The following is a 57,671-nucleotide window of genomic DNA, read 5'->3' as shown; positions in this document are numbered from 1 at the left end:
GATCGGTACCACCCAACTCAACGTCCGCACGCAGCGCCACCGAGTCATACCCCTGGACCAGCGGATAGAGGAACTCGTGAATAGCGATTGGCTGGTTGGTGGAGTAACGCTTGTCGAAGTCATCACGCTCAAGCATGCGCGCCACAGTGTACTGAGAGGTCAGGCGAATGAAATCCGCCGGCCCCATCTGATCCATCCAAGTGGAGTTGAACGCCACTTCCGTCTTGGCCGGATCAAGGATCTTGAACACCTGAGTCTTATAGGTCTCGGCATTGTCGAGCACTTGTTCGCGCGTCAGCGGCGGGCGCGTTGCGCTCTTGCCACTGGGATCACCGATCATCCCGGTGAAGTCACCTATAAGGAAGATGACCTGATGCCCCAGCTCCTGGAACTGGCGCAGCTTATTAATAAGCACGGTATGACCCAGGTGCAGGTCCGGCGCAGTCGGATCAAAGCCGGCTTTAATACGCAGGGGCTGGCCACGCTTGAGCTTTTCGATCAGCTCCGCTTCGACCAACAGTTCTTCCGCACCACGTTTTATCAGCGCTAGCTGCTCTTCAACCGACTTCATAACAGACCCGCAAGGCTCAGATTCAAAAGGGAACCAACCATACAAGATCAGGGACTAATTACAAGTTTTGCCCTGCGCACGGACACCGTTCAGCAAGCCCAGCGTTCGCGAGCTTGCGCCACAGATGATTTGGTTATATTTTATACAGTTATTTCATCTTCATCATGTCATTCATCTTTTCCATTTCATCTTCAAAGTCAAAATTACTTATGACCACTGAACCGTCTAAAGCGCCGCCGCTTTACCCGAAGACCCACCTGCTCGCCGCAAGTGGTATCGCCGCTCTTCTCAGCCTGGCACTCCTGGTATTCCCTTCCAGTGACGTAGAAGCCAAACGAACATCCCTGAGCCTTGACCTGGAAAGTCCAGTTGAACAACTGACACAAGATCAAGACGCTTCCGACGCGCAACAAGCCACAAATGCACCCACCGAATCACCGTTCGCCCAGATAGACGGCAGCCCTGAAGAGACCCAGCAAGCAGCCCAGGAGCAACCTGCGCCTGCTGCCAAGAACCCTCAGCATCGCGAAGTAATAGTGGCCAAGGGCGATACTCTTTCGACCCTGTTCGAGAAGGTCGGCCTACCGTCCGCAACGGTGAGTGAAGTACTGGCCAGCGATAAACAAGCCAAGCAGTTCACCCAGCTCAAGCACGGCCAGAAGCTTGAGTTCGAGCTGACGCCTGACGGCCAGTTGCACAACCTGCACAGCAACGTCAGCGACCTGGAAAGCATCACCCTGACCAAGGGCGCCAAAGGTTTCGCCTTCAACCGCATCACCACCAAGCCCGTGATGCGTTCCGCCTATTCCCACGGCGTGATCAACAGCTCCCTGTCGCAATCGGCCGCCCGCGCCGGCCTGTCCCACAGCATGACCATGGACATGGCCAGTGTGTTTGGCTACGACATCGACTTCGCCCAGGACATCCGCCAAGGCGACGAATTCGACGTGATCTACGAACAGAAGGTCGCCAATGGCAAAGTGGTCGGCACCGGCAACATCCTCTCCGCGCGCTTCACCAACCGCGGCAAGACCTACACAGCTGTGCGCTACACCAACAAACAAGGCAACAGCAGCTACTACACGGCTGATGGCAACAGCATGCGCAAGGCTTTCATCCGCACGCCCGTGGACTTCGCTCGCATTAGCTCGCGTTTCTCCATGGGCCGCAAGCACCCAATTCTGAACAAAATCCGCGCCCACAAAGGCGTCGACTACGCCGCCCCGCGCGGTACGCCGATAAAGGCTGCGGGTGACGGCAAAGTCCTGCTGGCCGGCCGCCGCGGTGGTTACGGCAACACCGTCATCATCCAGCACGGCAATACCTACCGCACCCTGTATGGCCACATGCAAGGTTTCGCCAAAGGCGTGCAGACAGGCGGCACCGTGAAGCAAGGCCAGGTGATCGGTTATATCGGCACCACCGGCCTGTCCACCGGCCCGCACTTGCACTATGAGTTCCAGGTCAACGGCGTACACGTCGACCCACTGGGCCAGAAGCTGCCGATGGCCGACCCGATCGCCAAGGCCGAACGCGCGCGCTTCATGCAACAGAGCCAGCCACTGATGGCACGCATGGACCAGGAGCGCTCCACCCTGCTGGCCTCGGCGAAGCGTTAAGGTATGTCGCTCTATATAGGTGTGATGTCCGGGACCAGCCTCGACGGCCTGGATATCGCCCTGATCAAACAGGACGGGGCGATCGAGCTGATCGCCACTCACTACATTCCCATGCCCGCCGCCCTGCGCACCGAGTTGCTCGGCCTATGCGCCAGTGGCCCGGATGAGATCGCCCGTTCGGCCATTGCCCAGCAACATTGGGTGACGCTCGCCGCCCAAGGCATTCACGCCCTGCTCGACCAGCAAAACCTCAAACCCCAGGATATTCGCGCGATTGGCAGCCACGGCCAGACCATCCGCCATGAGCCCGCTCGCGGCTTTACCGTACAGATCGGCAACCCTGCCCTGCTCACCGAGCTGACAGGCATCACCGTGGTCAGCGATTTCCGCAGCCGCGATGTCGCCGCCGGTGGCCAAGGCGCCCCGTTGGTTCCGGCCTTTCACGAAGCACTGTTTGGTGAGCGCACCGGCAATCGCGCGGTTTTGAACGTAGGAGGCTTCAGCAACCTCAGCCTGATCGAGACTGGCAAACCAGTAGCCGGTTTCGACTGCGGCCCAGGCAATGTGCTGCTGGATGCCTGGATTCATGAACAACGCGGCGAACACTTCGACCGTGATGGCCAATGGGCAGCCAGCGGCACTATCGCGCCCCAGCTACTCAGCGCCCTGCTCAGCGACCCCTTCTTCCTGACCAAGGGCCCAAAAAGTACCGGCCGCGAAGTGTTCAACCTGGGATGGCTGCAACAACACCTTGGCCGATTGCCCGTATTCGCGCACCAGGACGTCCAGGCCACCCTGCTGGAGTTGACCGCCCTGACCATCGTCGAGTCCCTGCAAAACGCCCAACCTCAGACCGAAACCCTGCTGGTCTGTGGCGGTGGCGCGCACAACTCGACATTAATGAATCGTCTGGCGACGCTACTACCCTCAACCCAGGTCAGCAGCACCGCAACCCATGGCGTAGACCCTGACTGGGTCGAAGCCATGGCCTTCGCCTGGCTGGCCCACTGCTGCCTCGAAGGCATCGCCGCCAACCGCCCCAGCGTGACCGGCGCGCGCGGGCTTCGTGTATTGGGCGCGATCTACCCCGCCTGAGCCCCAGACAGCAAAACGCCGCTTGGCCTATGAAAGCCAAGCGGCGTTTTTGTATCCGCTGTCGATCAGATCGAGAACGAAGACCCGCAACCACAAGTGGTGGTGGCGTTAGGGTTCTTGATCACGAAACGCGAACCTTCCAGACCTTCCTGGTAATCCACCTCGGCACCCGCCAAGTACTGGAAGCTCATCGGGTCCACGACCAGGCTCACGCCCTCGCGCTCGACGATGGTGTCGTCATCGGCCACATCTTCATCGAAGGTAAAACCGTACTGAAACCCTGAACAACCGCCGCCCGTAACAAATACGCGAAGCTTCAAGCGATCATTACCCTCTTCATCGACCAGGCTCTTCACCTTGTGCGCAGCACCGTGGGTGAATTGCAAAGCCGTGGGGGTGAAGGATTCAACGCTCATGCTGATAATCTCCCGGCGTACCGCCGCCATATGCGTAATGGCGGGCATTATCCGCTTCTCCTAGAAAAGCGGTCAACTATTGTTACGGTATATCAATCTGCGTGGCGGCCATTAAAAACGCAAAAGGCCCGATCAACGGGCCTTTTGTGCAACTACCTGAACGCCTTAAGGCAACATGCCCGCGTGGGACAAGCCCAGCTTCTCATCCAGGCCGAACAGGATGTTCATGTTCTGCACCGCCTGGCCCGACGCGCCCTTGACCAGGTTATCGATCACCGACAACACCACCACCAGGTCGCCGTCCTGTGGACGGTGCACGGCAATACGGCACACGTTGGCACCACGCACGCTACGGGTTTCCGGGTGGCTGCCCGCCGGCATCACATCGACGAACGGTTCGTTGGCATAACGCTTTTCAAACAGCGCCTGCAGGTCCACCGAGCGATCGACCACGGTGGCGTACAGCGTGGAGTGAATGCCACGGATCATCGGCGTCAGGTGCGGCACAAACGTCAGTCCTACATCCTTGCCGGCCGCGCGACGCAGCCCTTGGCGGATTTCCGGCAAGTGACGATGCCCTTTTACCGCATAGGCCTTCATGCTTTCCGACGTCTCGGAGTACAGCGAGCCTACCGCAGCACCACGACCGGCGCCGCTGACACCCGACTTGCAGTCAGCGATCAAACGCGATGCATCCGCCAGCCCGGCCTCCAGCAACGGCAGGAAGCCCAACTGCGTAGCGGTCGGATAGCAACCCGGCACCGCAATCAGGCGCGCTTGCTTGATCTGCTCACGATTGACTTCCGGCAGGCCGTACACCGCTTCTTCAAGCAGCTCCGGCGCGCCGTGAGGCTGGCCGTACCACTTGGCCCACTCATCGGCGTCTTGCAGACGGAAGTCCGCCGACAGGTCGATGACCTTGGTACCCGCCGCCAGCAGCTCACCGGCCAGCGCATGGGCAACCCCGTGCGGCGTGGCGAAGAACACCACATCGCAGGCGCCCAGGGTCTTGATGTCCGGCACACTGAACGCCAGGCCGTCATAGTGGCCTCGCAGGTTCGGGTACATATCGGCCACAGCCAGCCCGGCCTCGGATCGGGAAGTGATGACCACCACCTCAGCTTGCGGATGCTGTGCCAACAGACGCAGCAATTCGACACCGGTGTAACCCGTGCCGCCGACGATACCGACCTTGACCATAAACCTGCCCTCAACGAACCCACTGGAAAGCCGACGATAATAGGGGCCGTATCGTCCTGCGACAACCGTCAACGTGACGTACGGGCGCATGAGCCACTACTATCGCCCCTACCGTGAACCTGGGAATAACTAAAAATGCTTTATCTATGGGTCAAAGCCTTCCACATCATCAGCATCGTCTGCTGGTTTGCCGGGCTGTTCTACCTGCCGCGCCTGTTCGTCTACCACGCGCAGAGCGAAGACACCGTCAGCAAGGAACGCTTCAGCCTGATGGAGCGCAAGCTGTATCGCGGCATCATGGGCCCGGCGAGCGTGGCCACGCTGCTGTTTGGCGGCTGGCTGATCTACCTGAACCCGAGCATCTTTCACTCGGGCGGCTGGATCCACGCCAAGCTCACCCTGGTTGTACTGCTGATCGGCTACCACCACATGTGCGGCGCGCAGGTAAAACGCTTTGCCCGTGGCGAAAACACCCGCAGCCATGTCTTTTATCGCTGGTTCAATGAAGTCCCGGTTCTGCTATTGCTGGCTATCGTAATTTTGGTCGTGGTCAAACCGTTCTAACTTCAATCACACGGGGTAACTCCAATGTCGCTGCCCGCTTTGCTTGAACAACGTCTGCGCCTGCCGGTGGTGGTCGCGCCGATGTTTCTGATTTCCAATCCGCAACTGGTGCTGGCCTGCTGCCGCAATGGCGTCGTCGGGAGTTTCCCGGCGCTCAACCAGCGCGAAAGCAGTGGTTTCAAGGCCTGGCTGGAGGAAATCGAAGCGGGCCTGGCGCAGCTGGACAACCCCGCGCCCTACGCCGTGAACCTGATCGTGCACCACAGCAACCCACGGCTGGAGGCCGACCTGGCGATCTGCGTCGAGCACAAGGTACCGATCGTCATCACCAGCCTCGGCGCGGTGAAGGAACTGGTCGATGCCGTGCACAGTTACGGCGGCCTGGTCTTCCACGACGTGACCACCCGGCGCCATGCCGAGAAAGCCGCTGAAGCCGGCGTGGATGGCCTGATCGCCGTGGCCGCCGGCGCCGGTGGCCATGCCGGCACCTGGAGCCCGTTCGCGCTGATCGCCGAGATCCGCCAGTTCTTCGACAAAACCCTGCTGCTGGCCGGTTGCCTCAACCATGGGCACGAAGTCCTCGCGGCCCAGCTGCTGGGAGCTGACCTGGCCTATTTCGGCACGCGCTTTATCGGCACCACCGAAAGCCACGCCCCGGATGCCTATAAGGAGATGCTGCTCACATCGCGCGCCGCCGACATCGTGCACACTCCCGCAGTGTCCGGCGTGCCCGCCAGCTTTATGCGCCAGAGCCTGGAAAACGCCGGTTTCGACCTCGCCGCGCTGCAAGGCAAAGGTGACGTCAACTTCGGTTCCAAGCTCAAGCCATTAAGCGACGAAGCCAAGGCTTGGAAGACCGTCTGGTCGGCCGGCCAAGGCGTTGGCGAGATCGACGACCTGCCAGGCGTCGATGAACTCGTTGCGCGCCTGGATGCCGAATACCGCAAGGCGCGCGAACAGGCGGTACAATTGCGCTGGCCACGCTGACCCCACCGCAAGGCCTGCCGCTTGAGCAGGCCTGCATTACCTCCCCGATTAAGTGACAAGGAAGCCCGCATGAGCGACAACCGTTTCAAGATTGTGTTTGATGGAGCCTTGCTCCCGGGGGTCGAAAGCACCACTGCCAAACTGAACCTGGCCGAGCTGTTCAAAAGTGACGTCGAGGCGATCGAGAAGCTCTTTACCGGCCGCACGGTCGCGCTGAAACGCGATCTGTCCCGCCCAGATGCCGAAACCTACCTCAATGCGCTGAAAAACGCCGGAGTCGATGCCCGCATCGAAGCCGAGCAGCCCGTCGCATTCAGCCTTGCCGAAACCCATGAGACCGATTCAACCGCGCCTGGCGCATCCCCCTACGCACCGCCCCGTGCTGCCGTAGGTGATGACTTGCCCGAGTACGCCACCCTCAACGTGTTCACCCTCAACGGCCGTATTGGTCGCCTGCGCTACCTGGCGTGGATGCTGGTGATGAGCGTTGCGATGCTCTTTGCGGCCGGCATTATCATCACCGTGGGTGCCGCCATATCGGTCGCCTCGCCGTTGGTCGCCATGATTGTCGGCCCACTGCTGTGGCTCGCGCTGATCGTCGCGATGTTCTGGATCAGCATACTCATCAGCGTGCAACGCCTGCACGACCTGGGCTGGTCTGGGTGGTTGTACGCGCTGAACCTGGTGCCGATCGTCAACACCGTCTTCGCCATTCTGCTGCTGGTGCTTCCAGGCAACGCCGGCGCCAACCAGTACGGCGCGCCGCCACCGCGCAACTCGACCGCGGTAAAAGTCCTGGCCACCCTGTGGCTGGCGTTTATTCCCGTGATGCTTGCCATCATGGTCACGTTGAGCATGTACGGCTACCTCGACCAACTCGGCGCCAACATCGACAGCAGCTACGAAAGCAGCTCCATCACCTCCGATGCTGACACCGACCAGAGCGTGATCGTTGAGGAAGACGACGCGCAAAGTGCTGACGAAGCAGCTGAACCTGTAGACTCTCCAGAACAGTAAGAAACGCCCGCCGCCTGTGATGCCTCTGTCACAGGCTCGGCGGCGTTGCGATGGAGAAAGGCATGACCCGTTACGCTCTGATCACCGGTGCCTCCAGCGGCATCGGCCTGGCTTTGGCCGAAGCCCTGGCCCGCCGCGGCCGCAGCTTGATTCTGGTGGCCCGCCAGCGTGATCAGTTGGAAAGCATTGCACTCGAATTGACTCAACGTTTCGGCGTCGAGGTGCTGTTTCGTGCCTGCGACCTGGGTGAGCCGCTGCGTTTGTCCGGGTTTCTGCTGGAGCTTGAAGAAGGCGAGCGGCAGATCGACCTGCTGGTCAACTGCGCCGGTATCGGCACCAGCGGGCCGTTCCTGGCCCAGGACTGGATGACCGAGCAAGACCTGATCGAAGTCAACATCCTCGCCCTGACCCGCATGTGCCACGCCTTGGGCAACTCCATGGCGCTGCACGGTGGCGGGCAGATCCTCAACGTCGCCTCGGTGGCCGCCTTCCAACCTGGCCCGTGGATGAGCAGTTACTACGCCAGCAAGGCCTACGTGCTGCACTTCTCCGAAGGTTTGCGCGAAGAATTGAAAACCTGCGGCATCAAGGTCTCCGTGCTCTGCCCCGGACCGACACGCACCGCGTTCTTCGGCACCGCGCAAATGGACACCGCCAAGCTCGACCGCAGTGAAAAACTGATGAGCCCGGAAGAAGTGGCCCTGTTCACCGTGCGCGCCCTGGAAAAAAACCAAGCCATCATCATTCCCGGCCGCCGCAACCGCTGGCTCGCCTTCAGCCCGCGTTTCAGCCCGCGCTGGCTGACCCGCAAGATTGCCGGCGCGATCAACAAGGCCTATTGCCCGCGTTGATCGCCTGAGTACACTCACCCTGCCTACTCAAAATGGAGAAACAGCTGTGGATACTCTGTTCACCAAGATCATCAACCGGGAAATACCGGCGGACATCATCTACGAAGATGATCAAATCCTGGCCTTCAAGGACATCTACCCGGCAGCGCCCGTGCATTTCCTGGTCATCCCGAAGAAACACATCGCCACCCTCAATGACCTGACCGAAGAAGACAAAGCCCTGGCCGGCCATATCTTGTTCACCGCCCAGCGCCTGGCACTGGAGCTGGGTTGCGAAGAAGGTTTCCGCGTGGTGATGAACTGCAACCCGAAAGGCGGGCAGACCGTTTATCACATTCATATGCATGTGCTGGGTCAGCGCCAGATGAACTGGCCGCCGGGTTGATTCTTGCGGGGGGCCTGCGACTGCAGCGCAGTCCAGCGGGAGCAAGCTCCCTCGCCACAAAGGCAAATTGACTCAGCGCAAACGCTTCACCTTCTCTTGCGGTAAACTGGCCGCCGAGATTCTTCCCGGAGGTCAGCATGACTACCCAACGTCACTACTCGCCGATTGACCGTCTGTTGCTGCAAGCCGACATGGCCATGCGCACGCTGCTGCCGTTCAGCGGCCAGCCGTATCGCCCCTCGCCCGCCATCGTGCAGCCCGACGCGCAGATGAGCGAGACCGACACCCGCCACGTCGCCGGCCTGATGCGCATCAACCATACCGGCGAAGTCTGTGCCCAGGCGCTGTACCAGGGCCAGGCGCTGACGGCCAAGCTGCCGCAAGTGCGCGCAGCCATGGAACACGCCGCCGAGGAAGAAATCGACCACCTGGCCTGGTGCGAGCAACGCATTCGCCAACTCGGCAGCCATCCCAGCGTGCTCAACCCGCTGTTCTACGGTTTGTCGTTTGGTATCGGCGCCGCTGCCGGCCTGATCAGCGACAAGGTCAGCCTGGGGTTTGTCGCCGCGACTGAACATCAAGTGTGCAAACACCTGGACGAACACCTTGAGCAATTGCCAGCAGAGGACGAAAAGTCCCGCGCCATCCTTGAGCAAATGCGCATCGATGAAGAACACCACGCAGAAAGCGCGTTGGATGCAGGCGGTTTCCGCTTCCCGGCGCCGGTGCGGTTCGGCATGAGCCTGTTGGCCAAGGTCATGACCAAAAGTACGTACCGAATCTGACCCACAAAAAAAGGGCGCTTTCTAAAAGCGCCCTTTTTTTTGGCCAACGGCCTACCCATCAACCCAGTTCGATGATCTCGTAATCATGGGTGATGGCCACACCGGCCGCGCCGAGCATGATCGACGCCGAACAGTACTTCTCGGCCGACAGCTCGATGGCACGCTTGACCTGAGCTTCCTTCAGCGCCCGACCCTTCACCACGAAATGCATGTGGATCTTGGTAAACACCTTGGGATCTTCAGTGGCGCGCTCGGCTTCCAGGAAGGCTTCGCAGCTTTCCACGGCCTGGCGGGATTTCTTCAGGATGCTGACCACGTCGAAATTGCTGCAACCGCCTACACCAAGCAGGAGCATTTCCATCGGGCGTACGCCCAGGTTACGGCCACCGGCTTCCGGCGGGCCATCCATGACCACTACATGGCCACTGCCCGACTCACCGAGGAACATGGCTTCGCCCGCCCATTGGATGCGTGCCTTCATCGCCCAGACTCCACTGCTAAAAAAGGGTCGCCAGCTTAGCACAGGGCCTGATCACGACAGCGTTTCCCATCAAAGCGATCAATAGCAGGGTTTGCCGAGCAAATTGGCTAATCGAGTCAGAATGTGTCTGTTAAGCTGGCGCCAAATCGATGGCGTATTGCTAGCATTTATACAACCTGTATCAATGCCGATACCTACGAATACAACAACTTCGCGCTGTCTTCCGGGATACAACCATGGTTGCTCTTACGCCCATACCCAAGATCAAGAATCTCGACAAGCTGTTGATGCACTGCCAGCGCCGACGCCACCCGGCCAAGCACAACATCATCTGCGCCGGTGAACGCTCGGAAACGCTGTTCTTTATCATCAAGGGCTCGGTCACCATCCTGATCGAGGACGAAGACGGCCGCGAAATGATCATCGCCTACCTCAACACCGGCGATTTCTTTGGCGAGCTGGGATTGTTTGAACAAGCCGGCAAAGAGCAAGAGCGCAGCGCCTGGGTGCGGGCCAAGGTCGAGTGCGAAGTGGCCGAGATCAGCTACACCAAATTCCGCGAACTGGCCCAGCAAGACCCGGACATTCTCTACGCCCTCAGCGGCCAGATTGCCCAGCGCCTGCGGGACACCACGCGCAAGGTCGGTGACCTGGCGTTCTTTGACGTCACCGGACGCGTGGCCCGCTGCCTGCTGGACCTGTGCAAGCAACCCGACGCCATGACCCACCCCGATGGCATGCAGATCAAAGTCACGCGCCAGGAAATCGGACGTATTGTCGGTTGTTCGCGGGAGATGGTCGGCCGTGTGCTCAAGGATCTGGAAGAGCGCAACCTGGTCAACGTCAAAGGCAAGACGATGGTGGTGTTCGGTACCCGCTAAATCGCCAGGAAGCCGGCCAGCATCTGACGGTACAAGGTGTCCAGCCGGCTGATCGCATCCGGCGCGGGAAAGACTTCGTGCAAGGCGATATGGCTGTCGGCACGCACCCGCTGGTCGAGGCCGCATGCTTCGTTGAAGCGATTGACCGCCGCGATCAGTTCTTCACGGTCGCCGTCCAGCAGCAGTGCACCGTGCACCAACCCCACAGGGCGACCACCACTTTGGCGCCAGCGCTGGGCAGTACCGACCATTTTTCGGCCGTTGAGATTGACGTTATAGCGACCGTCGCAGAACGCGCCGTCGATTTCACCGACAGACGCATCGCCCCCCAGCTCGATCAGCAGATCGCAGATGGGCTGGCAGAGCCGCAAGTAACCGGTTTCGATACGATTCTGGTCGCCTTCACTGCGCGGGGGTGCGTAGACCAGGGCGATGTTCACCGTGGCCGACGATTGTGGCACAGGCTCGCCGCCGGTTTCCCGTAGCAACACCGGCCAACCGGCCTCTGCCGACACCTGGCTGGCGGCGTCGAATGCCGGCAGGCGGCTCAACCGGCGTGGCATCACCAAGGCTTGATCGTTGGGTTGCCAGAACAGCAGGCCATAGTCCTGATCGCCGGCGCAGACGGCGGCCAACAGGTCTTGCTCGGCGGCAAGCCCAGCTTCAACCGTCATCCTTACTGGCTTAACCATCAAACACCTACCTTTCTGAACAAACACAAATCCAAATGTGGGAGCTGGCTTGCCTGCGATAGCGGTGTATCAGCCAACGAATCCATCGACTGATACACCCTCATCGCAGGCAAGCCAGCTCCCACACTTAAACCACATTCCAAATTTTGGCCGCGGTTCAATCAGTCCAGGGTCGAACCACTGACCGCCACACCCCGCTCCGGGAAGAACAGGCGCTGCAACTCCGCGCCCGGGTTCTCGGCACGCATGAACGTCTCGCCGACTAGGAACGAGTAAACCCCACTGATTTCCATCAGTTCCACATCGGCACGGTTGACGATGCCACTCTCGGTAATCACCAAGCGATCGCGCGGAATTCGCGGCAGCAGGTCGAGGGTGTTTTCCAGGCTGACTTCAAAGGTGTGCAGGTTACGGTTGTTGACCCCCACCAGCGGTGTGTCGAGGGTTTTCAGTGCACGCTCCAGCTCATCGCCGTCGTGCACTTCCACCAGCACATCCAAACCGACGCTTTTCGCCACGGCCGCCAGTTCGGCCATCTTCACGTCATCCAGCGCGGAGACGATCAGCAGCACACAGTCGGCGCCCAAGGCGCGGGCTTCGACGATCTGGTACGGATCAACCATGAAGTCCTTGCGGATCACCGGCAACTTGCACGCCGCGCGGGCCTGTTGCAGGAACAGGTCGGAACCCTGGAAGTAGTCGATATCGGTCAAGACGGACAGGCACGTCGCGCCGCCCTTCTCATAGCTGACGGCGATTTCCGATGGGACGAAGTTTTCGCGGATCACGCCTTTGCTCGGCGAAGCCTTCTTGATCTCGGCGATCACGGCTGGCTGCTTGAGCTTGGCCTGGGCGATCAAGGCATTGGCGAAACCACGCGGTGCATCGGCAAGCTTCGCCTGGGCTTCCAGCTCGGCGAGGCTGACGCGGGCGCGGCGCTCGGCCACCTCTTCGGCTTTGCGGGCCAGGATCTTTTCCAGAACGGTTGGCACACTCATCCCTCATTCTCCATCTTGAATACTGCGGTGAATGCTCCCAGCTCTTCGAGCTTCTCGCGAGCCAGACCGGTGTGCAGCGCATCGTGGGCCAAGGCCACACCTTCCTTAAGACTATAGGCGTGGTCGGCCGCGTAAAGTGCCGCGCCAGCATTCAGAACAATCATCTCTGCCGCTTTTTGACCGTTCTCGGTCTTGCGACGCCCCAGGGCATCGCGAATCAATTCAAGCGAAGCCGCCGGGCTTTCCACCGCCAGGCCGTGCAAGCTCTGGCTCTTCATGCCCAAGTCTTCAGGCTCGACCCAGTATTCGGTGACCTGATCATTCTTCAGCTCCGCCACAAAGGTCGGCGCCGCCAGGCTGAACTCGTCCAGGCCATCCTTGGAATGCACCACCAGCACATGCTTGCTGCCCAGACGCTGCAACACTTCGGCCAATGGCCGGCACAGCGCCTGGCTGAACACACCCACTACCTGGTGCTTCACACCGGCCGGATTCGTAAGCGGGCCGAGCATGTTGAACAGGGTGCGCAGGCCGAGGTCTTTACGCGGGCCAGCGGCGTACTTCATCGCACTGTGGTGAGTCTGGGCAAACATGAAGCCGATGCCGACGTTGTCGATGCAACGCGCCACTTGTACTGGCGTGAGGTTCAGGTAGATGCCGGCCGCTTCCAGCAGATCGGCACTGCCGCTCTTGCCGGACACCGCACGGTTACCGTGCTTGGCCACGGTGCAACCCGCCGCCGCTACTACAAAAGAAGAAGCCGTCGATACGTTGAAGATGTTCGCACCGTCACCGCCGGTGCCCACCACATCAACCACGCCGTCGAGGGTCTTGAGCTCAACCTTGTCCGCCAGCTCGCGCATCACCGACACGGCGCCGACGATCTCGTCGATGCTCTCGCTCTTCATGCGCATCGCCATCATGAACGCGCCGATCTGCGCGTCGGTGCATTGACCGGTCATGATCTCGCGCATCACATCGCTCATTTCAGCGGTGCTCAGGTCCAGATGGCCGACGATACGGCTCAGGGCAGTCTTGATATCCATGGAAAGTCCTTAGCGCGTGCCGCCGCTCTGCTTGAGAAAGTTGGCGAACAGCTCGTAGCCCTGCTCGGTCAGGATCGATTCAGGGTGGAATTGCACCCCTTCGACATTCAGTGTCTTGTGGCGCAGGCCCATAATTTCATCGACCGAGCCGTCTTCCAGTTGAGTCCAGGCCGTCAGCTCCAGGCAGTCCGGCAGGGTTTCGCGTTTAACCACCAACGAGTGATAGCGCGTCACCGTCACCGGATTGTTCAACGCCTGGAACACGCCGAGGTCTTTATGGAACACCGGGCTGGTCTTGCCGTGCATCACCTGGCGCGCACGCACCACGTCACCGCCAAAGGCCTGGCCGATGGACTGGTGGCCCAGGCACACGCCGAGGATCGGCAGCTTGCCAGCAAAATACTTGATCGCTTCCAGGGAAATACCCGCCTCGGTCGGCGTGCACGGCCCCGGCGAAACCACGATGCGCTCCGGGTTCAGGGCAGCGATTTCGGCCACGGTCATTTCATCGTTGCGCACCACCTTGACCTCGGCACCGAGCTCGCCCAGGTACTGCACAACGTTGTAGGTAAAGGAGTCGTAGTTATCAATCATCAGCAACATGGGGCAAGCCTCAGGAATTCGGGGTCTGTTCAGCCAGCGCAACGGCGCGGAACATCGCGCGGCGCTTGTTCAGGGTTTCTTCCCATTCGAGGGCCGGCACCGAGTCGGCGACAATCCCGCCACCGGCCTGCACGTGCAGCTCCCCGTCCTTGATCACGGCGGTGCGAATCGCAATCGCCGTGTCCATGTTGCCGTTCCAGGCGAAATAGCCCACGGCGCCGCCGTAGACACCGCGCTTGACCGGCTCCAGCTCGTCGATGATCTCCATCGCGCGGATCTTCGGCGCACCCGACAAGGTGCCGGCCGGCAGAATCGCGCGCAGTGCGTCCATCGCCGTCAGGCCAGCCTTCAGCTCGCCGGTGACGTTGGACACGATATGCATCACGTTGGAATACCGCTCGATGACCATCTTCTCGGTGAGCTTCACCGAACCGATTTCCGAGACCCGCCCGGTATCGTTGCGGCCCAGGTCGATCAGCATCAGGTGCTCGGCGATTTCCTTGTCGTCGCTGAGCAGGTCTTTTTCCAGCGCCACATCCTCTTCTTCGGTCGCGCCACGTGGGCGCGTGCCGGCAATCGGGCGCACGGTGATCAGGTTGTCTTCGACACGCACCAGCACTTCCGGCGAGCTGCCCACCACGTGGAAGTCGCCAAAGTTGAAGAAGTACATGTACGGCGTCGGGTTGAAGCAACGCAGCGCGCGGTACAGATCAATCGGCGCGGCCTTGAAGTCAATGGACATACGCTGCGACGGAACGACCTGCATGCAGTCACCGGCAAGGATGTATTCCTTGATGGTATCGACGGCGCGCTCGTAGTCATCCTGGGTAAAGCTTGAGCGAAAAATCGGGTCAGCCGCCGGTGGACGGCTGAGGTCCAGGCCGCGACGCGGGGTGATCGGCTGGCGCAGTTTTTCCAGTAGGGCTTCGAGGCTGGCCTGGCCTTGCTCGAACGCGTCCGCCTGGGACGGGTCAGCCAGCACAATCGCGTGCATCTTGCCGGCGAGGTTGTCGAACACGACGACCGCGTCGGAAACCATCAGCAGAATGTCCGGCACGCCCAACGGGTCCGGGTTCGGGCATTTGCCCAAGCGCTTTTCCACGTAGCGCACACAGTCGTAACCGAAATAACCCACCAGGCCACCGTTAAAACGCGGCAGGCCAGGAATGGTCGGCACGTTGTAGCGCGCCTTGAAGGTTTCGACAAAGGCCAGCGGGTCTTCTACGTCGTGGCTTTCGATCTCGACGCCATCATGGGTGATGCTCACATGGTGGTCGTGAACCCGCATGACGGTGCGGCACGGCAGGCCGATGATCGAGTAACGGCCCCACTTCTCGCCGCCCTGTACCGATTCCAGCAAGTAGGAATTGGGCTCGTCGGCCAGTTTCAGGTAGATCGACAGCGGCGTGTCGAAGTCGGCCAGGGTTTCGCAGGCCAGGGGGATACGGTTATAGCCGGCAGCGGCCAAACGCAGGAATTCTTCGCGGATCATGTGTGCCTCGTGGCGTGAGGGTCTAACGGTCAGGTATGCAAACGTGCCGCATGGCGCGGCCAGGATCAGTCAGGCGCGCCAACGCCAGCGGGCCAGGGCCTTGATGACTTTCATCCAGAGTTTGCGAGTGACCACCACGATGGGATTTCCAGAAGGGGACGGATCGGTGTCGGGCAACGTTATCTCAGCGCCCGCTCCCAAGCAACCGGGGATTAGCAGTCGCAGGTCATCAATTACCAGCGACGGCGACTCTTCGGCAATCGGTCGGCCGTGGTTATAGCCGTAGCTCAAGGCCACGCACTGCACGCCAGCCGCCTTTGCCGCCAGTACATCGCTGCGCGAATCGCCGACAAACAACGACTGCGACGCCGGAATATTCGCCATTTTCATCACGAAAAACAGCGCCGCCGGGTCGGGTTTCTTCTGCGGCAAGGTATCGCCGCCGATGATCCAGCGGAAATACCGGCCGATCTTCATCTGGTCCAACAGCGGCGCGACGAAACGCTCCGGTTTGTTGGTGATCAGGGCCATTTCCACGCCCTGCTTGCTCAGCCATTTGAGGGTGTCACGCACGCCGGGGTAAACCACGGTCAGTTCGTGGCCGTCTTCATAGGCGGCGTTGAACAGTTCCAGGGCGTGCTCGGCCTCGACCTCATCGACACCTTCGTCATCGATATCATTGGCCAAGGCCCGGCGCACCAGCATCTGCACGCCGTTGCCAACCCACGTGCGCACGTCCTCAATGGCCACCGGTTTGCGCCCCAGCTTGAGCAGCATCTCGTTCACCGCCGCTGCAAGGTCTGGCACCGAGTCGATCAGGGTTCCGTCCAGATCGAACATCACCAGCCGTGGCAGCTTGCCGGGAAACAGCTGCTCGAAGCCGCTCATGGACGTGCCAGCGCTAGCTCGGCGCGCATCTTGTCGATGACGTCCTGGTAGTTCGGTGCGTTGAAGATCGCCGAGCCGGCGACAAAGGTGTCGGCGCCAGCGGCGGCGATTTCGCGGATGTTGTTGACGTTGACCCCACCGTCGATTTCCAGACGGATATCACGGCCGGACGCATCGATCAGCGCACGGGCTTCGCGCAGCTTGTCGAGGGTGCCGGGGATGAACTTCTGCCCGCCGAAACCTGGGTTGACGCTCATCAGCAAGACCATATCGACCTTGTCCATCACGTACTTGAGCACGTCCAGCGGCGTCGCCGGGTTGAACACCAGGCCCGCCTTGCAGCCGCCTTCGCGGATCAGTTGCAAAGTGCGGTCCACGTGTAGCGTGGCTTCCGGGTGGAAGGTGATGTAGGTCGCGCCGGCTTCGATGAAGTCACCGATGATGCGATCCACCGGGCTGACCATCAGGTGCGCGTCAATCGGCGCGGTAACGCCGTACTTGCGCAGCGCCGCGCAGACCATCGGGCCGATGGTCAGGTTGGGCACGTAGTGGTTGTCCATGACATCGAAGTGCACGAAGTCGGCGCCAGCGGCCAACACGTTGTCCACTTCCTCACCCAGGCGGGCGAAGTCGGCGGAGAGAATCGATGGAGCAATTACGAAGGGCTGCATGACGCACCTTTTCTGAGCTAAATCACGATGGCGCGCATTGTATACCGCATGCTTTGCCGCGCGCACCGTGACCTGGCTCAATGGCTAGTAGGCAGCCCGGTAGATTTTCTCGATATCGGCTGCGCTGAGCTTGCGCGGGTTATTGCGCATCAGCCGCTCAATGCCCGCTGCTTCGGTGGCCATGGCGGGGATCGCCTCCTCGGGCACGCCGAAGCTGCGCAGCCCCGCCGGGATCTCCACTGCGGCACACAGTCGCGTCATCGCCTCGACAGCCTGGTCGGCTGCATCGTTGACGCTCAGACCCGTGATATTCACGCCCATGGCCTGGGCAATCTCCTGCATGCGCTCGACACACGCCAGCTTGTTCCAGTGCATCACGTAGGGCAGCAGCAAGGCATTGCTCACGCCATGGGCAATGTTGAAACGCCCACCCAGCGGATACGCCAGCGCATGCACCGCGCCCACCCCGGCATTACCAAAAGCCATACCGGCCATCAGGCTGGCGGTGGCCATGTCGTCGCGGGCCTGCAGGTTGGATGGGTTGGCGTAGGCCTTGGGCAGCGCCTTGGCGATCAGCTTGATTGCGCCAATCGCCAGCGCGTCGGTGATCGGCGAAGCATTCAGCGACAGGTACGACTCGATGGCATGCACCAGCGCATCCACGCCACTGGCGGCAGTCACGCTGCGCGGGCAGGTGAGGGTCATTTGCGGACTGATCAGCGCGACGTCCGGCAGCAGGTAGTCGCTGACGATGCCTTTTTTCAGCTGCGCGGCCTTGTCGGAAAGAATCGCCACGTTAGTCACTTCCGAGCCGGTGCCGGCTGTGGTCGGAATGGCAATCAGCGGCGGGCCTTTGCGCGGCACCTGGTCAACGCCGAACAAATCCGCCAGGGCGCCGTGGTAACCGGCATACGCGGCCACGCTCTTGGCAATGTCGATGGCACTGCCACCGCCCACGCCGATCAGACCGTCATGCCCGCCCTCGCGGTACACACGCATGCAGTCTTCGACGATGGCGATTTCCGGGTCCGGCAGTACCCGATCAAAGATTTCATAACTGCGCTCGCCCAAGTGTTCGAGCGCCAGCGCCACGGTGCCGGACTTGACCAGCGCGGCGTCGGTGACGATCAGCGGGTTGTCCACATCCAGGCGGGTGAGCTCAGCGGCCAGTTGTTCGATGGCGCCAGCGCCAGTGAGCAGTTTGTGGGCGATCTTGAATGAGGAAGTACTCATGTGCGCGGCCTCTTATTCGGAAATGGGCTGGCACAAGAGTAGCTGTCTGGGGCGTGTTGTCAGCTATTCAGCAAGTGAATACGCAGGTAATTCAAAGTGGGCACGGTCAATGTGGGAGCTGGCTTGCCTGCGATAGCGGCGTGTCAGCAAAAGATGGGCAAGCTGGCCCACCGCTATCGCAGGCAAGCCAGCTCCCACAGTTGATCGGGTTTCGGTCAGTTAGACCTGGGCGGTACGTAGTTTTTCGCTGCGGCCGCGCAGCCATTCCAAGGTCAGCAACAACAGTACAGAGAAGGCAATCAACAAGGTCGCTGCGGCAGCGATGGTCGGGCTGAGGTTCTCGCGAATCCCGCTGAACATCTGCCGTGGCAACGTCGCTTGCTCAGGCCCGGCGAGAAACAGCGTCACCACCACTTCATCAAACGAGGTGGCAAAGGCAAACAACGCCCCGGAAATCACCCCCGGCGCAATCAGCGGCAAGGTCACCCGGCGAAACGCGGTCAACGGCGACGCCCCCAGGCTGGCCGCTGCCCGCACCAGGTTATGGTTGAACCCCTGCAATGTCGCCGACACGGTGATGATCACAAACGGCACGCCCAGCACCGCATGCACCACGATCAGCGAGAAAAAGCTGTTACCCAGCCCCAGCGGCGCAAAGAACAGGTAACTGGCCACGCCGATAATCACCACCGGCACCACCATCGGCGAAATCACCAAGGCCATCACCAGCGCCTTGCCGGGGAAGTTGCCGCGCGTCAGGCCAATCGCCGCCAGCGTGCCGAACACCATGGCCAGCACCGTGGCCGCCGGGGCGACGATGATGCTGTTCTTCAGCGCCCGCATCCATTCGGCCGAGGCGAAGAAGTCCTGGTACCAGTGCAGCGAGAAGCCTTGCAGCGGGTACACCAGGAAACTACCGCTGTTGAACGACAGCGGGATGATCACCAGCACCGGCAATATCAGGAACAGCAGGATCAAGCCGCAGAGTATCCGCAAGCTGTAGAACCACACCCGCTCAACGGGCGACATATAAGGGCTCAGCATCGCAAGGTCTCCTTAGCTCAGGCGCAGGCGGCTGGCGCCCACCAGCCGGTTGTAGATCAGGTACAGCACCACGGTGGCCAGCAGCAGCAAGCCGCCCAACGCCGTCGCCATGCCCCAGTTGATGCTGGTGTTGGTGTAGAAGGCCACGAAGTAGCTGACCATCTGGTCGTTCGGGCTGCCCAGCAGTGCCGGGGTGATGTAGTAACCAATCGCCAGAATGAACACCAACAGGCAACCGGCACCCACGCCAGCGTAGGTCTGCGGGAAGTACACGCGCCAGAAGCTGGCGAACGGATGGCAGCCGAGGGAAATCGCCGCGCGCATATAGGTCGGCGAGATGCCTTTCATCACGCTGTAGATCGGCAGAATCATGAACGGCAGCAGGATGTGCACCATGGAGATGTACACGCCGGTGCGGTTGAACACCAATTCCAGCGGTTTATCGATCAGGCCCATGCCCAGCAGCGCACTGTTGATCAGCCCGCCGGATTGCAGCAACACGATCCATGCCGCCACCCGCACCAGGATCGAGGTCCAGAACGGCAGCAGCACGAGGATCATCAATAGGTTGCTTTTGCGCGCTGGCAGGTTGGCCAGCAGGTACGCCAGCGGATAGGCCAGCACCAGGCAGATCGCCGTGATGACCAGGCCCATCCAGAAGGTGCGGGCGAAGATGTCCAGGTAGATCGCCTGGTCCGGCGTGGCCGGGGCCACTTCGCCGAGGTCGTCGATGCGGTGATCGACGGCCGCCAGCAGATAGAACGGCGTCAGGCTGCTGGTGTTGCGCCGGATCGCCTGCCAGTACGCCGGGTCGCCCCAGCGTTCGTCGAGGCTTTCCAACGCTTCTTTATAAGAGGCCGGCGCTTCGGTAAACGGCAGCGCCCGCGCGGTTTTGGTCAGCAGGCTGCGATAGCCGGCCAGTTCCATGTTCAAGCGTTTGGACAGATCGCCCAACGTCTGGTTTTTGCGGGCTTCGCCCAGGTCCTCGCTGAGGGCCTGATACACCGGTTCGCCCGGCAGGCCGCGACCGTCCCAGGCCGTGACCGCCACCACGGTACGCGGCAAGCCGCCCACCACTTCCGGGTTGCCGACACTCTTGAACAGCAGCGCAACGATCGGCACCAGGAACACCAGCAGCAAAAACAGCACCAGCGGCGCAATCAAGGCCTGGGCCTTCCAGCGGTTGACCCGCTCGGCACGCGCCAGGCGCTGCTTGAGGGTGGGGCTGTTGACCTCGTTCGAGGGAACGGCGATGGCCATGGCTAACTCCGGGAAATCTAAGATGGTTTCACTGTGGCCCGGGCTTTCTGTGGGAGCCGGGCTTGCCCGCGATGGCATCGACTCGGTGTATCAGGTGCACCGAGGTGTCTGCATCGCAGGCAAGCCAGCTCCCACATAGGCCTGCTTTCACAGGGATTTAGTCGGTGTTACTTGGCAGCCCACGAGTTGAAGCGCTGCTCCAACTGCTCACCGTTATCCGCCCAGAAGCTCACGTCGATCTGCACCTGGTTGGCGATGTTTTCCGGGGTGGTCGGCATGTCCTTGAGGATGTCCTTGGCCAGCAACGGTACGGCTTGGGTGTTGGCCGGGCCGTAGGCGATGTTTTCCGAGTAGGTCTTCTGCTGCTGCGGTTGCACGGAGAAGGCGATGAACTTCTTCGCCGCTTCTGCACGGTCTTTCGCCAGGCCTTTAGGGATGGCCCAGGCGTCGAAGTCGTAGATACCGCCGTTCCACACCACTTTCAGGTTGCTTTCTTTCTGCACGGCGGCGATGCGGCCGTTATAGGCCGAGCTCATGACCACGTCACCCGAGGCGAGGTACTGCGGCGGCTGTGCGCCAGCTTCCCACCACTGGATCGACGGTTTCAGTTCGTCGAGCTTCTTGAACGCACGGTCCTGGCCGTCTTTGCCCGCCAGCACTTTGTAGACGTCCTTCGGCGCAACACCGTCGGCCATCAGGGCGAATTCCAGGGTGTACTTGGCGCCTTTACGCAGGCCGCGCTTGCCCGGGAATTTCTTCACGTCCCAGAAATCGGCCCAGCTGGTGGGCGCCGAGGCCAGTTTGTCGGCGTTGTAGGCCAACACGGTGGACCACACGAAGAAGCCCACGCCGCATGGTTGAATCGCGCCCTTCACGTAGTCGGCGGTGTTGCCGAACAGTTTCGGGTCCAGGGGCTCGAACATGTCTTCGTCACAACCACGGGACAGTTCTGGCGATTCCACTTCCACCAGGTCCCAGGACACGCTCTTGGTGTCGACCATGGCCTTGACCTTGGCCATTTCACCGTTGTACTCGCCAGCGACGATCTTGCCGTAGCCCGCGCTTTCCCACGGCGCATAGAACGCCTTGACCTGTGCCGCCTTGTTCGCGCCGCCAAAGGACACAACGGTCAGGTCCGGGCCGGCCATGGCGTGTGTGGCGCCCAGCAAACCGATCGCCAGCGCCGAATACTTCAAGGATTTCAACATTGTTGTTCTCTCCACGTGCAGGGTTGGTGAAGCCATGGGGGCGATCAATTCGCCTCTAGAAGTGGGTCGAGTGCGCGAACGTGCTCGACTTGCCAGCCAATCGGAACCACGTCGCCGACCGCCAGGGCTGGGTCCAGCTCGGCAATCGGTTGTTTCACAAAAAAATCGCTCTTGCCGCAGACTTCCAGGCGCACACGTACGTGGTCGCCCAGATAGATGAATTCGGCCACGCGGCCAGAGAAGCGGTTGACGCAGCTTTCGCTGGAGCCATTGAGGCTCACACGCTCCGGGCGCACCGACAGGGTCACCGGGCCGCCGATCTGGCCGACGTTGACCGCCAGCGCCTCGACTTTCTCGCCGCGCGCCAGCTCGACCACGCAACGCTCGCCGGTGTGGCTGTGCAGGCGGCCATTGAGGCGGTTGTTCTCGCCGATAAAGTTGGCGACAAAGGTGTTCTTCGGTTCTTCGTAAAGGGTGCGCGGTGCGGCGATCTGCTGGATCTCGCCTTGGTGGAACACGGCCACGCGGTCAGACATGGTCAGCGCCTCGCCCTGGTCGTGGGTCACGTACACCACCGTCACGCCGAGGCGTTGGTGCAGGTGCTTGATCTCCATCTGCATGTGTTCGCGCAGCTGCTTGTCGAGGGCGCCGAGGGGTTCATCCATCAGTACCAACTGCGGTTCAAACACCAGCGCCCGGGCCAGGGCCACGCGCTGTTGCTGGCCACCGGACAACTGCGCCGGATAACGCTGGGCGAAGGCATCGAGCTGGACCATGCTCAGCACGCGTTTGACCCGCTCGCTGATGTCGGTCTTGCTCAAGCCGCGCACCGACAGCGGGAACGCCAGGTTCTCGGCGACGGTCATGTGCGGGAACAGCGCGTAGTTCTGGAACACCATGCCGATGTCGCGCTTATGCGGCGGCACGTTGTTGATGGAACGCCCGGCCAGCTGGATTTCGCCGGCGGTCGGCGTTTCAAAGCCGGCGAGCATCATCAGGCTGGTGGTCTTGCCCGAACCGGAAGGCCCGAGCAAGGTGAGGAACTCGCCCTTGCGAATCTCCAGGTTGAGGTCTTTGACGATCAGGTTCTCGCCGTCGTAGCTCTTCTGCACGCCACGAAAGCTGACCAGGACCTCATTTGAATCCACCTCGCTCATACCCGCACCTTTGTGTTTTGGACTGCTGTGGCACAAGCGTAGTCCAGGCGCGAGGCCCCGGAAATCGGGGGCCGGGAGAGAATTGCATCAGCCGGATGGAAGGTTGGGGGTAGGGATCGCCCTACACGGATGGCGGGGATGGGACAGTGTGGCCGCAAGCGGTTAGCTGCAAGCGGCAAGAATGGGTTCGGCGGTGTTTTGGGGGTGTCGTTTTTGGGTATGTGGTTAGAGAAGCTTGTGCTCCATGGCGTACTTCACCAGTTCGGCCAGGGAGGTGATATTGAGCTTTTGCATCAGGCGCGCCTTGTGGGTACTGATGGTCTTGCTGCTCAGCGCCAGCTGCTGCGCGATGTCATTCACGTTGGCGCCCTGGGCCAGGCGCTCGAACACCGAGAACTCACGCTCCGAGAGTAACGAGTGCAACGGTCGCGCATCCGTCAGGCCGACTTCAAACACCATGCGGTCCGCCAGGTCCGGGTCGATATAACGCCCGCCCGCCGCGACCTTGCGAATCGCCGTGAGCAACAACGCAGGATCGCTGTCCTTGGTCGCGTAACCCGCAGCGCCGACCTTCAACGCGCGCGCAGCCATTTGCGCTTCGTCATGCATCGACAACACCAGGATCGCCGGCGGGTTGCTCAACGCACGAATCCGCGCGATGGCTTCCAGGCCGTTGACGCCGGGCATCGAGATATCCAGCAACACCACCTCGCACGGCACATGGCGCAAGGTCTCCAGCAACTGCTCACCATTGCTCGCCTCCCCCACCACCAGCAGGTCTTTGGCCAGGCCGATCAATTGCTTGATGCCTTCTCGAACGATGGTGTGGTCTTCGGCTACCAGTACGCGAATCACAGGGACTTCCTCTTAGCGTTATGCATCCAACGGCACCGTGACACTCAGGGTGGTGCCCTCCCCCAACTCGCTGTCCAGGCGCAACTTCCCGCCCATGATCAGCACCCGCTCGCGCATGCCCACCAGGCCAAACGACACCGGGCGGCCCTGGGCCGGGATGAAGCCGACGCCATCGTCGCTGATGGTCAGCCGCAAGTCCGTACCTTCCACCGCCAGGGTCAGTTCGACAGTATGCGCCTGGGCATGGCGCATCACATTGGTCAGCGCCTCTTGCAGGATGCGGAACAGGCCGATGGCCTTGGCATCGCTCAAGGCCGGCAGGTTATCCGGGACCTGCACCAGGCAGGGGATTTGTGTGCGGGCTTCGAAGCGCCGCGCCTGCCATTCGATGGCCGAGGCAATGCCAGCATCGAGAATCGGCGGGCGCAACGCCGTCGCCACGTCGCGCACTAGCTGGAACAACTGCGCGATCAGACGCTTCATGCTGTTCAAGCGCTCGTGCAGGCCAGGGTCCAACTGCGCGTAGGCCAGTTCGCACATGGACGTCTCCAGCTTGAGCACGGTGAGCATCTGCCCCAGTTCGTCGTGGACTTCCCGGGCGATGCGCGCCTTTTCTTCTTCGCGCACGGTTTCCAGGTGGGCGGACAGCTCACGCAATTGCGCCTCGCTTTGCAGCAAGGCGGCGACGTAGCGGCGGCGCTCGGTCACGTCGTTGAGGTAGACCACCAGGTATTCGCCGTCGGCAAAGCGTAAAAAACTCAACGACACATCGGCGGGCAAGAGGCTGCCATCGGCACGCCGGCAATCGGTGGCGAAGTTTTGCGGGCCGTCTTCGCTGGCGCGGGCGCGCTTCCACAGGTTGAGCCAGCGGTCCATGTCCAGCGTCGGATCAAGGTCCACCAGCGGCCGCTCGATCAACGCGCCGGGGCCGTAGCCGAGCATGCTTTCGGCCGCGCGGTTGGCGTAGCGCACGTGGCTGTCCCAGTTGACCCAGAGGATGCCGACGGTGCTTTGGTCGATGGAAAACTGCGTCAGCCGCAACGCTTCGGCCCCTGCTGCACGCGCGGCGCTTTCTTCCCGTGCGCCGAGCAAACTGTGCTCCAGGCCGTGTAACTGGCGACGCTGCCAGAACACCGCCGCCAGGCTGGCAAGCAGCAACAGGGCGAGCAACAGGCTGAGGTTTTGCCACAGCCCCGGCGACTCCGACAAACGCGGGTATTTGGGTTGCAGCCAGCGGTTGTGCAGTTGGTCGAGGTCACGGGCGGGGATCGCACGCAACGCGCTTTGCATGATGCCGGCCAGCTCCGGCCATTCCCGGCGCGTGGCTACGCGCAGCAATTGCGGCAGGCCGATGTCGCCCACCACGGCCAGCCCGGCGAATTCGGCTTCACCCGACAACCGGCTCAATTGCGCCTCATCCACCACGGCATACCGCGCCTGCTGGCTGACCAGCAACTGCAACGCCTGGCGTTCCATGGGCACGCCTTGCAGGTTCAACTTGGGATACGTGCTGCGCAGGTAATCGGCGACGGCGCTGGGCATGCGCACGGCGATGCGCGAGAGCTCGTCGAGCTTTTCCAGCTCGACGGCACCGCCACCATCACGGATGCCGACGATATGCTGGGGCACGCGCATATACGGGTCGCTGAACAACCACAGGCGCAAACCGGCCGGGGTTTGTTGCAGGCCGGGGGCGATGTCGACCTCACCGTCGCGCACCGCTTCTTCCAACTGTTCCTGAGTAGGAAAATTGCGCCAGCTCAGCTCGATATTCAGCGCCTTGGCCAGCCACTGCATCAACTCGACATTGGCCCCCGACAAACGCTGCAAGCGGCGATCGTATTGCGCGTAGGGCGCCTGCAAGACCAGGCCCACTCGTAATTCCGGGTGCGTGGCCAACCACTCCCGCTGCCCCGCATCCAGTTGCGCTTGCGGCACCGCAGGCGCAGGGGCGGCCCCCGCGATCAAGGGAAACCATAAACAGCCGATAACCAGCAGACAGCGAAAACCCATGATCCACGTCTCACATCACTGACAAATACAGACCAACCCATTAGGCTGCTGGAATCTCTTCTGGCCGGAAATCAACGATGCCATCTCGAAACCGTTCAGCAGTGCCAGCATTGTGCCTGTCGTTACTCTTTACCAGCGGCTTTTCTGTACAGGCCGCCGATACGCCCGCGCCACCCGCCGAAACAGCCGCCGTGCGCCAGCCCTTGACCGAGCGCGGCCAGGAAGACGCCGCAGCCCTGGAACGCCAGGTGCCACGGGAGGAACAGCAACAATTGCAGGGCGGCAGCGACACCTTCCTGGCCCTGTGGAAACCGGCCAACAGCGCCGAGCCCGAAGGCGTGGTGATTATCGTACCGGGCGCCGGGGAAAGTGCTGACTGGCCGCAAGCAATCGCACCGCTGCGGCGCAAATTACCCGACGCCAACTGGGGCACCCTCAGCCTGTCGCTGCCGGACGTGAACATTGACACCCTGCCGCCACGCCTGATCGAAGCGCCCAAGGCGGCGGTCGATACCAGCAGCAAAGACGGCAGCACCGCCGCCAAACCCATCGAACAAGCCGCCAGCGCCGAAGCCGAAGGCACCGACCCCGCCGTGGTCGCGGGTGCGGACGAGCAAGACAAGACCGACGCCAAACGCATCTTCGACCGCATCGATGCCGCCGTCGCCTTCGCCCAGACCCAAGGCGCGCGCAGTGTGGTGCTGCTCGGCCATGGCACCGGCGCGTGGTGGGCCGCGCGTTACCTGGAAGAGAAACAACCGGCACAGGTGCAGAAACTGGTGATGGTTGCGGGCAAGTCGCCGGTCGGACGCCAGCCGGGCCTGCAACAACTGGCGCCGACACTGAAAGTGCCGACGGCGGATGTGTTCTATCAAGACACTGCGCAGGAGCGCAAAGCGGCACTGGAACGTGTCCAGGCCGCCAAGCGTTCGAAGAATGACGGCTACAAGCAGGTGTCGCTGAAGACCGTGCCGGGGAACAGCTCGGCGGAGCAGGAGCAGTTGTATCGGCGAATTCGCGGGTGGTTGAGCCCGCAGGCGACTGCCGACTGATCCTGACCTGGAACCCCAATCTCCTGTGGGAGCTGGCTTGCCAGCTCCCACAGGAGATTGGGTTGTCAGTCAGGAATCCTTACTGTCAGCGAAAATCCCGGCGCTCGCGAATCAGCGTGTAGGCATTGTGCAGTTCACGGGTTCGCTCGGTGGCCTCGCTTACTTGCGCGGTGCTGGCACCACTGCCGGCAATCTTGTCCGGATGGTGGCGACTGAGCAGGCGGCGGTAGGCGCGCTTGATCACCGCAGGTTCAGTGGTGGCCGTCACGGCGAGCAGACGCAATGCGTCCTGATAAGACATACCCCGACTCACCAGCGGCTTGCGCTCCGGCTTGTAATCAGCGGCCAACGCCTGGAGCTGTTGCGGCGTCCACCCCAACCATTTCCCCCATAGCTCGATCAGGTCGCGCTCGGCGTCATCCGCCTTGCCGTCGGCCCACACCATGCGCCAGCACGCACGCAGCACGCCTTCCGCCGCATGGGGCTGGCGCTTGAGCACGCGCAAGTAACTGCGCACGCGGTCTGATCCGGACTTGCCACGGTTGAACGCAGCAATCGCGCGGCGCTGGGCCGGCTCGCTCATGTCCAGCGCGCGCATCTCTTGCCGCGCCTGCTGGATATGCCCGTCCACGATGCGGCCATTGCTTTTCGCCAGGCGGCCGAGCAGCACAAACAACAGCTCGTCATTGCGCAACGCCGGGCGCCCGCCGAGGCGTTCGCGCAGTTGCGCCCAATTGTGCAGTTGCAGCCGGCGATCCAACGCCTGCCCCAACAGCGCACCCAACAAGGCCCCCGGAATGCTGGCAATGGCAAAGCCAGCCCCGGCGCCGATCAGCGTCCCTGGCCACAGCATCTTACTGCCCCGCTGTCAGCAGGGTTTCAACCTGTGCCAGGCGTTCCAGCGTCCCGACATCAATCCAGCGTCCCGCCATGTGTTCCCCCGTTACCAAACCTTTGACCATCGCCGCCCGCAACAGCGGCGCCAGCTTGAAGGCACCGCCAGTGCAACCCGCGAACAACCGGGGGTCGAGCACTGAAATGCCACTGAAGGTCAGGTTATCGGCACCGGGCGCAGCATCATGAAGCAAACCCTGAGCAAGGTAGAAATCACCGCCGGAGGGGTGATGCGCCGGGTTGTCGACCATCACCAGATGGGCCAGGCCCTGGAGCGGTTGCTTGAGTTGGGTGAAGTCGTAGTCGGTCCAGATATCGCCATTGACTACCAGGAACGGCTCATCCCCCAACAGCGGCAAGGCCTGGAAAATCCCGCCGCCGGTCTCCAGCGGTTCGCCCTCCGGCGAGTACTGGATGCGCAAGCCGAACTGCGCGCCGTCGCCCAGGTAGCTTTCGATCTGCTGGCCGAGCCAGGCATGGTTGATCACGATATCAGTGAAGCCAGCCTTGGCCAGCGCCTCCAGGTGATACTCGATCAACCGCTTGCCACCGGCCTGCACCAATGGCTTGGGCGTGTGCAGGGTGAGCGGACGCATCCGCTCACCTTTGCCCGCGGCCAGGATCATGGCCTTCATACGGTGGCCCCGACGGGTTGGCGCAGGCTGGCCAACAGTTCAGCCAGTTCGCGCAGCTCAGGGCGCTCGGCCAGCACGGCTTCTATATAGGCGAAGAAGCGCGGCACATCGGCCAGGTAGCGTGGCTTGCCGTCGCGATGGCAGATACGCGCGAAGATGCCGATGACCTTGAGGTGGCGCTGCACGCCCATCAGGTCGCTGGCGCGCAGGAAGTCGTCGAACTCGGCATGCACCGGAATGCCGGCTTGCTGCGCGCGGTCCCAGTAGCCGCGCTGCCATTCGCGCACACGGGCCTGGGGCCAGCTGAGGAACGCATCCTTGAACAGGCAGGTGATGTCGTAGGTCACCGGGCCGTAGACCGCATCCTGGAAATCCAGCACCCCGGGGTTCGGTTCGCTGATCATCAGGTTGCGCGGCATGTAGTCGCGGTGCACCAGCACTTTCGGCTGGGCCAGGGCGCTGTCGATCAACAGGTCGCTGGCACGTTGCCAGAGAGCTTGCTGCCGGGCATCCAATTCGATGCCCAGGTGACGGCGCACGTACCACTCGGGAAACAATTCCAGCTCACGGCGCAGCAAGGCGACGTCATAACTGGGTAGTGGTGCGTCCATCGGCAATTGCTGGAAAGCCAGCAAGGCGTCGATGGCGTCGGCAAACAATTGATCGGCGTTTTGCGCGTCAATCACGTCCAGATACGTTTTTGTGCCCAGGTCATTGAGCAAAAGAAAGCCGCGCGGCAAATCTTCTGCATAAATTTTTGGCACATTTATTCCCGACTTTGCCAGCAAATGAGCGATATCGACGAAAGGTTTGCAGTTTTCCTGGGGGGGTGGCGCGTCCATCACGACAAACGTGCGGGCGCCGCCTTCCCAGCGGAAATAACGCCTGAAACTCGCGTCGCTGCTGGCCGCGGTCAATGTGGCCGGGGGTACGGCACCCCAGCCTTGAGCGTTGAAAAGGATCGGCAGTTGCTCATCCAGCCAGACTTCCAGCTGTTGTAAACGTAGATCTTGGTCGGGCATTACAAGGGTCTCCGACGGCCCTAGCCGTCAAGCGGGTCATGCTTTATTATCACGCATCTTTTTCAGACCATCGAGAGTCGTGCGGCCCACACCGCGGGCAGATGGCACGCAGGAAGCCCGGACTAATAAGATGGCATTGAAATCCCCCGCGTTTCGTAGAAAATTTCCGTTGCTGGTAACCGGCAGTCTGCTGGCCATGCAACCTTTCGCCACCTCATTCGTGGTCGCTGCGGAGCAGTATGACTGTTCCGTCTCCGCTTCGGGTGCCTGGGCTTGCGCGCCGAAGACCGCCGCCGCCCCATTGCCACCGCGCCCGGTGCATGACGGTGCTGCCGTCAGCTCGGCCGGCGACACGGCGCAAGCCGCTGCCGGTGGCAACGCCGAGGCCGCGCCGCAGACCGCACTGGTCACCGACTCCAAGGGCCGTGGCCTGCGTTCGCGCAGCGCCGACTACAGCCACCTGGACTGGGTACCCCGCGAGAAGCTGACCGCCGCCCAACTGGCCGAAACCGGCCCGTATTGCGGCGGTGCGTACATCGAGCCGACCCGTCCTGGCATGCACGACAAGACGAGTTCGAGCGATGCGCCGACCTTCATCGGTGCCAAGGCTTCGCGTTACGAGCAGGAATCCCAAGTCGCAACCCTGGCCGGTGACGTTGTCATGCGCCAGGGCAGCATGCAGCTGGAATCCGAAGAGGCCAGCCTGTACCAGGCTGAAAACCGTGGCGAACTGAACGGCAACGTTCGCCTGCGCGACAACGGCGCCCTGATCGTGGGTGACCGCGCCGAAGTCCAACTGGACACCGGTGCCGCCCAGATCGACAACGCCGAGTACGTCCTGCACAAATCGCGCATCCGCGGTAACGCGCTGTACGCCAAGCGTGCCGAAAACGCGATCATCCGTCTCAAGGACGGTACGTACACTACCTGTGAGCCAGACAGCAACGCCTGGCAGCTCCGGGGCAACAACATCACGTTGAACCCGGCCACCGGTTTCGGTACGGCCACCAACGCGACGTTGCGGATCAAGAACATTCCGATCCTGTACACCCCTTACATCTATTTCCCGATCGACGACCGTCGTCAGTCCGGCTTCCTGCCGCCGAGCTTCAGCACCGGCAGCGAAACCGGCTTCACCCTAGTTACGCCGTACTACTTCAACCTGGCACCGAACTACGATGCCACGTTGTATCCGCAGTACATGACCAAACGCGGCCTGTTGATGGAAGGCGAATTCCGCTACCTCACCAAGTCCAGCGAAGGTCAGTTCGGCGGCGCGTACCTGAACGACGACAGCGACGAGCGCAAGCTGCAGTCCGAATACGAAAAAACCCGCTATATGCTCAATTGGCAGCATAAAGGCGGCTTGGATTCGCGCGTATCGACCCAGGTTGACTACACCCGCATCAGCGATCCGTATTACTTCCAGGACCTCAAGTCCTATCAGGAAGGTGTGGAAAGCCGCGACTTCCTGAACCAACAAGGTTCCGTGGCGTACCGGGGTGACTCTTACCAGGCGCGCTTGAACGTGCAGGCTTATCAGCTTGCGACGATCTCCCAGATCACGCCGTACGATCGTTTGCCGCAGATCACCTTCAATGGGGCACTGCCATACCATCCAGGCGGGCTGAATTTCAGCTACGAGACCGAAGCAGTCCGGTTTGAGCGTAGCCTGGAAAACGGCACCTTTATCAATGAAAACGGCGGCATCGAAAATCGCCTGGATACCTACGTCACCGGCCTGACCCGTGCAAACGGCACTCGCCTGAACGTAGCGCCAGCGGTTGAATATCCGATGAACTGGACCTACGGCTTCATTACGCCGAAGCTCAAGTACGTTTACACCAAGTACGATCTGGATCTGGATAGCCAGGGCAAGAACGACATCGTCGCGGCCCAAGCGGCAGCAGCGCAAGCCGGCACCCAGTACTCGGGCGGCACATTTAAAAGCTCCCAAGACCGTGCAGTTCCAATCGCCAGTGTCGACAGCGGCCTGTTCTTCGACCGCAGCACCAACTGGTTCGGCAAAGACTATCGCCAGACCCTCGAGCCGCGCGCTTTCTACCTCTACGTTCCGAACAAGGACCAGAGCGATATCCCGGTATTCGACACCAGCGAGTACTCGTTCAACTATGCCTCGCTGTTCCGTGACAACCGCTTCAGCGGCTCCGACCGGATCGGCGACGAAAACAAGCTGTCCCTGGGCGTGACCAGCCGCTGGATCGAAGAGAATGGCTTCGAACGTCAGCGCGTATCCGTGGGCCAGGCGGTGTACTTCAAGGATCGTCAAGTTCAACTGCCAGGCGTACTGGCCTCCGACCGTGCCGACGCACAGTCCGACGTATCGCCAATCGCCCTGGACTACGAGTTCCGCTTCAACCGCGACTGGCGTGCTACTGCCGACTACAACTGGGACACCGAGAGCCACAGCCCTCGTTCCGGCAGCGCGATGTTCCACTACCAGCCGGAAGACAACCCGAACAAGGTCGTCAACCTCGGCTACCGCTATCGCAACGACCAGGTGGTGTACAACCAGCTGACCGGCAAATGGCAGTTCGGTGGTGACTACGGCACGCCTGGCCAAGCGAACTACGTGAAGGATTACTACAAAATCCAGCAACACGACTTCTCGATGATGTGGCCGATCGTTCCACAGTGGAACCTGATCACCCGCTGGCAGTATGACTATGCCCGCAACCGTACCCTGGAAGCCTTCGGTGGTTTCGAGTACGACAACTGCTGCTGGAAACTGCGCGTCATCAACCGTTACTGGGTTTCCAACGACGAATACAGCCAGATCGCCCCGCTTAACGAAAAGGGTGACCACGGGCTCTTCCTGCAGATCGTCCTCAAAGGACTCGGCGGCCTGACCGGCGCCAAGGTAGAGAGCTTCCTCGACAAAGGCATTGAAGGTTATCGTGAACGTGAAGACCAAGCTTTCTGATTGTCTGCGCCCGCTCGTACTGGGCGCGCTGTTCCTGGGTACCGCATCGGCACACGCTGCGGTTCAACAGCTGGATAAAGTGGTGGCCATCGTCGATAACGACGTGATCATGCAGAGCCAGCTGGACCAACGCGTCAAGGAAGTTCAGCAAACCATCGCCAAGCGTGGCGGTGGCGTGCCACCGACCAGCGTGCTGGACCAACAGGTGCTGGAGCGCCTGATCGTCGAGAACCTGCAACTGCAGATCGGCGAACGTTCGGGCATCCGTATTTCGGACGAAGAACTGAACCAGGCCGTCGGCACCATCGCTCAGCGCAACAACATGAGCATTGACCAGTTCCGCGCGGCCTTGGCCCACGATGGCCTGTCCTATGAGGACGCCCGTGACCAGATCCGCCGTGAAATGATCATCAGCCGTGTCCGTCAGCGTCGTGTGGCCGAGCGGGTTCAGGTCTCCGAGCAGGAAGTGAAGAACTTCCTGGCCTCGGACCTGGGCAAGATGCAGCTTTCCGAAGAACTGCACTTGGCCAACATCCTGATCGGTACACCGGACAGCGCCAACTCCGAGCAGCTCAATGCAGCTGCCGCCAAGACCCAGGCTGTTTACGAACGCCTGAAAGCCGGCGCCGACTTTGCCCAGACTGCGATTGCCGTTTCCAACAGCGACAACGCCCTGGACGGCGGTGACATGGGCTGGCGTAAAGCCGCGCAACTGCCACCTCCGTTCGACCGTGAGCTGAGCGCCATGCAGCCGGGTGATATCACTCAGCCTGCACGCACGCCAGGCGGTTTCATCATCCTCAAGTTGCTGGAAAAACGCGGCGGCGAGACCTCGCTGAAAGACGAAGTGCATGTTCGTCACATCCTGGTCAAACCAAGCGAAATCCGCACCGAAGCACAAACCAAGGAGCTGGCCCAGAAGATCTATGACCGCATCGAAAGCGGTGAAGACTTCGCCACCCTGGCCAAGAGCTTCTCGGAAGACCCAGGTTCTGCCCTCAACGGCGGCGACCTGAACTGGATCGACCCGAAAGCCCTGGTGCCGGAGTTCCAGGACGTCATGGCCAAGACCCCGCAAGGCGTATTGTCCAAGCCGTTCAAGACCCAATACGGCTGGCACGTGCTGGAAGTCCTTGGCCGTCGCGCCACCGACAACACCAGCCAGGCCCGCGAGCAACAAGCACTGTCCGTACTGCGTAACCGCAAATACGACGAAGAGCTGCAAACCTGGTTGCGTCAGATCCGTGACGAAGCCTACGTAGAAAACAAGCTGCCAGGCGCCGAGCAAACAGGCACCGACCAGGCAACCCAGTGAAACCCCAGCGTTTCGCGGTAACACCCGGCGAGCCGGCCGGCATTGGTCCAGATCTGTGCCTGCTGCTCGCTTCGCACCCTCAGCCACACCCCCTGATTGCCATTACCAGCCGCGACCTGCTCCTTGAGCGGGCCGCGCAACTGGGCGTGGCGGTCAGTTTGCTGGAGGTAGCACCGGGCAACTGGCCGGACCTGCCCGCCCCCGCCGGCAGCCTGTATGTGTGGGACACTCCACTGCAAGCCAAGGTGGTGGCCGGGCAACTGGACAAAGCCAACGCTGCGTTTGTGCTGGAGACCCTGACCCGTGCGGGCCAAGGCTGCATCGACGGTGACTTCGCGGGCATGATCACCGCCCCGGTGCACAAAGGCGTGATCAACGAATCGGGCATCGCCTTTTCCGGACATACCGAATTCCTCGCCGAACTGACCCACACCGAACAAGTCGTGATGATGCTGGCCACCCGCGGCCTACGCGTCGCCCTGGTGACCACGCACCTGCCGCTGCGTGAGATTGCCGACGCCATCACCGTCGAGCGTGTGGAACGCGTCACCCGCATCCTGCACGCCGACCTGCAACAGAAATTCGGCATTGCCCAGCCGCGCATCCTGGTCTGTGGGCTCAACCCCCACGCCGGTGAAGGCGGCCACTTGGGCCATGAAGAAATCGACATCATCGAACCCACCCTGGAGCGTCTGCGCCAAGAAGGCATGGACCTGCGCGGCCCATTGCCTGCGGACACTCTGTTTACCCCCAAATATCTGGAGCACTGCGACGCAGTGCTGGCGATGTACCATGACCAGGGGCTGCCTGTGCTGAAATACAAAGGCTTTGGCGCCGCAGTCAACGTGACACTGGGCCTGCCGATCATCCGCACCTCCGTCGACCATGGCACTGCCCTGGACCTGGCCGGCAGCGGCAAGATCGATACCGGCAGCCTGCACGTGGCCCTGGAAACCGCCTATCAGATGGCCGAGACCCGTATATGACTGAGCATTACCAACACCGGGCGCGCAAGCGCTTCGGGCAAAACTTCCTGCACGACGCGGGCGTGATCGACCGCATCCTGCGCTCCATCCATGCCAAGCCTGAAGACCGCCTGCTGGAAATCGGCCCCGGCCAGGGTGCACTGACCCAAGGCCTGCTGGCCAGTGGTGGGCAACTGGACGTGGTGGAACTGGACAAGGACCTGATCCCGATCCTCAACCAGCAGTTCGCCGGCAAGCCGAACTTCAACCTGCACCAGGGCGATGCGCTGAAGTTCGACTTCAACAGCCTCAATGCCGCGCCCAACAGCCTGCGGGTCGTGGGCAACCTGCCGTACAACATCTCCACGCCGCTGATTTTCCACCTGCTGAACAACGCCGGGATCATCCGCGACATGCACTTCATGCTGCAAAAAGAAGTGGTTGAGCGTTTGGCGGCTGGCCCTGGCGGTGGTGATTGGGGTCGCCTGTCGATCATGGTTCAGTACCACTGCCGCGTCGAACACCTGTTCAACGTAGGCCCGGGCGCATTCAACCCGCCGCCGAAGGTCGATTCGGCCATCGTGCGCCTGGTGCCGCACGCCGTGCTGCCGCACCCGGCCAAGGATCACAAGCTGCTGGAGCGCGTTGTCCGCGAAGCGTTCAACCAGCGTCGCAAGACGTTGCGCAACACGCTCAAGGCCCTGCTGAGCAACGCTGAAATCGAAGCCGCCGGCGTCGATGGCAGCTTGCGCCCAGAGCAACTGGACCTGGCGGCGTTCGTGCGCCTCGCCGACCAGCTTGCCATCCAGCCAGCGCCCGCTGCGGACTGAAGCCTGCCGAGCCTGGGCCAGACAGCATGTCTGGCCTAGTGCCCACCTCTTGGCCTAGACTGATCCGCATCTGCTGTCCCCCGCTTTTGCTTTTAAGGCCTCTTGCATGTCCGATCCTCGCTACCAGATCGACGTCAGCGTCGTCACCCGCTTCCTGGCGGACCAATCGCAACCCGAACACAACCGCTTCGCCTTTGCCTACACCATCACGGTGAAAAACAACGGGCTGGTGCCGGCCAAGCTGCTGTCGCGCCACTGGGTGATCACCGATGGCGACGGCCAGGTCGAGGAAGTGCGCGGCGCAGGCGTGGTTGGCCAGCAGCCGTTGATTGACTGCGGAGCCAGCCACACCTACAGCAGCGGCACGGTGATGACCTCCAAGGTCGGCACCATGCAAGGCTCGTATCAGATGAAAGCCACCGACGGCCAGTTGTTCGACGCCATCATCGCGCCCTTCCGCCTCGCCGTGCCGGGAGCCCTGCACTGATGGCGACGTACGCGGTCGGCGACCTGCAAGGCTGCCTGGAACCCCTCAAGTGCCTGCTTGAACGCGTGTCCTTCGATCCAACCCGCGACCGCCTGTGGCTGGTCGGAGACCTGGTCAACCGCGGCCCGCAATCCCTGGAAACCTTGCGCTACTTATATAGCCTGCGCGACTCACTGGTTTGCGTCCTGGGCAACCACGACCTGCATCTGCTGGCCGCCGGCAAGAACATCGAGCGCCTGAAAAAGGGCGACACCCTGCGGGAAATCCTCGAAGCGCCGGACCGTGTCGACCTGCTGGACTGGCTGCGCCGACAAAAGCTCATACACTACGACGAGGCCCGCAACATGGCCCTGGTGCATGCTGGCATCCCGCCGCAGTGGACACTGAAAAAAGCCCTCAAGTGCGCCGCCGAAGTCGAAGCGGCCCTGGCCGATGACAGCCTGTACACCGCCTACCTCGACGGCATGTACGGCAACGACCCCGTGAAGTGGGACAACGACTTGACGGGCGTTGCCCGCCTGCGCGTGATCACCAACTACTTCACGCGCATGCGCTTTTGCACCGCCGAAGGCAAACTGGACCTCAAGAGCAAGGAAGGTGCCGATACCGCACTGCCCGGCTACAAACCCTGGTTCGCCCACAAAGAGCGCAAGACCCGTGACACAAAGATCATCTTTGGCCACTGGGCAGCCCTCGAAGGCCAGTGCAATGAACCCGGCGTGTTCGCCCTCGACACCGGTTGCGTGTGGGGTGGCGCCATGACCCTGATGAACATCGACACTGGCGAGCGCCATCGCTGCCAGTGCGAATCACCCCTTTCCGTTACCCTGCCGGCCGCCAAGCCCTAGGAGCCCCCATGAGCGAATTCAAACGCATCTCCCCCGAACAAGCCCAGGCCCTGCGCGGGCAAGGCGCAGTGGTCGTCGACATCCGTGATCAGCCGACCTACGTGGCGGCTCACATCACTGGCGCCCAACACCTGGACAACGTCAACATCGCCGACTTCATCCGCGCAGCCGACCTCGATGCGCCGGTGATCGTGGCCTGCTACCACGGCAATTCCAGCCAGAGCGCAGCTGCCTACCTGATCAGCCAGGGCTTCTCCGACGTCTATAGCCTGGACGGTGGCTTTGAGCTGTGGCGTACGACCTTTCCTGCGGAAATTGCCTCGGGCGATTCGCAATAATTTTTTTCAAACCCCGCTATCCCGCGTGACGCTTGGCCTCGCGCCGTTTCTGACGAACGGCGCAGCCAAACTAATTACGCATCGCGCCTTGACCTCCCCGATTCCGAACTATCCTTAAGCGCAGGCCATCCGAATCAGGGGAGAGCCGGTACACCGGCGTGCGGGTCATCGGTAGCGTTTCAGGGTGTTCTGGGGGGAAAACGGCCATTGACGATCGTCAATGACTGCCAGCATCGACTGATTGATCCGGCGTCGGCTCCACGTATCGAGCGAGGTGACGACGTCATGAGTATTTTTAGCCACTTCCAACAACGCTTCGAGTCCACACAGCAAGAAGAACTCACGCTGCAGGAGTATCTTGAGCTGTGCAAAAAGGACCGCAGTACCTATGCGTCTGCCGCCGAACGCCTGCTGCTGGCGATTGGCGAGCCGGAGCTGGTAGACACCTCCAACAACTCGCGCCTGTCGCGGATTTTTTCCAACAAGGTGATCCGCCGCTATCCGGCCTTTGAAGACTTCCATGGCATGGAAGAATGCATCGACCAGATCGTCTCCTACTTCCGCCATGCCGCCCAAGGCCTGGAAGAGAAGAAACAGATCCTCTACCTGCTCGGTCCCGTCGGTGGCGGTAAATCGTCCCTGGCCGAAAAGCTCAAACAACTGATCGAGAAAGTGCCCTTCTACGCGATCAAGGGCTCGCCGGTCTTCGAGTCGCCCCTGGGCCTGTTCAACGCCACCGAAGATGGCGCGATCCTCGAAGAAGACTTCGGCATCCCTCGCCGCTACCTCAACACCATCATGTCGCCCTGGGCCACCAAGCGCCTGGCCGAGTTCGGTGGTGACATCAGCCAGTTCCGCGTGGTCAAGCTCTACCCATCGATCCTCAACCAGATCGGCGTGGCCAAGACCGAACCTGGGGATGAGAACAACCAGGACATCTCGGCACTGGTGGGCAAGGTCGATATCCGCAAGCTCGAAGAATTCCCGCAGAACGACGCCGACGCCTACAGCTACTCGGGCGCGCTGTGCCGGGCCAACCAGGGCCTGATGGAGTTCGTGGAGATGTTCAAGGCACCGATCAAGGTGCTGCACCCACTGCTGACCGCCACCCAGGAAGGCAACTACAACAGCACCGAAGGCCTGGGGGCGATTCCGTTCACCGGGATCCTGCTGGCCCACTCCAACGAATCGGAGTGGCACACCTTCCGCAACAACAAGAACAACGAAGCCTTCATCGACCGGATCTATATCGTCAAGGTGCCGTACTGCCTGCGGGTCAGCGATGAAATCAAGATCTACGACAAGCTGCTGTTCAACAGCTCCCTGGCCAAAGCGCACTGCGCACCCGACACCCTGAAGATGCTCGCCCAGTTCACCGTGCTGTCGCGCCTCAAGGAGCCGGAAAACTCGAATATCTACTCGAAGATGCGCGTGTACGACGGCGAAAACCTCAAGGACACCGACCCCAAGGCCAAGTCGATCCAGGAATACCGCGACACGGCCGGCGTAGACGAGGGCATGAACGGCCTGTCGACGCGTTTTGCGTTCAAGATCCTGTCCAAGGTCTTCAACTTCGACCCCCACGAGATCGCCGCCAACCCGGTGCACCTGCTCTATGTGCTGGAACAGCAGATCGAACAGGAACAATTCCAGGCCGAGACCCGCGAACGCTACCTGCGCTTCCTCAAGGAGTACCTGGCGCCGCGCTACATCGAGTTCATCGGCAAGGAAATCCAGACCGCGTACCTGGAGTCCTACAGCGAGTACGGCCAGAACATCTTCGACCGCTACGTGCTGTACGCCGACTTCTGGATCCAGGACCAGGAATACCGCGACCCGGAAACCGGCGAGATTCTCAACCGCGTAGCCCTCAACGAGGAACTGGAGAAAATCGAGAAACCGGCCGGCATCAGCAACCCGAAAGATTTCCGCAACGAAATCGTCAACTTCGTGCTGCGTGCACGTGCCAACAACAACGGCAAGAACCCGACCTGGCTCAGCTACGAGAAGCTGCGGGTGGTCATCGAGAAGAAAATGTTCTCCAACACCGAGGATCTGCTGCCGGTCATCAGCTTCAACGCCAAGGCCAGCAAGGAGGACCAGCAAAAACACAACGACTTCGTCACACGCATGGTCGAACGTGGCTACACCGACAAACAGGTACGGCTTCTGTCGGAATGGTACCTACGGGTCCGGAAATCGCAATGAAGTAGCTACAAGCTTCTAGCTACAAGCTGCAAGAGAACAGCGCACGCCGCTCGGACTTGCAGCTTGCAGCTTACGACTTGAAGCTCCCCGGAGGGGCCCCATGAGCTATGTGATCGACCGACGCCTCAATGGCAAGAACAAGAGCACGGTGAACCGCCAGCGTTTCCTGCGGCGTTACCGTGACCACATCAAAAAGGCCGTGGAAGAGGCTGTCAGCCGCCGCTCCATTACCGATATGGAGCATGGCGAACAAATCAGCATTCCCGGACGGGACATCGACGAACCGGTGCTGCACCATGGCCGGGGTGGTAAACAGACGGTGGTGCACCCGGGCAACAAGGAATTCACCACCGGCGAACATATCCAGCGCCCCCAAGGCGGTGGCGGCGGCAAAGGCCCGGGCAAGGCCGGCAACTCCGGCGAGGGCATGGATGAGTTCGTGTTCCAGATCACCCAGGAGGAATTCCTCGAATTCATGTTCGAAGACCTGGAGCTGCCCAACCTGGTCAAGCGCAACCTCACCGGCACCGACACCTTCAAGACCGTGCGCGCAGGGATCAGCAACGAGGGCAACCCGTCGCGCATCAACATCATCCGCACCCTGCGCTCGGCCCATGCGCGGCGTATCGCCCTGTCCGGCAGCAGCCGCGCGAAACTCAAGGAAGCCAAGGAAGAGCTGGCCCGCCTGAAACGTGAAGAACCGGACAACTTCGGTGATATCCAGGAAATCGAGGCGGAAATCGAGAAACTCAGCGCGCGCATCCACCGCGTGCCGTTCCTCGACACCTTCGACCTAAAATACAACTTGCTGGTCAAGCAGCCCAACCCCAGCTCCAAGGCGGTGATGTTCTGCCTGATGGACGTTTCCGGCTCCATGACCCAGGCCACCAAGGACATCGCCAAGCGCTTCTTTATCCTGCTGTACCTGTTCTTGAAGCGGAACTACGACAAGATCGACGTGGTGTTCATCCGCCATCACACCAGCGCCCGGGAAGTGGACGAAGAGGAGTTTTTCTACTCACGGGAAACCGGCGGCACCATTGTTTCCAGTGCGCTGAAGCTGATGCAGGAGATCATGGCCGAGCGCTACCCGGCCAACGAATGGAACATCTACGCGGCCCAGGCCTCGGACGGCGACAACTGGAATGACGACTCGCCGATCTGCCGCGACATCCTGATCAACCAGATCATGCCGCACGTGCAGTACTACACTTACGTTGAAATCACCCCCCGTGAGCATCAGGCCCTGTGGTTCGAATACGAGCGCATCGGCGAAGCCTTTGCCGACACGTTCGCCCAGCAGCAACTGGTCTCGGCCGGCGATATCTACCCGGTCTTCCGTGAACTCTTCCAGCGCAGGTTAGTGACATGACCGCCAAAAAAGAGCAAAGACGCCAACCGATCTCCACGGGTTCCGAGTGGACCTTTGAACTGATCCAGGCCTATGACCGGGAAATCAGCCGCATCGCGGCGGGTTATGCCCTGGACACCTACCCCAACCAGATCGAAGTGATCACAGCCGAGCAGATGATGGATGCCTATGCCTCGGTCGGCATGCCCCTGGGCTATCACCATTGGTCCTACGGCAAACACTTCCTCAGCACCGAGAAGTCCTACAGCCGCGGCCAGATGGGTCTGGCTTACGAGATCGTGATCAACTCGGACCCGTGCATCGCCTACCTGATGGAAGAAAACACCATCTGCATGCAGGCGCTGGTGGTGGCGCATGCCTGCTACGGGCACAACAGCTTCTTCAAGGGCAACTATCTGTTCCGCACCTGGACCGACGCCAGTTCGATCATCGACTATCTGGTGTTCGCCAAGCAGTACATCATGCAGTGCGAGGAACGCCACGGCATCGACGCCGTGGAGGACCTGCTCGACTCTTGCCATGCGCTGATGAACTACGGCGTGGACCGCTACAAACGCCCGTACCCGATTTCTGCCGAGGAAGAACGCCTGCGCCAGAAGGAGCGCGAGGAGCACCTGCAAAAGCAGATCAACGACCTGTGGCGCACCATTCCGAAAAAAACCGGCAAGAACAGCGACAAGGATAATGCGCGCTTCCCCGCCGAACCTCAGGAAAATATCCTGTACTTCCTGGAAAAACACGCACCGCTGCTGGAACCGTGGCAACGGGAAATCGTGCGCATTGTGCGCAAGATCGCCCAGTACTTTTATCCACAACGCCAAACCCAGGTGATGAACGAAGGCTGGGCGACGTTCTGGCACTACACGCTGATGAACGACCTGTATGACGAAGGCCTGGTCACCGACGGCTTCATGATGGAGTTCCTCACTTCCCACACCAGCGTGGTATTCCAACCCGGCTTCGACAGCCCGTACTACAGCGGCATCAACCCCTACGCGCTGGGTTTTGCCATGTACCGTGATATCCGGCGCATGTGCGAACACCCCACCGAAGAGGATCGCCGCTGGTTCCCGGAAATCGCCGGCACCGATTGGCTGTCCACCATCAAGTTCGCCATGAGCAGCTTCAAGGATGAGAGTTTCATCCTGCAATACTTGTCACCCCAGGTAATTCGTGACCTCAAGCTGTTCAGCATCCTCGACGACGACCTCAAGGATGACCTGGTGGTACCCGCCATCCACGACGAACCCGGCTACCGCACCATCCGCGAGACCCTGGCCGCGCAATACAACCTGGGTAACCGCGAGCCCAACGTACAGATCTATAGCATCGACGTGCGCGGCGACCGCTCGCTGACCCTGCGCCACCAGCAACACGACCGCAAACCCCTGGGAGAATCCACCGAGGAAGTGCTCAAGCACCTGCACCGGCTCTGGGGCTTCGACATTCACCTGGAAACCCTGCAGGGCGATCAGGTGATGAAAACCCACCATGTGCCACCGCGCACCGATCACAACGACAACGACTACGGCCGCCTGGACCTGGCCGTCGTGCATCTCTGAAACCGCAAAGCCTCCATTGGCCAGGCACAGGCGTTATCCTGTGGGGCTAATGGAGGCTTTTTCATGAAAATCTACAAAGTCGGCGGCGCGGTACGCGATCGCCTTCTGGGCATCCCGGTCACCGACATTGACCGCGTTGTGGTGGGCGCCACGGCCGAAGAGATGCTCGCCTTGGGCTATAAGCCGGTGGGCTCGGACTTCCCGGTGTTCCTCGACCCAAGAAACGGCGACGAGTACGCCCTCGCCCGCACCGAACGCAAGAGCGGCCGGGGTTACGGCGGCTTTGTGTTCCACGCAAGCCCCGATGTCACGCTGGAAGAAGACCTCATCCGCCGCGACCTGACCATCAATGCCATGGCAGAAGACGACGATGGCAATGTGACCGATCCTTATGGCGGCCTGCTTGATCTTGAAGCGCGCGTCCTACGTCACGTTTCCCCCGCTTTCGCCGAAGATCCATTGCGAGTCCTGCGCGTTGCCCGCTTCGCCGCACGCTACGCCAACCTGGGTTTCACCATTGCGCCGCCAACCCTGGAGCTGATGCGCCAACTCAGCGCATCCGGCGAACTGGAAGCCCTGACCCCGGAACGCAGCTGGAAAGAAATCTCGCGCGCACTGATGGAAGATCAGCCCCAGGTATTCATCCAGGTCCTACGGGATTGCAATGCGCTGAAAACCTTGATGCCGGAGGTGGATGCGCTCTTCGGTGTGCCGCAACCCCCAGCCCATCACCCTGAAATCGACACAGGCGTGCACACCCTGAGCGTGCTGGAACAGGCCGCCTTGCACAAACAGCCGCTGACCGTACGCTGGGCCTGTCTGCTGCACGACCTGGGCAAAGGCCTGACGCCTGTGGATAAGTTGCCCCGGCATATTGCCCACGAACACACCGGTTTGAAGCTGGTCAAGGCGGTCAATGAACGCTTCAAGGTACCGAGGGAATGCCAGGAACTGGCGCTGCTGGTTTGCCAGTATCACACCCACGGCCATCGCGCCCTGGAGCTGAAAGCCTCGACATTGCTGGAGTTGTTGCAGAGTTTTGACGTGTACCGTCGGCCGCAGCGCTTTGAAGAGTTTGTGGTCGCCTGCGAGATGGACGCCCGTGGCCGCAAGGGTTTCGAGCAGCGCAGTTATCCACAGGCGGATTATTTGCGCGGAGCAGCCAAGGCTGCGCGCGAAGTGGCGGTGGCGCCATTGCTGGAGCAAGGCTTCAAAGGCCCGGAACTGGGCGAAGCGCTGAAGCGCGAACGGCTCCAGACGTTGAAAGCCTACAAGGAACAACACAACCTCTAGACGCCAATCCATTGTGGCGAGGGAGCTTGCTCCCGCTGGAGTGCGCAGCGCTCCCAAGATTTTGGGGCCGCTACGCAGCCCAGCGGGAGCAAGCTCCCTCGCCACAGAACGCTCAGTGTCTACAGAAGCTCATCGGGTGTGAGCTGCTGGCCCTGCCATTCAAACTCCACAGGCGCCAGCACCTGGTCGATCTGCGCATCGCGCCACAGCTCGGCCAGCGTCTTGCCCACCTCGGGGTGCACACGCTGCGGCGCCATCAACGACAGCGGCCACAGCACAAAGGCGTTCTTGAGGATTTCTGCACGCGGCAGGATCAAGCCATCGAAATTGCCCACCAGATCGCCGTACAACAACACGTCAATGTCCAGCGGCAGGCCCTTGCGATCCGGCGCATAACGGCCATTGTCAGCCTCGATGAATTTCAAGCGGCGGTCCAGTTCCATCAACGGCAGGTCGGTATAGGCCGACACCACCAGGTTGAAGAACGGACCACTCTTGATGCCCACCGGCTGGCTTTCGAACACCGCCGAGCAGCGGACATCCGTCAAAAAACTCGCCAGTGCGTCAAGGCCGGCGCACAGGTGAGTCTCGCGCTCGATATTGCTACCAAGGCCAAGGTAAACCTGAGTTAGCGACATCCGCGCTCGATCTCCACGCCCACGCCCTTGGCAGCCGGCACGGCACCGGGCTTGGTCAACTTGAGGTGCAGCCAGGGAATCTGGAACTCGCTCATCAACACTTCGGCCAAGCGCTCGGCGAAGGTTTCAACCAGCTGATATTGGGATTGCTCGGCAAACGCCTGTATACGTGCGGACACGCTGGCGTAGTCCAAGGCCAGGGTCAGGTCGTCACCGGCCGCAGCCGGGCGGTTGTCCCAGGCGAAGCTGAGGTCCAGGCGCAGGCATTGGCGGATTCCGCGCTCCCAGTCGTAGGCCCCGATCACGGTGTCGACTTCCAGGCCTTCGATAAACACTCTGTCCAAGCACTCTTCTCCGCAGCACGACAAGGGCGCGATGCCCCGTTAGAATCAGGGCGTCCTCGCCCGGAATAGTTAGCATGTTTTGGTCACTGGCGATTCTCGCCTACCTGCTCGGCTCGCTGTCCTTCGCCATTTTGCTCAGCCGCCTGACGGGAAATCCCGACCCGCGAATGAGTGGCTCAGGCAATGCCGGCGCCACCAATATGTTGCGCCTGGCCGGCAAGAAGCTTGCCGTACTGACGTTGCTGGGCGACCTGTGCAAGGGCCTGTTGCCCGTGTTGATCGCCAGCCTCGCCGGCCTTACCCTGCAACAGCAGGCCTGGGTCGGCGTGTGCGCCGTCCTCGGCCATCTGTTTCCCCTGTACTTCCGCTTTCGCGGCGGCAAGGGTGTCGCCACGGCGGCCGGCATGCTGCTGGGGATCTACCCACCGGCGGCCTTGCTGGCCGTTATCGCCTGGCTGCTGACGTTCTACCTGACCCGCACCAGCTCGCTCGCCGCGCTGATTGCCACCCCGCTGACCCTGCCGTTGCTGGCCTGGCAGGAACCGGCGGCGCTGTTGCCGATGAGCGTACTGACACTGTTGATCGTCTGGCGCCACCGCGGCAATTTACGCGACCTGTTTGCCGGGCGCGAACGGCATTTTTAAATACCCGCGATGAGCCCGGCTCACGTTACGCGTTACAGCGGCGACAACTGCTCCATCGGCCAGCGCGCCTGCACGCTGATCGCCAGGCTTTCATGCTGCCCGGCCTGCAAGCGCTGGCAGCCGGCATAGGCGATCATCGCGCCGTTATCGGTGCAGAACTCAGGGCGCGCGTAGAACACGTCGCCTTTCATGTCACCGAGCATTTTCTCCAGCGACGTGCGCAACGCCTTGTTGGCGCTGACGCCGCCAGCGATCACCAGGCGCTTCATGCCGGCCTGCTTGAGGGCACGCTTGCACTTGATGGTCAAAGTCTCCACCACGGCCTGCTGGAACGCCAGCGCGATGTCGCAACGGGCTTGCTCACTGTCGTCCCCGGCGCTGACGCTGTGCTGCCAGGTATTCAGCGCGGAGGTTTTCAGGCCGCTGAAGCTGAACATCAGGCCCGGGCGGTCGCACATCGGCCGCGGGAAGGTGTAGCGGCCGGCCACACCTTTTTCGGCGAGACGGGCGATTTCCGGGCCACCGGGATAATTGAGGCCCATCATCTTCGCGGTCTTGTCGAAGGCTTCGCCGGCAGCGTCATCCAAGGATTCGCCCAGCAGGGTGTATTGGCCGATGCCATCCACCTGAACCAGTTGCGTGTGACCGCCGGAAACCAACAAAGCGACGAACGGGAACTCGGGCGGTGTTTTTTCCAGCATCGGCGCCAGTAAATGGCCTTCCATGTGGTGCACGCCGAGGGCCGGAATGCCCCAGGCAAACGCCAGCGCCTGGGCGCAAGAGGCCCCAACCAGCAGGGCTCCGACCAATCCGGGGCCTGCGGTGTAGGCAATCGCGTCGATCTCGGTCGGCACGCAGCCGGCCTCGTCCAACACCTGGCGAATCAACGGCAGCATGCGTTTGACGTGATCGCGGCTGGCAAGCTCCGGCACCACGCCGCCATAGGCACGGTGCAGGTCGATCTGGCTGAACAGTGCATCGGCCAAAAGCCCGCGTTCACTGTCGTAAAGTGCGACACCGGTTTCGTCGCAGGAGGTTTCAAGTCCCAGTACTAGCATGGGTTTGCGCCTTGTAGAGGCTGAATTCGAAGGCGCGCATAATAGTCGCCACTCCCCCTCCCGACTAGCGGTTTTCGATCAGAGGCTTTGCATTCCGGGCAATGAGGGGTTAACATCCGCAACCCTTAAAAACCGACGACCTCAGCCGCGAATTTCTTGCGACGAGAACGTTGATCCCGGTAATGAAAGAAGGTAGCTCTGGATGCCAGCCGTCAAAGTTAAAGAGAACGAACCCTTCGACGTAGCTCTGCGTCGTTTCAAGCGCTCCTGCGAAAAAGCCGGTGTACTGGCTGAAGTTCGTAGCCGCGAATTTTACGAGAAGCCAACTTCTGAGCGTAAGCGCAAAGCAGCAGCCGCTGTTAAGCGTCACGCTAAGAAAGTTCAGCGCGAACAGCGCCGCGCCGTTCGTCTGTACTAATACACAGACGTTCGTAGCAAGCTTCTGCCAAGCCCGGCCCTCAGCCGGGCTGTTGGCATTTGCGGATATCGCTTGATGCTTCACTGTTGACGCCGCACACGCGACCGAAACAACTGCTTCACACGTCAGGACTGGCTCTTCTGCCAGCGGTGCACGTCTCTTCTGACGAGTCTAACAAGGCTACTGACGAGCACACTTATCCTACAAACAGACGATCAACTGTGTCGGCTGTGCTCGCGCGAGCTTCCGAGGCCACCATTGGCCAACACCGGATGCCGGGGCAACATTTCCATGCCGAAAACCTGATTGAAATTAACGTCAGTGAATGAACGGCAGATACACTTCCTGAAAGCCCAAGCAGACAGTTGATGATCGAGCCACGTTACGTGCGCCCGAGCACATCACGGGCCCTCATTTACACGCAGTGATGACGAGAACGCCATGGCCGGGCTTATTCCCCAGAGCTTTATTGACGACCTTCTGAACCGCACCGACATCGTCGATGTTGTCAGCTCGCGCGTGCAACTGAAAAAAGCCGGCAAGAACTACACGGCCTGCTGCCCGTTTCACAAAGAGAAAACCCCGTCGTTCAGCGTCAGCCCCGACAAGCAGTTCTACTACTGCTTCGGCTGCGGCGCGGGCGGCAACGCCCTCGGCTTTCTCATGGACCACGACAACCTGGATTTCCCCCAGGCCATCGAGGACTTGGCGAAGGCTGCCGGCATGGAAGTCCCGCGCGAAGAAAGTGGCCGCCCGCACAAACCGCGCCAGCCCACCGATTCGCCGCTGTACCCGCTGCTGACGGCCGCCGCCGACTTTTATCGTCAGGCGCTTAAAAGCCATCCGCAGCGCAAGGCCGCCGTCGACTACCTCAAGGGTCGCGGCCTCACCGGTGAAATCGCCCGTGACTTCGGCCTGGGTTTTGCCCCACCCGGCTGGGACAACCTGTACAAGCACCTGAGCAGCGACACCCTGCAACAAAAAGCCATGATCGACGCCGGCCTCTTGGTGGAGAACGCCGAGACCGGCAAGCGCTATGACCGCTTCCGCGACCGCGTGATGTTCCCGATCCGCGACAGCCGTGGTCGCATCATCGCGTTCGGTGGCCGCGTACTGGGGGACGACAAGCCCAAGTACCTGAACTCCCCGGAAACCCCGGTATTCCATAAGGGCCAGGAGCTCTACGGGCTGTTCGAAGCACGCAAGAACAACCGCAACCTCGATGAGGTCATCGTGGTTGAAGGCTATATGGATGTGATCGCGCTCGCCCAGCAGGGCCTGCGCAACGCGGTGGCAACGCTGGGTACCGCCACCAGCGAAGAACACTTGAAGCGCCTGTTTCGTGTAGTGCCCAGCGTCCTGTTTTGTTTCGACGGCGACCAGGCCGGCCGCAACGCCGCCTGGCGCGCCCTCGAAGCCACGCTGTCGAGCCTGCAGGATGGGCGCCGCGCGCGCTTTTTGTTCCTGCCCGAAGGCGAAGACCCGGACACCCTGGTCCGCTCCGAAGGCACCGACGCATTCCGCGCCCGTATCAATCAACACGCGCAGCCGCTGGCAGACTACTTCTTCCAGCAACTGACCGAAGAAGCCGATCCGCGCTCCCTCGAAGGCAAGGCCCACATGGCCACCCTCGCCGCGCCGCTGATCGACAAGGTGCCGGGCGCCAACCTGCGCACCCTGATGCGTCAGCGTTTGCAGGAGATCACCGGTTTAAGTGGCGAAGCGGTCAGCCAGCTGGCCCACAGCGCACCGCACGATGCAGCGCCGCCGGTCTACGACCCAGGCATGGATTACGACGCCATGCCGGACTATGCCGACTTCCACCAACCGCACGAGGCCTACACGCCCCAACAGGAGTGGACACCGAAAAAGCCCGGCGCCGGCGGCAAGAAATGGGACAAGAAACCCTGGAGCAAGAACGGCAAGCGCGGTGATCGCGACGAGGCTTACGCCCCTCGCACGCCGGTCGCCGTAGAAGCGCCAACCTTGATTGCCCTGCGCACGCTCATCCATCACCCGCAATTGGCGGGCAAGGTTGAAAGCGCCGATCACTTTGCAAACGCCAGCAACACCTACGCCCAGGTGCTAATCGCGCTGATTGAGGCGGTGCAGAAAAATCCTAAGCTAAACTCAATTCAGTTGATGGCTCGCTGGCATGGCACCGAACAAGGTCGTTTGTTGAAAGCACTCGCGGAAAAGGAGTGGCTAATTGACGGCGATAACCTTGAACAACAGTTTTTAGACACCATTACTAGGTTATCCGAGGGCCAGCACACGCAGACCCTCGACGAACTCATCAAGAGAGCAAGGCAGCCGGGATTATCGGCTGAAGAGCAAATTCAGATAGCAAAACAGATGCGCGACCTCTTAAAACAGAATGTTTCCGCATCAAACCCGACCTCAGCTGGCGTGTGAGGTCATAGCTCGGGTATAATCCTCGGCTTGTTTTTTGCCCGCCAAGACCTTCAGTGGATAGGGTGTTATGTCCGGAAAAGCGCAACAGCAGTCTCGTATCAAAGAGTTGATCACCCTTGGTCGTGAGCAGAAGTATCTGACTTACGCAGAGGTCAACGATCACCTGCCTGAGGATATTTCAGATCCAGAGCAGGTGGAAGACATCATCCGCATGATTAATGACATGGGGATCCCCGTACACGAGAGTGCTCCGGATGCGGACGCCCTTATGTTGGCCGACGCCGATACCGACGAGGCAGCCGCTGAAGAAGCCGCTGCTGCGTTGGCCGCGGTGGAGACCGACATCGGTCGCACGACTGACCCTGTGCGCATGTATATGCGTGAAATGGGTACCGTCGAGTTGCTGACACGCGAAGGCGAAATCGAAATCGCCAAGCGTATTGAAGAGGGTATCCGTGAAGTGATGGGCGCAATCGCGCACTTCCCTGGCACGGTTGACCACATTCTCTCCGAGTACACTCGCGTCACCACCGAAGGTGGCCGCCTGTCCGACGTCCTGAGCGGTTATATCGACCCGGACGACGGCATCGCGCCGCCTGCTGCCGAAGTACCGCCGCCTGTCGATGCCAAAGCCGCGAAAGCGGACGATGACTCCGACGACGACGAGGCTGAAGCCAGCACCGACGACGAAGAAGAAGTCGAAAGCGGTCCAGACCCGATCATCGCTGCCCAGCGTTTCGGCGCGGTTTCCGATCAAATGGAAATCACCCGCAAGGCGTTGAAGAAGCACGGTCGCGCCAACAAGCAGGCAATCGCCGAGCTGCTGGCCCTGGCTGAGCTGTTCATGCCGATCAAGCTGGTCCCGAAGCAATTCGAAGGCCTGGTTGAACGCGTTCGTAGCGCCCTTGAGCGTCTGCGTGCACAAGAGCGTGCGATCATGCAGCTCTGTGTTCGTGATGCGCGCATGCCGCGTACCGACTTCCTGCGCCAGTTCCCGGGCAACGAAGTTGACGAAAGCTGGTCTGACGCACTGGCCAAAGGCAAGGCGAAATACGCTGAAGCCATCGGTCGCCTGCAACCGGACATCATCCGTTGCCAGCAAAAGCTGACTGCGCTTGAAACCGAGACCGGCCTGACGATTGCCGAGATCAAGGACATCAACCGTCGCATGTCGATCGGTGAGGCCAAGGCCCGCCGCGCGAAGAAAGAGATGGTTGAAGCGAACTTGCGTCTGGTGATCTCCATCGCCAAGAAGTACACCAACCGTGGCCTGCAATTCCTCGATCTGATCCAGGAAGGCAACATCGGCTTGATGAAGGCTGTGGACAAGTTCGAATACCGTCGCGGCTACAAGTTCTCGACTTATGCCACCTGGTGGATCCGTCAGGCGATCACTCGCTCGATCGCCGACCAGGCCCGCACCATCCGTATTCCGGTGCACATGATCGAGACGATCAACAAGCTCAACCGTATTTCCCGGCAGATGTTGCAGGAAATGGGTCGCGAACCGACCCCGGAAGAGCTGGGCGAACGCATGGAAATGCCTGAGGATAAAATCCGCAAGGTATTGAAGATCGCTAAAGAGCCGATCTCCATGGAAACCCCGATTGGTGATGACGAAGACTCCCATCTGGGTGACTTCATCGAAGACTCGACCATGCAGTCGCCAATCGATGTCGCCACCGTTGAGAGCCTTAAGGAAGCGACTCGCGACGTACTGTCCGGCCTCACTGCCCGTGAAGCCAAGGTACTGCGCATGCGTTTCGGCATCGACATGAATACCGACCACACCCTTGAGGAAGTCGGTAAGCAGTTTGACGTGACCCGCGAGCGGATCCGTCAGATCGAAGCCAAGGCGCTGCGCAAGTTGCGCCACCCGACGCGAAGCGAGCATCTGCGCTCCTTCCTCGACGAGTGATACCAGAACCCCCGGCCCAGGCCGGGGGTTTTGTTTTGCATCGATAAAACTCTGCGTAACCCCCCTCCCCCCGTAATGCCCGTCTACACTCGAAACATTCCCCGTGCCATAACGAGACCGTTATGCCCAGATTGCCGACTGTGTTGCTGCTGTCGCTGCTGACCTGGACCGCAACGGCTGGCGCGTTGACTCTTACCGACGATGAGCGTGGCTGGCTGGCGGACCATCAGGAGCTGCGGCTGGGGGTGGATGCGTCATGGCCACCCTTCGAATACCGCGATGAAAATGGCCACTACCAAGGCCTGGCCGCAGACTACGTGCGCCTGATCCAGGACCGCCTGGGCGTGCGGGTCAAGCTGATCGAACCGGCCAGCTGGAGCGCTGTGCTCGAACAGGCCCGGAACAATCAGCTCGATTTGCTGCCCGGCATCATGTCCACCCCAGAGCGCCAGAGCTACATGGCGTTCACGCGCCCCTACCTGGACTTTCCCATCGTGATCCTGGCCCATGAGGGCGGCGCCAAGCCGCACAACCTCAAGGACCTCTACGGCCTGAAAATTGCCGTGGTGGAGAATTACGCGCCCCATGAACTGCTGCGCACCCACCACCCCGACCTCAACCTGGTGGCCATGCCGAATGTCAGTTCGACCCTGCAAGCACTGGCCACCGACGAAGTGGATGCCGTGGTCGGCGACCTCGCCTCCAGCGTCTGGAGCCTGCGCCAACTGAAGCTCGATGGCTTGTACGTCAGTGGCGAAACCCCCTACCGCTACCAACTGGCAATGGGCGTGCCCCGGGACAACAAAATGCTGGTCGGCATCCTCGATAAAGTCCTCGCCGACCTCAGCCCGCAAGAAACCGACGCCATCCAGCAACACTGGGTGGGCAGCATTACCGATCACCGTGAATTCTGGACTGACCTGCTGACCTACGGCTTGCCCGCGGTATTGCTGCTGAGCACCGTATTGGCCATCGTCATCCGCATCAATCGCCGGCTCAGCTCGGAAATATCCCGCCGCGTCGCGCTAGAGCAAGAACTGCGCAGCAGCGAATACCACTATCGCGGCCTGGTGGAGAGCCTGTCCGCCATCGCGTGGGAAGCCAGCGTTGTCGACTTCACCTACAGCTACGTGTCACCCCACGCCGAGGAGCTGCTGGGCTACCCCCGCGCACACTGGCTGATCCCCGGTTTCTGGCGCAACATCATTCACCCAGCCGACCTGACACGCGCCGAAACCTACTGCCTGCGCGAAACCCGCGCCAACCGCGACCACAGCATTGATTACCGCGTCATCACCGCCGATGGCCACTGCTTGTGGGTGCGCGATATTGTCAGCCTGATAGAACACGGCCATGAGCCGGTACTGCGCGGCTTGATGATCGACATCAGCGAAGCCAAACGCACTGAGGAAGCCCTGCAACTGTCCGAGCAAAAGTTTGCCTCGGTGTTTCAGCAATGCCCGGACATATTGATAATCGCCCGACTGTCCGATGGCTGCCTGCTGGAAGTGAACAAGGCATTCGAGGACCAGGTTGGCCTGAGCGCCGAAGAGGTGGTGGGCAAAACCGGCACGGCATTGAACATCTGGGGGACCGAGGGTACCGGCCCTGATCTGCTGCAAAGGGTGCAGACCTCCAGTATCCGCAACCTGGAGATGCCCTTTCGGCGCAGCAACGGCCAAGCCTTTACCGGCCTGATTTCCGCCGAACCGTTCCAACTCGACACCATCGAAGCCATCGTCGTGGTGGTGCGCGACATCTCCCAGCTCAAGGAAACCCAGCAACAGCTGCAAACCTCCGAAGAAAAATTCGCCAAGGCGTTCCATGCCTCACCCGACGGCCTGCTATTGAGCCGCCAGAGTGACGGCCTGTTGATCGAAGTAAACGATGGCTTCAGCCGTATTACCGGTTTCAACAGTGCCGCATCCCTTGACCAATCAGCCTTGGACCTGGGCATCTGGGTCGACCTGAACGAACGCAAACACATGCTGGAACTGATGCATCGTGACGGTTTTGTTCGCGACTTCATCTGCCATATCCGCCGCAGCGACGGGCAGATCCGGCTCTGCGAGTTGTCCAGCCGGCCACTGCCCATCGGCGATGACGACTGCATGCTCACCATCGCCCGCGACATCACCGAACGCCAACTGATGCAGGAGAAGCTGCAACAAGCCGCCACGGTCTTCGAAAGCACCGCCGAAGGCGTGCTGATCACCGACACCCGGCAGAACATCAGCGCCGTCAACCGCGCCTTCAGCGAGATCACCGGCTACAGCGAGGCCGAAGCCCTGGGCCACACCCCGCGCCTGCTCGCGTCCGGGCTACACGACAGCGCGTTCTATGCCGCGATGTGGCATCAACTGACTGCCCAAGGCCATTGGCAGGGCGAGATTTCCAACCGCCGCAAGAATGGCGAGGTTTACCCGAGCTGGCTGACGATCAGCGCCGTGCGCAACCGCGAGCTGTTGATCACGCACTTTGTTGCCGTGTTTGCCGACATCTCCAGCCTCAAGCTGGCCCAGGCGCGCCTCGACTACCAGGCCCACCACGACCCCCTGACCGGCCTGCCCAACCGCACCCTGTTCGAAAACCGACTGCAGGCCGCCCTCAACGGCCATCAAGAAACCGGCAAGCAAGGCGCCGTGCTGTTTCTCGACCTGGACCGTTTCAAACACATCAATGACAGCCTCGGCCACCCCATCGGCGACCTCTTGCTCAAAGACATCGCCGTGCGCCTCAAGGAGCAACTGCGCGACATCGACACCGTCGCCCGCCTCGGTGGCGATGAATTCATCATCCTGCTGCCAGGCCTGCAACACGCCACCGACGCCGACTACCTCGCGAACAAGCTGCTGGCGTGCTTCACCCCACCGTTCCAGGCCGGTGAACACGAGTTCTTTATCAGCGCCAGTATCGGCACCAGCCTCTACCCCCAGGACGGCACCGACGTGGCCACCCTGGTGAAGAACGCCGACGCCGCGATGTACCGCTCCAAGGCCAAGGGCCGCAACCGGGTCGAGAGCTACACCCGCGACCTCACCGCCCAAGCCAACGAGCGCGTGGCCCTGGAGCACGAACTGCGCCGCGCCATCGAACGCGACGAACTGAGCCTGTACTACCAGCCAAAACTCAGCCTGGAGACGCAAGAACTGATCGGCGCAGAAGCCCTCATCCGCTGGCACCACCCGACCTTCGGCGATGTGCCCCCCGAGCACTTCATTGCCCTGGCCGAAGAAAACGGCATGATCCTGCAGATTGGCGACTGGGTACTCGAACAAGCCTGCCGACAAATGCACGCCTGGAATCGCACCTTCGACGATTTCGGCACACTCTCGGTCAACCTTGCCGGCGCGCAACTGCGCCACCCCAACCTGTTGTCACGCATCGAACAACTGCTGCACGACTACCGCCTCGAACCCGGCTGCCTGCAATTGGAGATCACCGAAAACTTCATCATGAGCCAGGCCGAAGAAGCGCTGGCAGTCCTGCACCAACTCAAGCAACTGGGCGTACAACTGGCGATTGACGACTTTGGCACCGGCTATTCATCCCTCAGTTACCTCAAGCGCCTGCCGCTGGACTTCCTGAAAATCGACCAATCCTTCGTCCGCGGCCTGCCCGACGACCCCCACGACGCCGCCATCGTGCGCGCCATCATCGCCCTGGGCCACAGCATGCAATTCACCATCATCGCCGAAGGCGTGGAAAACCCCGCGCAACAGGCATTCCTTGCCGCAGAAGGCTGCGAACAGATGCAAGGCTACATCGTCAGCCTGCCCCTGCCGCCGGAGCTTTTTGCCGCGAGCTTTCTTCGTATGAGCCTTGAGGATTTTTCGGATAGCACAGCAGAGAAACCATCGCTATAATCCGCGACCTGTTAAGGGCCTATAGCTCAGTTGGTCAGAGCAGAGGACTCATAATCCTTTGGTCCACGGTTCAAGTCCGTGTGGGCCCACCAACTCCAAAGCCGCGCATTGCGCGGCTTTCGCGTTTCTGGCGCAATAGTTTCTCGGCCCACCCCGCCGAATAAAACACCGAAAGTGCCCAAAAAGCGTCCACACTCTCAGCGCCAACTCACTGGAGCCACCCCTTGCCCGCCCTAGATGAAATCGACCGCCAACTGATCGCCGCCCTGCAGATCAACGCGCGCGAAAGCGTGGCCATGCTCGCCCGGCAGTTGGGCATCGCGCGCACCACGGTGACCTCGCGCCTGGCGCGCCTGGAAAAAACCCAGGTCATCACCGGTTACGGTGTACGCCTGGGCCAACGGGTCGCCGATGGCGGTTTGCAAGCGTATGTCGGGATCACAGTGCAACCGCGCTCAGGCAAGGAAGTGCTGCGCCGACTGAGTGCGATGGCCCAGGTCCAGCAGTTGTGCGCCGTGAGTGGCGAGTTCGATTACGTGGCGTGGCTGCGCACCGATTCGCCGGAGCAGCTTGACCAGTTGCTGGACCAGATCGGCAGCGTCGATGGCGTGGAGAAAACCACCACCTCGATCATCCTCAGCAACAAATTGGATCGCGGACAGCCAGTCTGACCGCCAACTTCGTCACTTTGACTAAAAACAGTTCAATACGACGACACATTGCGTCTTATTAACGCAAGCTACGCTCCCTAAACTGGCTGCCATCTTTTCCTATACTCAGCGGGACGTGCCCCGCCGAGTCGCCAGCCAGGTCAGCCATGAACCCATTCAATAAAAACAATCGCCACCCTGCAGACGGTAAAAAACCCATCACCATCTTTGGCCCGGATTTCCCCTTCGCCTTTGATGACTGGATCGAACACCCCGCCGGCCTGGGCAGCATTCCCGCCGCCCAGCATGGCGCTGAAGTGGCGATTGTCGGTGCGGGCATCGCCGGCCTGGTGGCCGCCTACGAGCTGATGAAGCTCGGCCTCAAACCCGTGGTGTACGAAGCCTCGAAAATGGGCGGGCGCTTGCGCTCCCAGGCATTTGAAGGCGCCGAAGGCATCATCGCCGAGCTGGGTGGAATGCGCTTCCCGGTGTCGTCCACCGCGTTCTACCACTACGTGGACAAGCTCGGGCTGGAAACCAAACCGTTCCCCAACCCGTTGACCCCAGCCTCCGGTAGCACCGTGATCGACCTGGAAGGCCAGACCCATTACGCACAAAAGCTGTCGGATTTGCCGGTGCTGTTCCAGGAAGTTGCCGACGCCTGGGCCGATGCCCTGGAAGCCGGCTCGCAGTTCGGTGACATCCAGCAAGCCATCCGCGACCGTGATGTGCCGCGCCTCAAGGAGCTGTGGAACAAGCTCGTGCCGTTGTGGGACGACCGCACCTTCTACGATTTCGTCGCCACCTCCAAGGCGTTTGCCAAGCTGTCATTCCTGCACCGCGAAGTCTTCGGCCAGGTCGGCTTTGGCACCGGCGGCTGGGACTCGGATTTCCCCAACTCCATGCTGGAAATCTTCCGCGTGGTCATGACCAACTGCGACGACCACCAGCACCTCGTGGTCGGTGGCGTGGCACAAGTGCCCATGGGCATCTGGCGCCATGTGCCAGAACGTTGCGCCCACTGGCCGGCCGGCACCAGCCTCAGTTCGTTGCACCGTGGCGCACCTCGGGCCGGGGTGAAGCGCATTGCCCACGCTGACGGTGGCCGTTTCGCCGTCACCGACAACTACGGCGATACCCGCGAATACGCCGCCGTGCTGACCACCTGCCAAAGCTGGCTGCTGACCACCCAGATCGAATGCGACGAAAGCCTGTTCTCGCAAAAAATGTGGATGGCCCTGGACCGCACCCGCTACATGCAATCGTCGAAAACCTTCGTAATGGTCGACCGCCCATTCTGGAAAGACAAAGACCCGGAAACCGGCCGCGACCTGATGAGCATGACCCTCACCGACCGCCTGACCCGTGGCACCTACCTGTTCGACAACGGCGACGACAAGCCGGGCGTGATATGCCTGTCTTACTCGTGGATGAGCGACGCGCTGAAAATGCTCCCGCAGCCTATCGACAAGCGCGTGAAGCTGGCCCTCGACGCCCTGAAAAAGATCTACCCGAAAGTCGATATCAAGGCGCGCATCATCGGCGACCCGATTACCGTATCCTGGGAAGCCGACCCGCACTTCCTCGGGGCCTTCAAAGGCGCGCTGCCCGGTCACTATCGCTATAACCAGCGTATGTATGCGCACTTCATGCAGAAGGACATGCCCGCCGAACAGCGTGGGATTTTTATCGCCGGTGACGACGTTTCCTGGACCCCGGCCTGGGTGGAAGGCGCCGTGCAAACGTCGCTGAACGCCGTGTGGGGCATCATGACCCACTTCGGCGGCAGCACTCACCCGGAGAACCCGGGGCCGGGCGATGTATTCGACGAAATCGGCCCGATCGCCCTGGCCGAGTAAGGAGCCGAACCATGCGTGTCGCCCTGTACCAATGCCCGCCGCTACCGCTGGACGTGGCCGGTAACCTCAAGCGCCTGCATCAGT

The 57,671-nt window shown here is 61.0% G+C and carries 53 protein-coding genes and 1 tRNA gene (2 of these 54 running past the window's edge); 30 read left to right on the top strand and 24 right to left on the bottom strand.

Annotation, left to right across the window (positions count from 1 at the left end):
- On the bottom strand, window positions 1-571 hold the 5' end (the start) of the coding sequence (tyrS, locus tag ACU688_RS19660; protein ID WP_448186022.1) for a tyrosine--tRNA ligase. The gene continues 629 nt to the left of window position 1, outside the view; only the first 571 of its 1,200 coding nucleotides appear in the window; it begins with the start codon at window positions 569-571; its stop codon lies beyond the left edge, outside the window.
- Between the two features lie 209 nt (window positions 572-780).
- Between tyrS and ACU688_RS19655 the strand changes: the two genes are divergently transcribed.
- Together ACU688_RS19655 and ACU688_RS19650 are read left to right on the top strand one after the other, a co-directional pair.
- Window positions 781-2,190: a peptidoglycan DD-metalloendopeptidase family protein gene (locus tag ACU688_RS19655; RefSeq protein ID WP_448186021.1), complete on the top strand. Its 1,410-nt coding sequence runs from the start codon at window positions 781-783 to the stop codon at window positions 2,188-2,190.
- A 3-nt stretch (window positions 2,191-2,193) separates the two neighbouring features.
- Window positions 2,194-3,285: an anhydro-N-acetylmuramic acid kinase gene (locus tag ACU688_RS19650; RefSeq protein WP_448186020.1), complete on the top strand. Its 1,092-nt coding sequence runs from the start codon at window positions 2,194-2,196 to the stop codon at window positions 3,283-3,285.
- A gap of 65 nt (window positions 3,286-3,350) precedes the next feature.
- Here the strand turns inward: ACU688_RS19650 and erpA are convergent, their stop codons facing one another.
- Complete coding sequence (gene erpA / locus ACU688_RS19645; protein WP_003176443.1) at window positions 3,351-3,701, bottom strand: iron-sulfur cluster insertion protein ErpA; 351 nt, start codon at window positions 3,699-3,701, stop codon at window positions 3,351-3,353.
- 165 nt (window positions 3,702-3,866) lie between these two features.
- Entirely contained in the window at window positions 3,867-4,901 is a 1,035-nt protein-coding gene (argC, locus tag ACU688_RS19640) for an N-acetyl-gamma-glutamyl-phosphate reductase (RefSeq protein WP_010206935.1), read from the bottom strand.
- Window positions 4,902-5,036: 135 nt separating this feature from the next.
- Between argC and hemJ the strand changes: the two genes are divergently transcribed.
- From hemJ to coq7, 6 genes are all read left to right on the top strand, one after another.
- Complete coding sequence (hemJ, locus tag ACU688_RS19635) at window positions 5,037-5,465, top strand: protoporphyrinogen oxidase HemJ (protein ID WP_448186019.1); 429 nt, start codon at window positions 5,037-5,039, stop codon at window positions 5,463-5,465.
- 24 nt (window positions 5,466-5,489) lie between these two features.
- Window positions 5,490-6,452: an NAD(P)H-dependent flavin oxidoreductase gene (locus ACU688_RS19630; protein ID WP_448186018.1), complete on the top strand. Its 963-nt coding sequence runs from the start codon at window positions 5,490-5,492 to the stop codon at window positions 6,450-6,452.
- A 69-nt stretch (window positions 6,453-6,521) separates the two neighbouring features.
- Complete coding sequence (locus ACU688_RS19625; RefSeq protein ID WP_448186017.1) at window positions 6,522-7,469, top strand: DUF805 domain-containing protein; 948 nt, start codon at window positions 6,522-6,524, stop codon at window positions 7,467-7,469.
- A gap of 62 nt (window positions 7,470-7,531) precedes the next feature.
- Window positions 7,532-8,320: an SDR family NAD(P)-dependent oxidoreductase gene (locus tag ACU688_RS19620; RefSeq protein WP_448186016.1), complete on the top strand. Its 789-nt coding sequence runs from the start codon at window positions 7,532-7,534 to the stop codon at window positions 8,318-8,320.
- Between the two features lie 46 nt (window positions 8,321-8,366).
- A complete protein-coding gene (locus ACU688_RS19615; protein WP_448186015.1) occupies window positions 8,367-8,705 on the top strand; it encodes a histidine triad nucleotide-binding protein in 339 nt (112 codons plus the stop codon).
- Window positions 8,706-8,842: 137 nt separating this feature from the next.
- A complete protein-coding gene (coq7, locus tag ACU688_RS19610) occupies window positions 8,843-9,490 on the top strand; it encodes a 2-polyprenyl-3-methyl-6-methoxy-1,4-benzoquinone monooxygenase (protein WP_017739622.1) in 648 nt (215 codons plus the stop codon).
- Window positions 9,491-9,548: 58 nt separating this feature from the next.
- Here the strand turns inward: coq7 and ACU688_RS19605 are convergent, their stop codons facing one another.
- Entirely contained in the window at window positions 9,549-9,971 is a 423-nt protein-coding gene (locus tag ACU688_RS19605) for an OsmC family protein (RefSeq protein WP_005792019.1), read from the bottom strand.
- A 236-nt stretch (window positions 9,972-10,207) separates the two neighbouring features.
- Between ACU688_RS19605 and crp the strand changes: the two genes are divergently transcribed.
- Complete coding sequence (crp, locus tag ACU688_RS19600) at window positions 10,208-10,852, top strand: cAMP-activated global transcriptional regulator CRP (protein WP_448186014.1); 645 nt, start codon at window positions 10,208-10,210, stop codon at window positions 10,850-10,852.
- On the opposite strand, the gene ACU688_RS19595 is transcribed toward crp, so the two are convergent.
- The 14 genes from ACU688_RS19595 to ACU688_RS19530 form a co-directional block, all read right to left on the bottom strand.
- Window positions 10,849-11,544 carry a lipoate--protein ligase family protein gene (locus ACU688_RS19595; RefSeq protein ID WP_448186013.1) on the bottom strand — a complete coding sequence of 232 codons (696 nt, stop codon included), beginning with the start codon at window positions 11,542-11,544 and terminating at the stop codon, window positions 10,849-10,851. The two genes, crp and ACU688_RS19595, sit on opposite strands and share 4 nt — an antisense overlap.
- 161 nt (window positions 11,545-11,705) lie before the next feature.
- Window positions 11,706-12,542, bottom strand: a complete 837-nt coding sequence (trpC, locus tag ACU688_RS19590; protein ID WP_124529319.1) for an indole-3-glycerol phosphate synthase TrpC — start codon at window positions 12,540-12,542, stop codon at window positions 11,706-11,708.
- Window positions 12,539-13,588: an anthranilate phosphoribosyltransferase gene (gene trpD / locus ACU688_RS19585; protein WP_017739618.1), complete on the bottom strand. Its 1,050-nt coding sequence runs from the start codon at window positions 13,586-13,588 to the stop codon at window positions 12,539-12,541. Before trpD ends, trpC begins: the two co-directional genes overlap by 4 nt.
- 9 nt (window positions 13,589-13,597) lie before the next feature.
- The gene (locus ACU688_RS19580; RefSeq protein WP_448186012.1) at window positions 13,598-14,191 is read right to left on the bottom strand and encodes an aminodeoxychorismate/anthranilate synthase component II; all 594 of its coding nucleotides are present in this window, start codon (window positions 14,189-14,191) and stop codon (window positions 13,598-13,600) included.
- A gap of 10 nt (window positions 14,192-14,201) precedes the next feature.
- Entirely contained in the window at window positions 14,202-15,683 is a 1,482-nt protein-coding gene (trpE, locus tag ACU688_RS19575; RefSeq protein ID WP_448186011.1) for an anthranilate synthase component I, read from the bottom strand.
- 69 nt (window positions 15,684-15,752) lie between these two features.
- Window positions 15,753-16,571 (bottom strand): phosphoglycolate phosphatase, encoded by an 819-nt coding sequence (locus ACU688_RS19570; protein ID WP_448186010.1) that lies wholly within the window; start codon window positions 16,569-16,571, stop codon window positions 15,753-15,755.
- Complete coding sequence (gene rpe, locus ACU688_RS19565) at window positions 16,568-17,242, bottom strand: ribulose-phosphate 3-epimerase (protein ID WP_017739614.1); 675 nt, start codon at window positions 17,240-17,242, stop codon at window positions 16,568-16,570. Before rpe ends, ACU688_RS19570 begins: the two co-directional genes overlap by 4 nt.
- 84 nt (window positions 17,243-17,326) lie before the next feature.
- Complete coding sequence (locus tag ACU688_RS19560; protein ID WP_448186009.1) at window positions 17,327-18,475, bottom strand: iron-containing alcohol dehydrogenase; 1,149 nt, start codon at window positions 18,473-18,475, stop codon at window positions 17,327-17,329.
- Between the two features lie 219 nt (window positions 18,476-18,694).
- On the bottom strand, window positions 18,695-19,519 hold the full coding sequence (locus tag ACU688_RS19555; RefSeq protein ID WP_017739612.1) for an ABC transporter permease: 825 nt from the start codon (window positions 19,517-19,519) through the stop codon (window positions 18,695-18,697).
- A 12-nt stretch (window positions 19,520-19,531) separates the two neighbouring features.
- Window positions 19,532-20,779, bottom strand: a complete 1,248-nt coding sequence (locus tag ACU688_RS19550) for an ABC transporter permease (RefSeq protein WP_448186008.1) — start codon at window positions 20,777-20,779, stop codon at window positions 19,532-19,534.
- A gap of 167 nt (window positions 20,780-20,946) precedes the next feature.
- Window positions 20,947-21,987: an ABC transporter substrate-binding protein gene (locus ACU688_RS19545; protein WP_207045039.1), complete on the bottom strand. Its 1,041-nt coding sequence runs from the start codon at window positions 21,985-21,987 to the stop codon at window positions 20,947-20,949.
- A 44-nt stretch (window positions 21,988-22,031) separates the two neighbouring features.
- Window positions 22,032-23,144, bottom strand: a complete 1,113-nt coding sequence (locus ACU688_RS19540; protein ID WP_017739609.1) for an ABC transporter ATP-binding protein — start codon at window positions 23,142-23,144, stop codon at window positions 22,032-22,034.
- A gap of 225 nt (window positions 23,145-23,369) precedes the next feature.
- A complete protein-coding gene (locus ACU688_RS19535; protein ID WP_032883847.1) occupies window positions 23,370-23,999 on the bottom strand; it encodes a response regulator in 630 nt (209 codons plus the stop codon).
- Between the two features lie 18 nt (window positions 24,000-24,017).
- On the bottom strand, window positions 24,018-26,012 hold the full coding sequence (locus ACU688_RS19530) for a sensor histidine kinase (RefSeq protein WP_448186007.1): 1,995 nt from the start codon (window positions 26,010-26,012) through the stop codon (window positions 24,018-24,020).
- A 77-nt stretch (window positions 26,013-26,089) separates the two neighbouring features.
- Between ACU688_RS19530 and ACU688_RS19525 the strand changes: the two genes are divergently transcribed.
- The gene (locus ACU688_RS19525) at window positions 26,090-27,064 is read left to right on the top strand and encodes an alpha/beta hydrolase family protein (RefSeq protein ID WP_448186006.1); all 975 of its coding nucleotides are present in this window, start codon (window positions 26,090-26,092) and stop codon (window positions 27,062-27,064) included.
- Window positions 27,065-27,149: 85 nt separating this feature from the next.
- On the opposite strand, the gene ACU688_RS19520 is transcribed toward ACU688_RS19525, so the two are convergent.
- Genes ACU688_RS19520 through ACU688_RS19510 form a run of 3 tightly spaced genes read right to left on the bottom strand, consistent with a single transcriptional unit; the run spans window position 27,150 to window position 29,615 of the window.
- The gene (locus ACU688_RS19520; RefSeq protein WP_448186005.1) at window positions 27,150-27,917 is read right to left on the bottom strand and encodes a TerB family tellurite resistance protein; all 768 of its coding nucleotides are present in this window, start codon (window positions 27,915-27,917) and stop codon (window positions 27,150-27,152) included.
- 1 nt (window position 27,918) lies between these two features.
- Window positions 27,919-28,593, bottom strand: a complete 675-nt coding sequence (murU, locus tag ACU688_RS19515) for an N-acetylmuramate alpha-1-phosphate uridylyltransferase MurU (RefSeq protein ID WP_448186004.1) — start codon at window positions 28,591-28,593, stop codon at window positions 27,919-27,921.
- Complete coding sequence (locus ACU688_RS19510; protein WP_448186003.1) at window positions 28,590-29,615, bottom strand: aminoglycoside phosphotransferase family protein; 1,026 nt, start codon at window positions 29,613-29,615, stop codon at window positions 28,590-28,592. Before ACU688_RS19510 ends, murU begins: the two co-directional genes overlap by 4 nt.
- A 130-nt stretch (window positions 29,616-29,745) precedes the next feature.
- Here ACU688_RS19510 and ACU688_RS19505 point away from each other — a divergent pair, with 130 nt between their 5' ends.
- The 11 genes from ACU688_RS19505 to ACU688_RS19455 all read left to right on the top strand — a co-directional run bounded on the left by ACU688_RS19505 (window position 29,746) and on the right by ACU688_RS19455 (window position 43,777).
- Complete coding sequence (locus ACU688_RS19505; RefSeq protein ID WP_448186002.1) at window positions 29,746-32,559, top strand: LPS-assembly protein LptD; 2,814 nt, start codon at window positions 29,746-29,748, stop codon at window positions 32,557-32,559.
- On the top strand, window positions 32,540-33,874 hold the full coding sequence (locus ACU688_RS19500; protein ID WP_448186035.1) for a peptidylprolyl isomerase: 1,335 nt from the start codon (window positions 32,540-32,542) through the stop codon (window positions 33,872-33,874). The genes ACU688_RS19505 and ACU688_RS19500 overlap by 20 nt, the downstream gene beginning before the upstream one ends.
- Window positions 33,871-34,860 (top strand): 4-hydroxythreonine-4-phosphate dehydrogenase PdxA, encoded by a 990-nt coding sequence (gene pdxA / locus ACU688_RS19495; protein ID WP_448186001.1) that lies wholly within the window; start codon window positions 33,871-33,873, stop codon window positions 34,858-34,860. Before ACU688_RS19500 ends, pdxA begins: the two co-directional genes overlap by 4 nt.
- The gene (gene rsmA / locus ACU688_RS19490) at window positions 34,857-35,669 is read left to right on the top strand and encodes a 16S rRNA (adenine(1518)-N(6)/adenine(1519)-N(6))-dimethyltransferase RsmA (protein ID WP_448186000.1); all 813 of its coding nucleotides are present in this window, start codon (window positions 34,857-34,859) and stop codon (window positions 35,667-35,669) included. Before pdxA ends, rsmA begins: the two co-directional genes overlap by 4 nt.
- Window positions 35,670-35,775: 106 nt before the next feature.
- A complete protein-coding gene (gene apaG / locus ACU688_RS19485) occupies window positions 35,776-36,156 on the top strand; it encodes a Co2+/Mg2+ efflux protein ApaG (RefSeq protein ID WP_207045063.1) in 381 nt (126 codons plus the stop codon).
- Window positions 36,156-37,004, top strand: coding sequence for a symmetrical bis(5'-nucleosyl)-tetraphosphatase (locus tag ACU688_RS19480; protein ID WP_448185999.1), 849 nt, complete (start codon window positions 36,156-36,158; stop codon window positions 37,002-37,004). The genes apaG and ACU688_RS19480 overlap by 1 nt, the downstream gene beginning before the upstream one ends.
- Window positions 37,005-37,012: 8 nt before the next feature.
- Entirely contained in the window at window positions 37,013-37,342 is a 330-nt protein-coding gene (gene glpE / locus ACU688_RS19475; RefSeq protein WP_124529355.1) for a thiosulfate sulfurtransferase GlpE, read from the top strand.
- Window positions 37,343-37,627: 285 nt separating this feature from the next.
- A complete protein-coding gene (locus ACU688_RS19470; protein WP_017739508.1) occupies window positions 37,628-39,550 on the top strand; it encodes a PrkA family serine protein kinase in 1,923 nt (640 codons plus the stop codon).
- Window positions 39,551-39,650: 100 nt separating this feature from the next.
- On the top strand, window positions 39,651-40,922 hold the full coding sequence (locus tag ACU688_RS19465) for a YeaH/YhbH family protein (protein ID WP_448185998.1): 1,272 nt from the start codon (window positions 39,651-39,653) through the stop codon (window positions 40,920-40,922).
- Window positions 40,919-42,484: a SpoVR family protein gene (locus ACU688_RS19460; RefSeq protein ID WP_257780121.1), complete on the top strand. Its 1,566-nt coding sequence runs from the start codon at window positions 40,919-40,921 to the stop codon at window positions 42,482-42,484. The genes ACU688_RS19465 and ACU688_RS19460 overlap by 4 nt, the downstream gene beginning before the upstream one ends.
- A 63-nt stretch (window positions 42,485-42,547) precedes the next feature.
- Complete coding sequence (locus ACU688_RS19455; RefSeq protein ID WP_448185997.1) at window positions 42,548-43,777, top strand: multifunctional CCA addition/repair protein; 1,230 nt, start codon at window positions 42,548-42,550, stop codon at window positions 43,775-43,777.
- 119 nt (window positions 43,778-43,896) lie between these two features.
- Here ACU688_RS19455 and folK read toward each other — a convergent pair whose 3' ends face one another.
- Window positions 43,897-44,415: a 2-amino-4-hydroxy-6-hydroxymethyldihydropteridine diphosphokinase gene (gene folK, locus ACU688_RS19450; RefSeq protein WP_448185996.1), complete on the bottom strand. Its 519-nt coding sequence runs from the start codon at window positions 44,413-44,415 to the stop codon at window positions 43,897-43,899.
- Window positions 44,406-44,759 (bottom strand): dihydroneopterin aldolase, encoded by a 354-nt coding sequence (gene folB, locus ACU688_RS19445; RefSeq protein ID WP_015886183.1) that lies wholly within the window; start codon window positions 44,757-44,759, stop codon window positions 44,406-44,408. The genes folK and folB overlap by 10 nt, the downstream gene beginning before the upstream one ends.
- Window positions 44,760-44,833: 74 nt before the next feature.
- Here folB and plsY point away from each other — a divergent pair, with 74 nt between their 5' ends.
- Window positions 44,834-45,403, top strand: a complete 570-nt coding sequence (plsY, locus tag ACU688_RS19440; protein WP_448185995.1) for a glycerol-3-phosphate 1-O-acyltransferase PlsY — start codon at window positions 44,834-44,836, stop codon at window positions 45,401-45,403.
- A gap of 32 nt (window positions 45,404-45,435) precedes the next feature.
- Here plsY and tsaD read toward each other — a convergent pair whose 3' ends face one another.
- Window positions 45,436-46,461 (bottom strand): tRNA (adenosine(37)-N6)-threonylcarbamoyltransferase complex transferase subunit TsaD, encoded by a 1,026-nt coding sequence (gene tsaD / locus ACU688_RS19435; protein ID WP_017739515.1) that lies wholly within the window; start codon window positions 46,459-46,461, stop codon window positions 45,436-45,438.
- A 202-nt stretch (window positions 46,462-46,663) separates the two neighbouring features.
- Between tsaD and rpsU the strand changes: the two genes are divergently transcribed.
- From rpsU to ACU688_RS19395, 8 genes are all read left to right on the top strand, one after another.
- Complete coding sequence (rpsU, locus tag ACU688_RS19430) at window positions 46,664-46,879, top strand: 30S ribosomal protein S21 (protein ID WP_002551877.1); 216 nt, start codon at window positions 46,664-46,666, stop codon at window positions 46,877-46,879.
- 441 nt (window positions 46,880-47,320) lie between these two features.
- Window positions 47,321-49,294: a DNA primase gene (gene dnaG, locus ACU688_RS19425; protein WP_448185994.1), complete on the top strand. Its 1,974-nt coding sequence runs from the start codon at window positions 47,321-47,323 to the stop codon at window positions 49,292-49,294.
- Window positions 49,295-49,361: 67 nt separating this feature from the next.
- A complete protein-coding gene (gene rpoD / locus ACU688_RS19420) occupies window positions 49,362-51,212 on the top strand; it encodes an RNA polymerase sigma factor RpoD (protein ID WP_448185993.1) in 1,851 nt (616 codons plus the stop codon).
- Window positions 51,213-51,334: 122 nt separating this feature from the next.
- Window positions 51,335-55,078, top strand: a complete 3,744-nt coding sequence (locus ACU688_RS19415; protein WP_448185992.1) for an EAL domain-containing protein — start codon at window positions 51,335-51,337, stop codon at window positions 55,076-55,078.
- Between the two features lie 15 nt (window positions 55,079-55,093).
- Window positions 55,094-55,170 (top strand) — tRNA-Ile (locus ACU688_RS19410).
- A 132-nt stretch (window positions 55,171-55,302) separates the two neighbouring features.
- A complete protein-coding gene (locus ACU688_RS19405; protein ID WP_207045088.1) occupies window positions 55,303-55,749 on the top strand; it encodes an Lrp/AsnC family transcriptional regulator in 447 nt (148 codons plus the stop codon).
- Between the two features lie 146 nt (window positions 55,750-55,895).
- Window positions 55,896-57,587 (top strand): flavin monoamine oxidase family protein, encoded by a 1,692-nt coding sequence (locus tag ACU688_RS19400; protein ID WP_448185991.1) that lies wholly within the window; start codon window positions 55,896-55,898, stop codon window positions 57,585-57,587.
- Window positions 57,588-57,598: 11 nt separating this feature from the next.
- Window positions 57,599-57,671: the beginning of a carbon-nitrogen hydrolase family protein gene (locus ACU688_RS19395; RefSeq protein ID WP_448185990.1), read on the top strand. The gene runs 722 nt beyond the window's last position; only the first 73 of its 795 coding nucleotides appear in the window; the start codon lies at window positions 57,599-57,601; its stop codon lies off the right edge, out of view.

Source organism: Pseudomonas acericola (SeqCode), from assembly GCF_053456465.1.
The sequence above is the reverse complement of the archived record's forward strand: the minus strand, read 5'-3'. Positions and strand labels throughout refer to the sequence as shown.

Coding starts and splice junctions, on each gene's coding strand:
- ACU688_RS19465 (WP_448185998.1), top strand. CDS start 39,651: ATGAGCTATGTGATCGACCGACGCCTCAATGGCAAGAACAAGAGCACG.
- ACU688_RS19550 (WP_448186008.1), bottom strand. CDS start 20,779: ATGGCCATCGCCGTTCCCTCGAACGAGGTCAACAGCCCCACCCTCAAG.
- crp (WP_448186014.1), top strand. CDS start 10,208: ATGGTTGCTCTTACGCCCATACCCAAGATCAAGAATCTCGACAAGCTG.
- trpC (WP_124529319.1), bottom strand. CDS start 12,542: ATGAGTGTGCCAACCGTTCTGGAAAAGATCCTGGCCCGCAAAGCCGAA.
- ACU688_RS19460 (WP_257780121.1), top strand. CDS start 40,919: ATGACCGCCAAAAAAGAGCAAAGACGCCAACCGATCTCCACGGGTTCC.
- argC (WP_010206935.1), bottom strand. CDS start 4,901: ATGGTCAAGGTCGGTATCGTCGGCGGCACGGGTTACACCGGTGTCGAA.
- tsaD (WP_017739515.1), bottom strand. CDS start 46,461: ATGCTAGTACTGGGACTTGAAACCTCCTGCGACGAAACCGGTGTCGCA.
- murU (WP_448186004.1), bottom strand. CDS start 28,593: ATGAAGGCCATGATCCTGGCCGCGGGCAAAGGTGAGCGGATGCGTCCG.
- ACU688_RS19480 (WP_448185999.1), top strand. CDS start 36,156: ATGGCGACGTACGCGGTCGGCGACCTGCAAGGCTGCCTGGAACCCCTC.
- ACU688_RS19455 (WP_448185997.1), top strand. CDS start 42,548: ATGAAAATCTACAAAGTCGGCGGCGCGGTACGCGATCGCCTTCTGGGC.
- ACU688_RS19570 (WP_448186010.1), bottom strand. CDS start 16,571: ATGAGCGGCTTCGAGCAGCTGTTTCCCGGCAAGCTGCCACGGCTGGTG.
- ACU688_RS19400 (WP_448185991.1), top strand. CDS start 55,896: ATGAACCCATTCAATAAAAACAATCGCCACCCTGCAGACGGTAAAAAA.
- trpD (WP_017739618.1), bottom strand. CDS start 13,588: ATGGATATCAAGACTGCCCTGAGCCGTATCGTCGGCCATCTGGACCTG.
- ACU688_RS19595 (WP_448186013.1), bottom strand. CDS start 11,544: ATGGTTAAGCCAGTAAGGATGACGGTTGAAGCTGGGCTTGCCGCCGAG.
- ACU688_RS19470 (WP_017739508.1), top strand. CDS start 37,628: ATGAGTATTTTTAGCCACTTCCAACAACGCTTCGAGTCCACACAGCAA.
- ACU688_RS19530 (WP_448186007.1), bottom strand. CDS start 26,012: ATGGGTTTTCGCTGTCTGCTGGTTATCGGCTGTTTATGGTTTCCCTTG.
- plsY (WP_448185995.1), top strand. CDS start 44,834: ATGTTTTGGTCACTGGCGATTCTCGCCTACCTGCTCGGCTCGCTGTCC.
- ACU688_RS19560 (WP_448186009.1), bottom strand. CDS start 18,475: ATGAGTACTTCCTCATTCAAGATCGCCCACAAACTGCTCACTGGCGCT.
- rpoD (WP_448185993.1), top strand. CDS start 49,362: ATGTCCGGAAAAGCGCAACAGCAGTCTCGTATCAAAGAGTTGATCACC.
- erpA (WP_003176443.1), bottom strand. CDS start 3,701: ATGAGCGTTGAATCCTTCACCCCCACGGCTTTGCAATTCACCCACGGT.
- ACU688_RS19525 (WP_448186006.1), top strand. CDS start 26,090: ATGCCATCTCGAAACCGTTCAGCAGTGCCAGCATTGTGCCTGTCGTTA.
- ACU688_RS19415 (WP_448185992.1), top strand. CDS start 51,335: ATGCCCAGATTGCCGACTGTGTTGCTGCTGTCGCTGCTGACCTGGACC.
- ACU688_RS19510 (WP_448186003.1), bottom strand. CDS start 29,615: ATGCCCGACCAAGATCTACGTTTACAACAGCTGGAAGTCTGGCTGGAT.
- rsmA (WP_448186000.1), top strand. CDS start 34,857: ATGACTGAGCATTACCAACACCGGGCGCGCAAGCGCTTCGGGCAAAAC.
- ACU688_RS19605 (WP_005792019.1), bottom strand. CDS start 9,971: ATGAAGGCACGCATCCAATGGGCGGGCGAAGCCATGTTCCTCGGTGAG.
- ACU688_RS19625 (WP_448186017.1), top strand. CDS start 6,522: ATGAGCGACAACCGTTTCAAGATTGTGTTTGATGGAGCCTTGCTCCCG.
- folK (WP_448185996.1), bottom strand. CDS start 44,415: ATGTCGCTAACTCAGGTTTACCTTGGCCTTGGTAGCAATATCGAGCGC.
- dnaG (WP_448185994.1), top strand. CDS start 47,321: ATGGCCGGGCTTATTCCCCAGAGCTTTATTGACGACCTTCTGAACCGC.
- ACU688_RS19630 (WP_448186018.1), top strand. CDS start 5,490: ATGTCGCTGCCCGCTTTGCTTGAACAACGTCTGCGCCTGCCGGTGGTG.
- hemJ (WP_448186019.1), top strand. CDS start 5,037: ATGCTTTATCTATGGGTCAAAGCCTTCCACATCATCAGCATCGTCTGC.
- ACU688_RS19505 (WP_448186002.1), top strand. CDS start 29,746: ATGGCATTGAAATCCCCCGCGTTTCGTAGAAAATTTCCGTTGCTGGTA.
- ACU688_RS19545 (WP_207045039.1), bottom strand. CDS start 21,987: ATGTTGAAATCCTTGAAGTATTCGGCGCTGGCGATCGGTTTGCTGGGC.
- ACU688_RS19555 (WP_017739612.1), bottom strand. CDS start 19,519: ATGCTGAGCCCTTATATGTCGCCCGTTGAGCGGGTGTGGTTCTACAGC.
- rpsU (WP_002551877.1), top strand. CDS start 46,664: ATGCCAGCCGTCAAAGTTAAAGAGAACGAACCCTTCGACGTAGCTCTG.
- ACU688_RS19650 (WP_448186020.1), top strand. CDS start 2,194: ATGTCGCTCTATATAGGTGTGATGTCCGGGACCAGCCTCGACGGCCTG.
- ACU688_RS19655 (WP_448186021.1), top strand. CDS start 781: ATGACCACTGAACCGTCTAAAGCGCCGCCGCTTTACCCGAAGACCCAC.
- ACU688_RS19580 (WP_448186012.1), bottom strand. CDS start 14,191: ATGTTGCTGATGATTGATAACTACGACTCCTTTACCTACAACGTTGTG.
- trpE (WP_448186011.1), bottom strand. CDS start 15,683: ATGATCCGCGAAGAATTCCTGCGTTTGGCCGCTGCCGGCTATAACCGT.
- apaG (WP_207045063.1), top strand. CDS start 35,776: ATGTCCGATCCTCGCTACCAGATCGACGTCAGCGTCGTCACCCGCTTC.
- ACU688_RS19540 (WP_017739609.1), bottom strand. CDS start 23,144: ATGAGCGAGGTGGATTCAAATGAGGTCCTGGTCAGCTTTCGTGGCGTG.
- rpe (WP_017739614.1), bottom strand. CDS start 17,242: ATGCAGCCCTTCGTAATTGCTCCATCGATTCTCTCCGCCGACTTCGCC.
- coq7 (WP_017739622.1), top strand. CDS start 8,843: ATGACTACCCAACGTCACTACTCGCCGATTGACCGTCTGTTGCTGCAA.
- glpE (WP_124529355.1), top strand. CDS start 37,013: ATGAGCGAATTCAAACGCATCTCCCCCGAACAAGCCCAGGCCCTGCGC.
- ACU688_RS19520 (WP_448186005.1), bottom strand. CDS start 27,917: ATGCTGTGGCCAGGGACGCTGATCGGCGCCGGGGCTGGCTTTGCCATT.
- ACU688_RS19620 (WP_448186016.1), top strand. CDS start 7,532: ATGACCCGTTACGCTCTGATCACCGGTGCCTCCAGCGGCATCGGCCTG.